This window comes from Leucobacter japonicus (genome assembly GCF_001273855.1).
In the GTDB taxonomy this organism is placed as follows: domain Bacteria; phylum Actinomycetota; class Actinomycetes; order Actinomycetales; family Microbacteriaceae; genus Leucobacter; species Leucobacter japonicus.
This window is the reverse complement of record NZ_JHBX01000079.1, coordinates 168,529-216,457: the sequence shown is the minus strand read 5'-3', so window position 1 is coordinate 216,457 and position 47,929 is coordinate 168,529. Positions and strand designations below refer to the sequence as shown.

Sequence of the window (47,929 nt, the reverse complement as noted above, 5' to 3'; positions counted from 1 at the left end):
AAGTTACCCCGATCCGGGGCGGGGCGGGCTGCGGCGCGGCGGCACGGAGATGAGCTAGGCGGAGGCGCACCCACAGGCGTACCCTGAAACCATGAGCATGCACGGCGAGTACAAGGTCCCTGGCGGCAAGCTGGTGGTCGTCGACTTCGACGTCATCGACGACCGCATCCGCGACTTCCGCCTCTCGGGCGACTTCTTCCTGGAGCCCGACGACGCGCTCGGCTGCATCAACGAGGCGATCGAGGGGCTGCACCCGAACGGCACCATCGAGGAGTTCTCGACTGCGATCTCGGCGAAGCTGCCGAGCGAGGTGCACCTGCTCGGATTCACTCCCGACTCGGTCGGGGTGGCGATCCGCCGCGCCGTCACCGGGGCCGCGCACTGGCGCGACTACGACTGGCAGATCATTCACGAACCGCCCATCGCTCCCGTACTCAACGCCGCGCTCGACGAGGTGCTGACCGCCGCCGTCGGCGAAGGGCTGCGCGGGCCGACCCTGCGCATCTGGGAGTGGAACGAGCCCGCCGTATTCATCGGCAGCTTCCAGTCGGTGAAGAACGAGGTCGACGAAGAACAGGCGGCCGCGCGACACGCACGCATCGTGCGCCGCATCTCGGGTGGCGGGGCCATGTATATGGAGCCGGAGGCGTGCATCACGTACGCACTGTACGTTCCGGGCGAGCTCGTGCGCGGCATGAGCTTCGCCGACTCGTACGCCTACCTCGACGAGTGGGTGCTCGAGGCGCTCAAGTCGCTCGGCATCGACGCCGTGTACAAGCCGCTCAACGACATCACGAGCCCGCACGGCAAGATCGGCGGGGCCGCGCAGAAGCGCCTCGGTTCGGGCGCCGTGTTGCACCACGTCACGATGGCCTACGACATGGATCCCGAAGCCATGACCCAGGTGCTGCGCATCGGGCGCGAAAAGCTCTCGGACAAGGGCACCGCCAGCGCGCAGAAGCGGGTTGACCCGCTGCGCAGCCAGACCGGACTGCCGCGCGAAGAGATCATCGAGAAGATGATCGAAGTGTTCAAGCGTCGCCACGGCGGCACCGAGGGCGAAGTCACCGAGGGCGAATGGGATGCCGCCGAGCGCCTCGTCGAGCAGAAGTTCACCACCGAAGCCTGGATTCGGCGGGTGCCGTAGGGAGGCCGGTGCTCGCGGGCCGCGCGGCTGTCCCCATCACCGAGTTCCCCCTGTGACGCCGAAACACCGTCCACGTTCGAGATATCAGCGGTGTCTCAGCACAGCAGCGGTGACTCGGCTCGACGGCAGCGGACCACAGCCCTACGGCTCGAGAATCACCTTGCCGGTCGTCGCACGCGACTCGAGCTGGGCATGCGCGTACCCGGCCTCCGACAGCGGAAAGCGCGCGCCGATGCGGAAATCGAGCGCACCCGCGGCAATCGCATCGAAGAGCTCGCGGTAGCGCCAAGCGCGCTCCTCGGGAGTGAGCAAGAAGTGACCCATTGACGGGCGCGTCACGGTGAGGGATCCCCCAGCGTTCAGTCGCTGCAGGTCGAACGGAGGCACTGGGCCGCTGGCACCGCCGAAGAGCACGAGCGTGCCGCGCACGCGAAGCGCCGACAAGGAGTCGTCGAACGTGCGCGCGCCGACCCCGTCGTAGACCACGGCGACGCCCTCGCCGCCGGTGAGTTCGCGCGCCCGCGCTGCGAAATCGTCGTAGTCGAACACCTCGCTAGCGCCCGCAGCCAAGCTGAGCTCGCGCTTCTCGGGCGTCGAAACGGTGGTGAACACGCGCACGCCGCGCGCGACGAGCAACTGCGTGAGCAGCAACCCGACGCCACCCGCACCGGCGTGCACGATCACCGTGTCACCGGTCTGCGGCTGAGCGGCCGAGGTCGCGAGATAGTGCGCGGTCAGTCCCTGGAGCGGGATCGCCGCGGCCACATCGGCTGCGATCCCCTCGGGCACGTGCACCGCTTTCTCGGCGGCGACGACGAACCGCTCCGCATACGTGCGCGACGCCTCCGCTGTGGTGACCAGGTCTCCGACCGCATAGCCCTCAACGCCCTCGCCGATCTCGAGCACGACGCCCGCGCCCTCGCCACCCGGCGTGAAGGGATACTCGACCGGGTAGAGCCCCGACCGCTGGTAGGTCTCGATGAAGTTCACGCCCACGGCGCGCGTCTGCACCAGCAGTTCGCCGGGCCCGGCAACGGGGCTCTCGATCTCGGTGAATTCGAGCAGCTCGGAGCCGCCGGCGTGGGGAACGGTGATGGCGCGAATCGTGGTCATGCGGCCGAGCCTACGCGCCGAACCCCATGCGCCGCATGCGATTGCAATGAAAGTCAGCGGCGAATTCGCTCCGCGCGAAATGCCGCGGCCGGTCCGCGTCGCTGTGCCGCCCAGCCGTCGAATCTGCCGCCGCTGATGTCTCTGCGATCGGGGTAACTTTGAGCCAGTGCGGGCGCGGATTTGAACCGCCGCACTGGTCCGAAGTTACCCCGATCGCATTGGGGGCTGAGCGCGCACGCAGCGGCAGCGGCAGTCGCGGCGACGGCGCAGCAGCCGCGCTACCGCTGCACCGGATCACCTCCGCCGGCGCCGCTCAGTCGCCGCAGGTCGTCGCGCGTCGGCAGGCCCTCCCAGTCGCCGGGCGCGAGGCACGCTGAGGCGCCGGCGGCGACTGCGGTGCGCAGACGTGCTTCGGGCGAGAGGCCACGCACCCGCTCGGCGAGGTACCCCGCGACGAATGCGTCGCCGGCTCCGACGGTGTCGACCACGTCGACCGGTACGGCGGCGACCTCGAACCGTGCACCGTCCACGAGTGCCACGCACCCGTCGGCACCCAGCTTGATCACGGCCTCGGTCGGCCCGAGCACACCCAACCGCGCAGCGAGCTCAGCCGTAGAGCCGCCGCCCACCACCAACTCGGCCTCGTCGTCGCCCGCGAACACGACGTCGGCGAGGGCGACGAGTTCGCGCAGCCGAGCACCCGCCTGCTCCGGCGACCACAGGGCCGAACGGTAATTGAGGTCGATCGACACCGGCACTCCTGCGGCTCGCGCGCGACGCATCGCCGCCTCGACCGCTGCGTCGGCGGATGGCGAGAGCGCCGGCGTGATGCCGGTGACGTGCAGCAGTGCGGCGCCCTCGACGAGCCCGTCGGGGAGGTCGTCTGGGGCGAGTCGTGATCCCGCACTCGCCCGCCGGTAGTAGACGACGCGGGTGCTTCCCGCGGCCGGGTGCTCTTTGAGCATGAGGCCGGTGGGTGATTCGGGATCGCGAATCACGTCGGCACGCACGCCTTCCGCGCGCAGTTCCCGCTCGATCAGATCACCGAGGCTGTCGGCTCCGAGGCGCCCGCACCAGACAGCATCAATGCCGAGACGTCGCACTCCGATCGCCACGTTCGATTCCGCGCCGCCGAACCCGAGCTCGACCGCTCGCTGGGTGGCGAGTCGCCCGACTCCGGCCTGCCGCACCAGTCCCATCGATTCTCCGAGGGTGAGCACGTACGGTTGCTCGGCCACTGCGGCGGTCACGATCCGCTCCGCACGTCGCGGGCGCGAGTGACGAGCTCCTGCGCACGCCGGGTCAGTGCGGCAGGATCGCCACCCCTGAAGGCATCTTGCAGCAGCGGACCGCCCACGCTCACCGCGCAGGCTCCGGCCGCGAGCCACGCCAGGGCGCTCTCGGCGTCGACGCCGCCCGAAGGAATCGCCTCGATCTCGGGGAACGGTCCGCGGAGGTCGCCGAGGTATCCCGGGCCCCAGTGCGATGCCGGAAAGACCTTGACCGCCGTGGCACCGCGCGACCATCCGGCGTGGAGCTCGGTCGGCGTGCAGCCGCCGGGAAACACGGGGAGCCCCGCGCTGACGGCGGCGTCGATCACTTCGGGCACCGTCGTCGGCGTGACGAGATAGCGGGCACCCGCCCCCATGGCCTCGAGCGCCTCGTCGACCCGGGTGACCGTGCCGACGCCGATCTGCGCGTCGTCGCCGAAGCGCTCGCGCAGCGCCGGAAGCTCGGCGAGGGTGCCGGGAGTGCTCAGCGTGATCTCGATGTGCGTGACGCCGCCCTGCAGCAGCGCGTCGATGACCGGCGCATAGTCTGCCGGGGTCGGCGCGCGCAGCACCGCGATGACGGGTGACGCCCGTAACTCCGCGGGCACGAGCAGTCGCGCAGCGTTCATGCGAGTCGTCCCGTTCGCTCCGGTCGCACCGTTCATTCCACTCCCCCCGCTCATCGCGCGAGCCATCCGCCGTCGACCGGCAGTACTGTGCCGTGGATGTACGCGGCGTAGGGCGTGCACAGGTAGACGACCGCGTTGGCGATGTCATCGGGCTCGGCCCAGCGCCCTGCGGGGATGCGCTCGCTGAGCTGCCGAAAGCGTTCGGGGTCGGCGAGGAGCGCCTCGTTCATGTCGGTCTGCACGTATCCGGGAGCAACGGCGTTGACGTTGACGCCGTGCGCCGCCCACTCGTTGCTGAGCGCTTTCACGAGCTGCGCCACAGCACCTTTCGACGCGGCGTAGGCCGGCACCCGAAGCCCGCCCTGAAACGAGAGCAGCGATGCCAGGGTCACAATCGACCCGCTGCCGCGCTCGACCATCCCAGCTCCGAACCCCTGGCTCAGCTGGAAGACGGAGTTGAGGTTCACGGCGAGCACCCGCTCGAAGTCGGCCAGCGGAAAATCGACCGAGTCGTGGCGAATCTGCGTGCCCGCGTTGTTCACGAGAATGTCGACGGCGTCGGCCTCGGCGGTGACCGACTCGATGGCCGCCGCGATCGAGTCGGCGTCTCCGAAATCGACCGTGCGATGCGACAGCGTGCGCCCCGTCTCGACGGCGATCGCGCTGAGCCGATCGGAGTGCGCGCTGCGCTGCAGCGTGATCACGTCGGCGCCGCTGCGCAGCAAGCCGGCAGCGACAGCTTCCCCGATGCCGCGCGACGCTCCGGTGACGACGGCCGTGCGGCCGGTCAGAATCTGGTCGAACATCTCAGGCCTCCTGCCCGGCGTCGACTGCATCGTCTTGGGCCGCGAGCCCCGACGCGTTGACGACATTCGCGCTGGTGCCCGCGGTGCAGACATCGAGAATATTTTCCATCGCTCGCCGCTTGAGCTCGACGAAGGATTCTTCGCTGTACCAGGCGGCGTGCGGGGTGAGCAGCACCTGTTCGAAGCGATGCAGCGGGTGCTCGACGGGCAGCGGCTCCTCCTCGAACACGTCGAGACCGGCTGCGGCGACCCGCCCGGATTCGAGCGCGCGCACGAGCGCCGCGGTGTCCATCACGCCGCCGCGGCACGTGTTGACGAGCTTCACGCCGTCGCGCATCTGCGTGAAAGCATCGTCATCGATGAGGTGCTGGGTCTGCGCGATCAGCGGCAGGTGCAGCGACAGCAGCTCGGCCTGCGCGAGCAGCTCGGCGGGCGATACCACCTCGGTGCCCGACGGGCTCACGCTGCCGGGCGCGAAACGCGGGTCGGTGCCGATGACGCGAAAACCGAGCGCGCGGGCCTTCCGCGCGGTGGCCTCACCGATGAGCCCGAGCCCGTACACCGCGAACGTGGTCGCTGTGAATCGGTGGAGCGGCCGCACCGGGCCGAGATCGGCCTCGCCGCGCGCGAGCCCCGCGTGGAGCGCGGGGAGTCCGCGCAGCACGGCAAGGGCGTGCGCGATCGCGTGGTCGCTCACGTCTTCGGTGCCGTAGTCGGGCACGTTGCACACGGCGACACCGCGACGAGTGGCCGCATCGACATCGACGGTGTCGACGCCCACGCCGTAGCGCCCGACGGCCGCGAGGTCGGGAAGCGCGGTCAGCACCTCGTCGGTGACTGGAGCATATTGGGTCAGGATCGCGTCGGCTCCCGCCGACGCCGCGATCACATCGGCGCTCGTGGTGCACGCGGCGAGCACGAGTTCGTACCCGTACCGCTGCGCCACCTCCCGCTCGATTTCGACACTGCCGTGATCACAGTCGGTGATCACTACGCGACGACTCTGCTGCTGCACTGAAGCCTCCATCGGTGAATGAAATTTGAAACATCATTTCATAAACCGCGAGCTTCGCCAAGCCGTCATTCTGCAGAAACGGTCGCGAAACCCACCTCGACCACGCTGGTCGGGTGTCGAATCGTCAGCGCTCAGGCCTCCGGGGCGCCGAGCACTTGCGAGACGCGCCGCGCCGCGCGGGTCACCAGCTCGCCGAAGCGCTGCTCGTCTTCCTCGGCGACGACCCGTGCCGTCGGGCCTGCAAGGCTGAGCCCTGCGCAGACATTGCCGGAGAAGTCGAAGATAGGTGCCGCGAACCCGCGAATCCCATCGCGATTCTCGCCGTTGTCGATGGCGTAGCCGCGCTCCCGGGTGTGCGCGAGATCGCGATAGAGGGCCTCGAACGTCGTGAGGGTGTTCGGCGTGCGCCCCACGAGCGTGTCGGGCAGGTGATGCTGCCGCACGTCACCGGGCAGCTGCGCGAGGATCGACTTGCCGATGGCGGTGGCGTAGGCCGGCACCGAGTCGCCCACCTTGCTGAAGATGCGAATCGGCTGCGGGCTGTCGACGAGCTCGATATACACGACGTCCTTGCCCGAAAGCACCCCCAGGTGGGCGGTCTCGCCCGTCTCGGTCACGATGTCGCGCAGCACGGGAAGCGCGGCCTTGCGCGTATCGAGCCGACTCAGGTACTCCGATCCGAGCTTCGCCGTGAGCATGCCGAGCGAGTAGACCCCGAGCTCCGCGTCGAAGTGCAGCAGATTGCGTCGGGTGAGCGTGAGCAGCATGCGCTGGGTCGTCGCCTTGCTGTACCCGAGAATGCCCGTGCACTCGGCAAGGGTCACGCCGGGCCGTGGCGCCGACGCGATGTACTCGAGGATGTCGACGGCCTTCTCGAGACTCTGCGTGCCGGTCACGCGCTCGGAAGAGGTGAGTCCGCCTGTCGAAATCACGCGTTCAGTCATTGGATCTCCATCCTCGTTCGTCGGGGTCGGCGCGTCTTCGCGCTGCACCCGCGGTGCTTATCTTACGAACCTGCATCAATCGACACATTCCGCCTTGACATCATTTCACCACTTATGAGACAGTGTTTCAAATTTAAAGCATCAGTCGGCGCATCGCAGCGTCGGCGGCGAAAGGGCTGATACCTCATGACCGCTTTCCTCTTCGATCCGGTCACCCACCAGGGCCTCTCCACGGCCGTGCTCGGCGAGAGCGCCGATCCGAGCCGCGTCATCAGCGGCGAACCGCACGCCTCCGAGCAGATCCTGCACGAAGACGCAGCGATCGAAATCGGCGTCTGGGAGATCACGCCCGGCAGCTTCCACTCGAGCAAGGTCGGGGTCTCCGAGGTCATGTACTTCCTCTCGGGCTCCGGCACGATCACGCGCGAGTCGGGCGAGGTCATCGCCTTCGGTCCCGACACCTACGTCGCACTGCCCGACGGCTCGCACGTCATCTGGGACGTGCACGAGACCGCGCGCAAGATCTACATCATCACGCAGACGCCGGCGTAGCCAGGCCCGCACCCCGAGGATCACCGATGACCCTGAGCACGACCGGGATACCGACCGTTCGCCCACCGCGGCGTTCGCTCTTCGATCCCGCCCGCCTCCCGAAGATCGCCCTCGCCCTCGCGGCGTCGGGCTTCTTCGTGATCTTCTTCTTCTGGCCCCTGCTCGACGTGGTGCTGCGCAGCATCAGCGTCGACGGGGTCATGAGCTGGAGCTCCCCCGACTTCACGTTCGCGCACTACCTGACGATCTTGCAAGACGACTACCTGCACCTCGTCGAGTGGCGCACGATCAAGCTGGCCGTCAACTCCACGGTGCTGGCGCTGCTGCTCGGCTTCCCCACCGCGTACTTCATCTCGCGGCTCCCCGCGCGCTCGGCCGGCGTCGTGCTGCTCCTGATCCTCATCCCGTTCCAGGTCTCGATCGTCGTGCGCCTGTTCGCGGTGACCTCGATCCTGAGCCCGAACGGTCTCCTCAGTCAGGCGAGCCAAGCTCTCGGCGGCGAGCGCTTCTCGCTGCTGTACACGCAGGGCGGCACGCTCGTCGGTACCGTGATGTACCTGCTCCCCTACATGATCCTGATTCTCTACTCGGGCATGACGGGCATCGACCACAACGTGATTCTCGCGGCGAAGACGATGGGGGCTTCGGGCTTCCAGATCTTCGTGAAGGTCTTCCTGCCGCTCGTGCGCACGTCGATCTTGAGCGGTGCGCTGCTCTGCTTCATCCTCGCGCTCAGCTTCTTCATCGTGCCCGCGATTCTCGGCGGGCCGCAGGAGCAGACGGTGGCGGTCTACATTCAGCAACAGATCGACCTGTTCCAGTGGGGTGTGGCTTCGGCGCTCGGCGTCGTGCTGCTCGCGGCCACACTGATCCTGTACGTCGCAGTAATCAGGATCGGCGGAGGGTTCACCGCCCCCGGCATTGGTGGCCAGGCAAAGGGCGTGAGCCAAGAGCAGCGCTTCCGCTGGACCGGCGGCACCATCACGACCGGCATCATCACGCTCGGTTCGCTGCTCGTGCTGCTCGTGCCCGTGCTCATCGTCTTCCCGCTCTCGGTGGGCGAGACGCAGACAGTGGTGTTCCCGCCGCGCGGCTTCACGCTGGAGTGGTACGGCGAAGCGGTCACCACGCGCACCTGGATCAACCCGATCGTGCGCAGTCTGCTCGTCGCGACGCTCACCGGCCTCGCGTCGACGGCGCTCGCGCTCTATCTGGCGCGCGTCGTGCAGACCGCGAAGTCCGAGCGTACGAAGCTGCTCGTCTCGGGTCTTGCGTTCGCGCCGATCATCACCCCGGCGATCCTGCTCGCGATCGGCATCTACGCCGTCGAATTGCGGCTCGACCTCGCCGGCACCATTCCCGGTCTCGTCCTCGCGCACACGCTCGTCTCGTTCCCGCTCGCCTTCGCGATCCTGAACACCACGCTCGCGTCGCGCGGCCTCGACCTCGAGACCGCGGCGTGGACGATGGGGGCGTCGCGCATCTCGGCGTTCTGGACGGTGACGGTGCGCGGCATGATCCCGGTACTGCTCTCTGCGTTCGGGCTCGCCTTCGTCACCTCATGGGATGAGGTCGTGCTGGCGCTCTTCCTGCAGACCGGTCCGGTGAAGACGCTGCCCGTCACCATCTACCAGTACCTGGAGAGCGGCATCGTGCCGACTGTCCCGGCGATCGCGGCACTGCTGACGCTGCTCGTCGTCGCCATCATCGTCTCCCAGCGCATCATCCAGTCACGACGGGCCGCACGCGCCGCCGTCGCGGCCGACCAGAAATGAGGACCGGCATGTCTGCCACCCACGCACCCGCGCAGCCCGGCGGCAAGCGCGGCGAGGTCATCGTCGACCAGATCACCTGCGATTTCAGCGGTACTCGCGTGCTCCACGCCACCGATCTGACGGTCGAGGCCGGTGAGTTCTTCACGCTGCTCGGGCCCTCGGGGTCGGGCAAGACCACACTGCTGCGCATCATCGCGGGCCTCATCGATTTCACGTCGGGACGCATCGCGATCGATGGCAGCGACGTGACGCAGTTGCCGACGCAGCAGCGCGACCTCGGATTCGTCTTCCAGAACTACGCGCTCTTCCCGCACCTCACGGTCGCGCAGAACATCGCGTTCGGCCTCAAGATTCGCAAGATCCGGGGCGCTGCGCTCGCGAAGCGCGTCGACGAGATGCTCGAGCTCACCGAGCTGGGGGCGTTGCGGGATCGCCATCCTGCACAGCTCTCCGGCGGCCAGCAGCAGCGCGTCGCCCTGGGCCGCGCGCTGGCGCAGCGTCCGCGCGTGTTGCTGCTCGACGAGCCGCTCGGCGCGCTCGATCGACGGCTGCGGCAAGATCTCGGTTCGGAGATCCGCCGCATTCAGCAGGAGTCGGAGACCACGGCGATCTACGTCACGCACGACCAGGAGGAGGCGTACATCCTGTCGGATCGCATGGGCGTCATGGAGGCCGGCCATATTCGGCAGGTCGGCGCTCCGCGCGAGGTCTACAGCGCCCCCAACAGCGACTTCGTCGCGAACTTCCTCGGCGAGACCAACACGTTCCGCGCCGAGGTGCTCGAGCAGGGCTCACGGGGCACGATCGTGCGCAGCGGCGACTTCGTGCTGACCGCGTCCGCGAGCCCCGAGCTCGCCGCGGGCACCGCCTGCACGCTGAGCGCCCGACCCGAACAGATTCGTCTGAGCGCTGAGGCCGACGTACCAACTGGCTACGAAGCCGTGGCCCGCGTCACCGTGACCGATGCCCGCTTCTTCGGGCAGACCATCCGTGTGCGTCTGGCTGACGACCACGGCACCTATCTCGTGGACCTCGACAGTGCCGAGGCGATCCCCGAGGTCGGCACCCCCACCGTCATGAGTGTGCGCGCCGGTGGCGCCGTACTCCTGCCGGCCGCCTAACTCCATCCCCCACCCCGCACCACACATGCATCCAAGGAAGGACCTGCATATGCGTTCCACACTCACCCGCACCGCCTCGCTCGGTGCACTGACCCTCGCCGGCGCACTCGCGCTGACGAGCTGCGCCGGCGCCGATTCCGGCTCCGATTCGGGCTCGGGCTCCGCTGACGGCGCCGATCTCTCGGGCGAGATCCTCTTCTACGACACCAGCGGCGGCGACGTCTGGGAGGGCCTCAACGACACGCTCTTCGCCGACTTCACGGAGCAGACCGGTGTCACCGTCGTCGACGACTACAACGAGGCCTCGACCAAGTTCTTCGCCGGTGCGCAGAACGGCGCCGTCGACTGGAGCCTCGTCTTCCTCCCCTCGCTGAGTGACGCACAGCAGGCCGCCGACGAGGGCTACCTCGCCGACATCGACACGAGCATCGTGCCCGTCGATCAGCTCGTCGAGGGCACCTACTCGAAGACGGGCATCGAGGTCGGCACGTTCGGCATGGTGCTCGCCTGGAACACCGATACGTGGCCGCTCGACGGCGATCACCCCGAGAACTGGGAAGATCTCTATGACACGGCGAAGTTCCCCGGCCAGCGCTGCCTCTTCAACAACCCGCAGTACGGGTGGACCCTCGAGTCGGCGCTGCTCGCCGATGGCGTCGCACCCGACGACCTGTACCCGCTCGACACCGATCGCGCGCTCGACAAGCTGGGCACGATCAAAGACAGCGTCACGTGGTGGTCGAGCGGCGCGCAGTCGATCGAGAGCTTCGAGAACGGCTCGTGCGATCTCGGCATCGTGTGGGCGAACCGCGCGTTCACCGCGAGCCAGAACGGCTTCCCGATCTCGGTCAGCTGGGATCAGGCCGGCTACGCGAACAGCGTGTGGGCGATTCCTGCGGATGCCCCGAACCCCGAGGCGGCGCAGCACCTGCTGAAGAGCGTCATCGAGAACACCGAGGGCCAGATCGCCTTCGCGTCGAAGGTGCCCACGCCGATCCCCGCATCGAGCACCGGGGTCGCCGTGAGCGACTTCCCCGAAGACATCCAGCCGTTCCTGCCGGTTGGCGACAACACGAAGACGGCGATCACGCTCGACGCCGATTACTACAAGGAGAACAACGCAGCGTTGACCGACCAGTTCAACCGCTGGGTCGCACAGTGATCCTGTTGCTCGACAACTCAGTCGCGCAGTAATGAGCCGCGGGGCTCCGGGCCGACCCGCCCAGCGGCCCGGAACCCCGCACCACCCCCCACCCCGAACGAAAGGGAACCCCGTGAGAATCGTCTGCATCGACGGAGAATCGCAGTACGCCGACATCGTGCGCCGCGATGTCATCGCTCCGCTCGCCGAAGCCGGCCACCAGCTCGACTGGTTCGAGGAGCACTTCGCCGACGCCGAGGCGACCATCGCCCGCGCGCAGGGCTACGACGCCGTCTACATCATCGGCGATCAGGGCCCCCTGCCCGCCGGCTTCCTCGCCGGGGTGCCCGGGCTGCAGCTGGTGAGCTTCGTCGGCACCGGTGCGCACCGCTTCGTCGATGTGGCCGAGGCCGAGCGCCTCGGCATCACTGTGACGAACGTGCCCGACTTCGCCAGCCGCAGCGTGGCCGAGCACGCGATCGCACTGCTCTTCGCAGTCGCCAGGCGCGTGCCTGAGGGCGACCGCATCGTGCGCGCCGGCGAGTGGGCGAAGCACCAGGGGCTGAAGCTCGCCGGCCGCACGCTCGGCGTCGTCGGCACCGGGGCGATCGGCCGCGAGGTCATTCGCATCGGGGCGGCGCTCGGCATGGATGTCGTGTTCTGGAACCGCACCGAGCGGCCCGAGATCGAGGCTGAACTGCCCGGCCGCCGGGTAACGCTTGACGAGCTCTTCCGCAGCAGCGACGCTGTCTCGCTGCACCTGACGCACACCCCCGAAACCGAGGGCATCGTCTCGGCCGAGCTGCTCGCGCTGCTCCCCGAGCGCGCGATCGTCATCAACACCGCTCGTGATGAGGTGTTGGATCGCGATGCGCTCTTCGCCCTACTCCGCGAGGGGCGGCTCTTCGGTGCCGGGCTCGACGTCTTCGAATCGGAACCGCCGCAGCTCGATTCCTTGCCCATCGACCTGCCGAACCTCGTGCTCACCCCCCACATCGGCTTCCACACCGACGAGGCAGACGACGTCTTCGCCATCGCCGGTCGCAACATCGTCGCGTTCGCCGACGGCGCTCCGCGCAACATCGTGCGCAGCGCGCACGTCTGACCCGCCTCGCTTCCGCCTCCCCCAGCCCGCGCACCAGCGCTACGAGAAAGTTCACCCCATGGAAATCCGTCACGCCACCCATCCCGACGAACTCAGCGGCATGAGCGACGAGCAGATCCGCGCCCGCTTCGTGATCAGCGACCTCTTCGTCCCCGGCCGGCTCAAGGCCGTCTACAGTCATGAAGATCGCATGGTGCTCGGCGGGGTCAGCCCGATCCCGGGCACCGCCGTCGCCCTCGAGAACTTCGCCGATCTGCGCGCGGAGTACTTCTGCCAGCGACGCGAACTCGCCATCACGGCACTGAGTGGATCGGGGCACGCCGTCGTCGACGGCACCCGCTACCCGCTGGCACGCATGGATGTGCTGTACGTGGGTCGCGGCGCCCGCGACATCTCGTTCGAGGCCGACGTTGTCGACACCCGCTTCTTCCTCTCGTCAGCGGTATCGCACAGCGCCTACCCGACGACGCTGATTCCCGCGGCCGAAGCCCTCACCACGGAGACCGGCGAGCAGGAGCACGCCAACCGGCGCATCGTGCGCAAGCACATCCACGAAGACGGGGTGCGCAGCAGCCAGCTCGTGCTCGGCATCACCGCGCCCGAACCCGGCAACGTGTGGAACAGCATGCCGCCGCACACCCACGACCGCCGCACCGAGGTCTACGTCTACTTCGATCTCGACGAGGGCGAGCGCCTGTTCCACTTCATGGGTGTGCCCGGGCAGACGCGTCACGTCGTGCTGCGCAACGGCGACGCCGTCATCTCGCCGGCCTGGTCGATGCACTTCGGCGCGGGTACGACGAACTACTCGTTCCTGTGGGTGATGGCGGGCGAGAACCAGGCCTTCGCCGACATGGATCAGATCTCGGTGCCGCAGTTGGCGGGCGCCGCGGCCTGACGTCGCCGCCGCGGCCATCGCGGCGCGTCTGCGAGGCGGCGGCACGCCGCCTCGTGGCAGCGGGGTCACTGTTGGAGTGTGTCGGCGTAGCCGCACTGTCCAAAAGTGACCCCGCTGCCATTGCGTTTGGAGCAGAGGAGCGGCGCAGCGGCAGCAGCCTACGGGCGCACCGCCACGCGCACCTCGCGCTGCTCCGCCGCACGAGCGACCGCGGCGTCGAGGTCGGTCAGCGCGAACTCGGCGCCGACCAACTCGGCGAACGGGTAGTCGCGCCAGTGTTCGGTCACGAACGCGACTGCCCCGACGAGGTCGGCGGGCGCGTAGTTGTGCACGCCCGAGATCGTGACGAGCCCGCGCACGACGCGCTCGGGCACGACCGGCACGGGGTCGGTCGGAAACACGCTGCCCACCCACACCGCTGCGCCTCCAACGGAGACCGCGTCGAGCCCCGCGGCAACTGCGGCCGGAGCCCCCGACGCGTCGATGACGACGTCGAACGACCCGGGTTCGAGCGCATCGCGCGCGGGCGCGCAGACCTCGGCTACTCCGAAGCGTCGCGCCCAGGCGCGTCGGCCGGGGTCGGGGTCCGAGACGGTCACCGAGGCACCTCGCTCGGTCGCCATCGCCGCGAGTGCGAGCCCGATCAACCCGCCGCCCGTCACGAGCACCGACGCCGGCGGCACGCCGATGTCGCCCGCGATCGGCACGGTGCGCGCCGCAGCGGCGAGTGCCGCCCACGCGGTGGCGATCCCGCAACTCACCGGGGCGAGCACCTCGGCCGGCACGTCGTCGGCGACCCGCACCAGCCCGGTGCCCGAGAGCACGTGCACGTGGGTCGCGAACCCGCCGCTCAGTTCCCACCGCGTGCCGAGCGCCCCGGCCGCACCGAATCGCGCGTGCCCGTACTTGCGCAGCGTGCGGCATTTCTGTGTGAGCCCGCGCAGGCAGCGGTCGCACTCGCCGCAGTGCACCGCGATCTCCCAGACGATGCGGTCGCCGACTGACACCTCTGAGCCGTCGAGGTACTGCGCTGTTCCGCCGATCCGCTCCACCCAGCCGACGGCTTCGTGGCCGAGCACGAGGGGCACGGGTTCTTGGCGGTGCCCGTGGGTGGTGTGCACGTCCGATCCGCAGACCGTCGCGAGCTCCACTCGCACGAGCACGTCGCCGGCACCGAGCGAGACCCGCGTGACGTCGCGGAGCTCGTGCGCGCGACCCGGGGCATGGAAGAGCATGGCCGAGGCGGCAGGGGTACCGGGAATCTCGGGATCCGCGGACACCTCAGCAGCAGTGCCGCCCCCAGCGGCAGCAGCCCCAGCAGCACCAGCCGATGTCGCAGCCGCAGAACCGGCGATGCGGGCGGCACGCCCTGCCGAGCGCGCCTTCCCGGTGCCGGATCGCGCGGCCGCGATGCTGGTCATCGTGCCAGGGCCGCCGCAGCGTGACCGAATACGCGGGTCTCGCGCAGTCCGGTGAGGTCGGCGAGCACGGCGTCGGGGCCGGCGGCTTCGAGTGTCGCGCGGTCGTGGGCTCCGCTGAGCACGCCGGCGACGAACCCGGCACCCGCCCGGCGGCCCGAGGCGATGTCGCTCGCGGTGTCACCGATCACGGCGACCCGGTCGACCGAGTGGGTGTCGGTGCGCATGAGGGCGGCGAGCACGAGGTCGGGGGCGGGGCGGCCGCGGCGGGCGTCGATCGGCGAGAGGGCGACGTCGACGAGGTAGTCCCATCCGAGTCCGTCGAGGATCGCATCGCGGGTCGCCGGGGCGAACCCGGTGGTGAGCGCCACTTTGAGCCCGGCGTCGCGCAGTGCGGCGATCGTGTCGGCGGCGCCCGGAATCTCTTCGACCCCCTCCGCCTCGACGAGTTCGCCGTAGGCCGCTTCGAAGGCGGCGTTCGCTTCGGCGGCGAGTTCGGCGTCACCGCCGGCGAGGTGCGTGAAGACGTCGATCTTCGACTGGCCCATGGTGTGCCGCACGTAGTCGAGCGCCTCCTCCCACGGCATGCGCGAGGCGACGCCGGTGCGCTCGTTCGCACGGGTGAAGGCGCGTTCGACGACGCCGTCGTCGCGCACCGTCGTGCCGGCCATGTCGAGCACCACGAGTTCGATCGGAGCGACGACGAGGCCGGCGCTCGCGTCAGTGGGTACGCCGGAGGTGTCGAGTGCAGTCATGAGTGTTCCTGTTCTACGGGGGTGAAGGCGCCGGTATCCGGGGAGTCGAGCGCGGGAAATGGCTGGTCGGTCGCGGCGGCGACCGCGTGCTCGGCGAACCCGAGCCCGCAGGTCATGCCGATGCCGGTGGTGACGGCGATGACGTGCACCCCGGGCTCGACCTCGCGACGCAAGAAGTCGTTCGGGGCGCTCGCGTAGACGCCCTGCCAGCGTTCGATGACGCGGGGAGCCGGCACGCCGAACAGCGCTTGTGCCTCGTCAAGGATCGCCTGCTGCGCGTCTTCCGACTGGAACGGCGAGGCCACTGTGTCGCGCACGTGCGTGTCGCCGAGCAGCAGGCTGCCGTCGGGCAGCTGCGTATACATCTGGTTCAGGTCGATGGCGGCGAGGTCGGGGCGTTCACGGTGCAGACGCTCGCGCACGGGCGCGGCGGCGTCGAGCCCGGCGAACCGACCGTATCGCACGAGCGACCAGCCGGTGAGCAGCGGGGCGTCGAGCGGCCGGGCGAGCTCGGCCTGCACCCGCATCATGTCGAGTGCGCACCGCTCGACCTCGGCCGATTCGGCGAGTTCGGGCAGCAACTGGTCGATGTCGTGGCCGACGGCGACGATCACGGTGCCCGCCGAGATCGTGCCGCGGGTGGTCTCGACGCGGCCGGTCGCGACCGCGGTCACCGCGGTGCGCATGCGGAATTCGACGCCGAGACCCGCGAGGTGCGCGGCGATGCGGTCGGCCGCGATGCGCGGGTTCGTCTGCAGGTCGGTCTCGATGACACCGCCGCCTACGGCGACGCCGGGAGCGATGGGGGCGGCCGCCGCGATCTCGGCGGCATCGAGCAGCCGGATCCCTCCGCCGGTGCCGGCCGCAGCTTCGATGAGCGCGAGCTCGTCGGCGTGCCGCGCCGCAATGAGCGTGCCCGATTCGCGCAACCAGAAGTCGGCATCGCGCGACAGTCGCAGCCACAGCTCGCGCGCCGCGTCGGCGCACCCGCGCGCCTCACCGGTCTGCGCGCCGATGCACAGGTGCCCGAAGTTGCGAATCGTCGCGCCGGTGATGCGTGAGCCGCGGTCGATCACGACCACGCTCAGGCCGCGGCGCACGGCCGCATAGGCCGCACCGAGGCCGACGATCCCCGAACCGACCACGGCGACATCGAAGCCGCCGCGAGGCACCGATCCGGCAGCGCCCGATCTCACCGCAGCGCCTTCCGCATCCACATCGCGAGACCCTCGACGACGAGCACGACCACGAGAATCATGAGCACGATCGACCCGACGAGCTGGTAGTTCGACCCCTGACCCGCGTTCAGCAGGTAGTAGCCGACGCCGCCGCCGCCGACGATGCCGAGCAGCGTCGCGGCGCGAATGTTCGTGTCGAGCAGGTAGAAAGTGTGCCCGATCAGCGCCTGCGCACCCTGCGGCACTGTCGCCCCAAAGTACATCTGCGTGCGCGTCGCACCGCCCGCGATGAGCGCCCGCTCGGGCCCGCGCGGCACCTCCTCGAGCGAGTCGGCGATGAGCTTGCCGAGCAACCCGATGCCGCCGAACGCGAGGGCGATGGTGCCCGCCTGCGCGCCGAGGCCGGTGATGACGATGAGCACGATCGCGAGAATCAACTCGGGGATGCCGCGGATACCGACGAGCAGCAAGCGGAAGCCGGATCGCGTCGCCGCATTCGGCGCGACGTTGCGGGCGGCGAGCGAGCCGATCACGATCGACGCGATGCAGGTCAGCAGCGTGGCGGCGAGCGCGATCTCGACGGTCTCGATCATGGCGCCGAAGATCGTCGCGAAGCCGTAGTTGCCGAAGTTCGGCGGCCAGAACGACGCCGCGACTGGCGGCACCTTGGCCCAGAACGTGACGAAGTCGCCCCAGTTGATGTTGCTGACGACCACGCCGGCGACGACGACCGCGACCGCGATCCACGCGGCGGCGGTGTTGCGGATGCGGGTGCCCGTCCAGGGGCGGCGCATCGCCGCGTCGACGGAGATGAAGCGGCGGCTCGGCGCCGAGATGCGGAGGGCGCGGCCCGATCCGGCGTTGCCTGCACCCGCGGGCCCCGAACCGGCACGACGCAGCAGCTTCACGAAGACGCCGCGACCGGCCTGCTCGCCGAGCATGCTCACGCGCACCGCGCTCGAGATGATCTCCATGACAACGCACAGGATGAAGATGACGAGGGCGATGCCGAGGCCGAGGCCGTAGTTCAACGACTTGAACGCGTACGACATCTGCAGGCCGAGGCCCGCGACGCCGACGTAGCCGAGCACCACCGAGCCGCGCAGGTTGATGTCGTTGCGGTGCAGCACGGTGGCGACCCACGAGGGCATCACCTGGGGGAGGATGCCGACCGTGAACTCCTGCATCTTCGACCCGCCGGCGGCGCGCACGGCGCGGCGCGGGCCCTCGTCGATCTGCTCGATCGCGTCGGCGAACATCTTCGAGATCATGCCGATCGAGTGGATGCCGATCGCCAGGATGCCGGGCAGAGCGCCCAGCGAGAACAGCAGCACGAACACCATCGCGAGCACCACGTCGGGCATCGCGCGGGTGAAGACGCCGACGAAGCGGGCGAACGCGCGCCAGCCGGGCCCGGGGGTCGTGTTCTCGGCGGCCAGGTAGGCGATCGGCACCGAGAGCACCGCGGCGAGCACGGTGCCGGTGAGCACGAGGCCGACCGTGAGCACGGTGAGCTGCAACAGCTCCATCGGTTCCGGGAACTTGAGGGAGCCGACACGCTCGAAGAAGCGCTCGGCGTTCGACGCGCTCTCGAGCATCCCAGGGATGGAGATGTTGACGCGCGTCAGGGCGAAGATGGCGAGCACGAGCAGGATCACCAGGGCGATGCCCGCGGCCGTGCGCTGCGGGTCGCGCTTGCGTTCAGGAGCCCGACCCAGCAGGTCGGCGCTCTTCGGCGAAAGCGTGAGCGTCATCGCACGAGCTCCGGCTCGCCGGCGGACTCGGTGCGCTTCGCGGCCACGGCTTCAGCGCTACTCGCCTCGTGCAACTCGCGCGAGACGGCCTCGAGCTCGGCGGTGGAGGTGGCCACGCGGCCGTAGATCTCCATGACCTCGGCGCGGGTCAGACCCTCTGCGGGGAGATCGAGCACTCGGGCGCCGTGGCGCAGACCGACGATGCGATCCGCCCACGAAATCGCGAGATCGACCTGGTGCAGGCTGCACACCACGGTGAGCCCGTCGGCGGCGGCGATCTCGCGAATGAGCGCCATCACCTGATCGCTCGACTCGGGATCGAGTGAGGCGACCGGCTCGTCGGCGAGCAGCACCTCGGGGTTCTGCATCAGCGCACGGGCGATCGCCACGCGCTGCTGCTGGCCGCCCGACAGGGTGTCGGCCCGCTGATACGCGCGGTCGAGCAGGCCCACGCGGTCGAGGTGACCGAGCGCGCGGTGCTTGAGCTCGCGCGGGTAGCTGAAAAGCCCGAGGCGCGGGCCGCGCAAGGTGCCGAGCGCGCCACTGAGCACGTTCTCGAGCACCGTGAGCGAACCGACCAGTTCGAACTGCTGGAAGATGAAGCCGACCCGGCTGCGCAACTCGCGCAGGCGGCGGCCGCGCAACTGCGGCACCGGCTCGCCGAGCACCTCGACGGTGCCGGCGGTGGGCGTCTCGAGCCCGTTGATGTGTCGCAGCAGCGTCGACTTCCCCGACCCCGAGAGGCCGAGCAGCACGACGATCTCCCCGCGATCGACCCGCAGGTCGACCGCATCGAGCGCGGTGGTCTCGTCATAGCGCTTCGTGAGTCCGGTCAAGCGGAGCACGGGTGCGGTGGGGTTCTCGGTCATGTTGCTGGCCTCTCGGATCCGGGTACGGGGTCAGACGCTGCGGTCAGGCGCGATTACGCCTGGCACTGATCCGCGTTGGTCTCCTTGCAGATGTCGCGGATCGTGTCGTAGTAGGCGTCATCGACCGGCTCGGTCGAGAAGAACGCCGCACGGAACGCGTCGCTGTCGGCGCTGGTGATGCCCGACTCGATGATCTGGTCGATGCTCACCTCGCCCAGGATCTCGGTGAGCTGCGTCTGCAGGTCGGCAGGCAGGGTGCTCGACATGACGATCGGGGCGCCCGGCACCATCGTCTCGCCGATGACCTTCACCTTGTCCGACTTCTCGACCTCGCTGTCTTCGGCGAAGCCCGCCTCGCACTCGACGCCCTCGCCGACCTTCTGCACGCTGACGTCGTGCTTGCCCGCGAAGACCGGGGTAATGTCGGTCTTCGGGTCGATGCCCGCCTTGAGCAGGTTGTAGCTCGGGAAGAGGTAGCCCGAGGTCGACGACGGGTCGACGAAGCAGACCTTCTTGCCCTTGAAGCCGTCGATCGAGGTGATGTCGCTGCCCGCGGGAACGATGGTCTGCGAGTAGTAGCCGGGCTCCTGGCCCTCCTCGGTGACGATCGACGAGATCGGGGTGAGCTTCGCGCCGTTGTTGGTCGCGGTCACGTAGGTGAAGCCCGAGAACGAGGCGACGTCGATCTTGCCGGCGATCGCGCCCTCGATGAGCGCCGCGTAATCGGTCGACTCGTGGTACTCGACGGTCTTGCCGGTCTCTTGCGCGATGTAGTCCATGAGCGGCTGGTAGTTGGTCTCGGTGTCGACCGAGTCGGGCACGACGCCGAAGACGAGCGTGTCGGAGTCGACCGCGAAGGTGCCCTCCGCGCTCGCGCTGCTGTCGTCGCTGCCGGCGGCGTCTGCCGAGCTGGCGCAGGAGACGAGGCCGAGGCCGAGGAATGCGACGGCCGCGAGAGCAGCGGTCGACTTGAGGGCACGAAGCTTCATGATTGCCTTTCACAGGGGTGGAAACGAGCCGCGACTACCCTCGCACCCATGCGCACCGGAAATGTACCTATCTCGCGATGATTCAGCCCCTGTTCACCGTTCACCCGGCGCAATTGAACAGCCGGTGGCCGGTTGTTTACCCGCATCCGCGAGATCGATGCCGAGGTAGACTGCCTATGTGAGCCAAGTTGTCTACATGAGCATCGCCGAGTCGTTACGCGAGCGCATCGCATCGGGGCAGCTCGCCCCGGGCGCCGACGTGCCGACCGAGGCCGAACTCGCCGAGATCTGGGGCACATCGCGCGGCCCCGTGCGCAACGCACTCGCCGCGCTCAAAGCCGAGGGCCTCATCGACACGGGGCGCGGCCGCCCGGCACGCGTCGCCGCCTTCGCCTCGACACAAACGCTCGACGTGAAAGTGCCGTTCACACGGTGGGCCGAGGAGTCGGGCGCCCAGCCCGGAGCCGTCACGCACGAGATCTCGCGCAAGCGAGCCACCGCCCGCACGGCTGCGCAATTCGGCATCGCCGAGGGCGACCCCGTCATCGAGGTGCTGCGGCTCCGCCTGCTCGACGGCAAGCCCACCATGCTCGAGCGACTGGTCTACATCGACGACGTCGGGCCCATGCTCTTCGCGCACGACCTCGACCGCGTCTCCATCACCGAGCTGCTCGCCGCCCATGGCTTTCTGCAGGGCGGTGTCGAGCACGAGATCGACGCGATCGCGGCCGACGCGGTCGACAGCGAACTGCTCGGGGTCGTCGAGGGCTCGCCGATCCTGCGCCTGCATCGCGTTTCACGTGACGCCACGGGGCGCATCACCGAGGTCTCTGACGATCTCTACCGCAGCGACATCGTGCGCTTCACGTTCGCGGCCCCGGGCGCAGTCGGCGCAGCGACCAGGTCGACGAACGGCGGCCAGTACCTCCGCGCCCTGCAGAGCTGACGCGGCGCGGCGGCGGCCCGCCGCACCGCCACCCGCTTCTCTCCGCGAGCGGGGTCACTTTCGGAGGGTGTTGCGGCCTCACAACCCTCCAAAAGTGACCCCGCTCGCACGGATGGTCGGGCGCTACGGCGCCGTCGGGGCGGGTGCCGGATCGCGATCCGGCACCGCAGCCCGCGTCGCCCGCCCGCCCGCGGCCGGGGCGCAGAGCACCGCCAGCAGCACCAGCACCATCGGGGCGAGCAGCGCCCCGCGCAGCGAGACCGCCTCACCGAGCAGCCCGAGCGCGGGCGGCCCGACGAGGAAGGCGATGTAGCCGACGGTCGCCGCGATCGAGACGCGCTTCGCCGCTTCGGGGCCGGAGTCGCCCGCCGCCGAGAGCGCGACGGGGAAGCCCAGGGAGGCTCCGAGGCCCCAGAAGATCACCGCGATGAGCGCGACGAGCCAGTTGTCGACGAGCGACACGGTGAGCAGGCCGATCGCCGCGAAGAGCGCGCTGGCTCCGAGCACCGGACCGCGCCCGAAGCGAGTCACAAAAGCGCCGCCAAAGAAGCGGCCGATGGTCATCGCCGCGGCGAAGATCGCGAACATCGCGGAGCCCCAGGCGGGGTCGAGCCCGTGACCGTCGACCATGATGAGCGGCAGCCAGTCGTTCGCGGTGCCCTCGGCCAGCGCCATGGCGAGCACGATGGCGCCGATCAGCAGCAGGCGACGATCTTTCCAGACGGGCGCGGCAGTCGGCGCACCGTCGCCAGACGCAACCTTGGCAGCGCCGCGTGCGCGCTCGGTCTTGCCGGTCGCCCGCGGCAGGCGCCCGATCGCGCCGATGAACCCGATGAGCGCGATGATGCCGACGATGAGCAGGTGCCAGATCACCGGGAAGCTCACCGCGGTGGCCACGATGCCGGCGGATGCGCCGATCACGGTGCCGAGGCTGAAGAACCCGTGCATCGCCGGCAGGAAGGTGCGGCCGAGTACCCGCTCGACCTCCGCGCCCTCGACGTTCATCGCGATTTCGCTGCCACCCATGCCGAAGCCGAAGAGAAACAGGCCCAGCGCGATGACGATCGGCGACCCGACGACGGTGCCGATGCCGAGCACGGGCATGCAGAGCACGATGCCGGCCATGCCCGCGGCGATCAGCGGGCGGGCGCCGAGCCGCAGCACGAGCGGGCCGCCGGCGAGGATGCCGATCATCGATCCGGCTGACAGCCCGAACAGCACGAAGCCCATCTCGGCTGTCGACGCCCCGATCGCGTCGCGGATCGCGGGCGTGCGCGTCACCCACGAGGCGATGCCCAGCCCGGGAATGAGAAACATGATCGAGAGGGCGATCTGCCGTGCGCGCACTGGCGTGCTCCGTTCTTGCGGTGATACGTGGCGTGATGTGGGTGCGGGATCACCCACCGTGAAACTTGTACGTTCGTACACATGTGGTGAGATGTACGATCGTACACATGACTGATCCCGCGCCGCAACCGCGCACCGCCCGCGGCGAAGATCGCCGGTCGAGCATCATCGCGGCCGCGCTCGACACCATCGTCGAGCGCGGCGTGCACGGCACGAGCCACCGCGTCGTCGCCGAGCGCGCGGGAGTGCCGCTCGGCTCCATGACCTACTACTTCGACGGCGTCACCGAACTGCTCGAAGAGGCCTTCTCGCTGCTGCAGCGGCGCATCGCCGACGAGCACCGAGACGTGCTGGGCTCCGCGCAATCCCGCGATGACGCCATCGACGCCATCGTCGAGCTCATCTCGGGCGACCGCGGCCCGACCCCCGACCAGATGCGCGGTCTCGCCGAGATGTACGCGTTCGCGAACCGCAACGCGCACGTCGCGACCCTCAGCCGCGACTGGCTGTGCGTGACCGCCGACACGCTCGCGCCCCACTTCTCGCGCGACACCGCGGCCGCGCTCGACGCCCTCATGGAGGGGTGGAACCTGCACCGCGCGTTCGTCGGCGCTCCACCCGAGCGCGCGATCGTCGAGCGCGCGGTGCGCGGAGTCGTCGGGGCCGGGTGATCCGGCGGCTACGATGCAAGGAGTACCGCCCGTCGAAAAGGAGACCGCGTGACCGAAGTGCTCTCCGAGCTCGACCGACGCATCGTCGGCGCCCTGCAAGTCGACGGTCGCGCCGCCTGGAGCAGCATTGCGCGCGCACTCGATGAGCCGCTGCGCACGGTCACGCGGCGCGGCAAGGAGCTGCTCGAAAGCGGCATCGTCACCGTTGTCGGGTTGCGCAACCTCGGCCCCACCTGCGTCATCGAGATCGCGTGCACCCCGGCACGCCTGTCGACGCTCGCCGATGAGCTGTCGCAGCACCCCGGCGTGGTCTACGTCTTCACGCTCGCGAATCCCTCACGACTCATCATCGAGGTGCACGAGCAGGCCTTCGACCTCGCCACGATGACGCTCACCGTGATTCCCCAGCACGCGGGAGTCACCGAGGTGTCAGCGACACCGGTGCTGCGCTATTTCAAGACCAATGCGGACTGGCGCCCGGCGATCCTCAGCGATGCCGAAACCGCGCACCTCGGTGCGCCTCGCCGCTCCGAGGAATCGACCGCGAGCCCGCAACCGCTCGACGGCCCCGACGACGCCATTGTCAGTGCACTCGAGCGCGACGGCCGCACGGGCATCGCCGAACTCGCAGATCTCGCCGCGGTGACCGAACCCACCGCGCGCAAGCGGTTGACCGACCTGCAGGAGCGCGGCGCGTTCGCGACTCGCGTCATCATCGACCCCGCCCGCCTCGGCTTCGACGTGGAGACGTGTCTGCGCGTCACCTGCGCCCCGCAGCACGTCGGCCGGGTCGGCGAGGCACTCGCGGCGCTGCCCGAGAGCCGATACGTCGCGCAGTTGCTCGGGGAGCAAGCGCTCATCGCCCACCTCGATGCGCGGGATCTGCCCCACGTGCGCGAACTGCTCGACGGCGACTGGACGCACGACGTGCTCGCGATCAACCCGTCGCTGGTCACACGGGTCACCAAACGCAGTGGTCGCCTTGCCGGTCACCTGGAGGCCAAAAACTAAAGCTTAATATTCCCACTTGGCAAATATCCAAAGTCGTGATTGACTTGCTGACCGTAACAGCAAGTCAACGACGATTGGACGTCTGCCATGGGATCCCTGGCCGAACTCACCGCGACCGAACTCCGCGCCGCCCTCGCCGCGCGCACGGTGAGCGCACGCGACGCGGTCGAGGCGCACCTCGCCCAGATCACTGCGGCACCGGCGGTCAACGCCGTCGTCACCCTGGATGCCGAAGCGGCGCTCCGCCGGGCTGACGAGCTCGACGCGCAGGGACCGAGCGACGACCTCCCGCTCTTCGGGTTGCCTGTCGGCATCAAAGACACGCACGACACCGCCGGGCTGCGCACGACCTACGGATCGATCCGCCACGCCGACCACGTGCCCCAGCGTGACGCCCTCCACGTGCGCCGCATGCGCGAGGCCGGCGCAATCGTGATCGGCAAGACCAACGTGCCCGAGTGGGCCGCCGGGTCGCACTCGGTGAACCGGGTCTTCGGCGCGACCCGCAACCCGTACGCCCTCGACCGTTCGGCGGGCGGCAGCAGCGGTGGCGCAGCAGCCGCGCTCGCCGCTCGTCAGGTCTCGCTCGCCGATGGCAGCGACATGGGCGGATCGCTGCGCAACCCCGCCTCGTTCTGCAACGTCGTCGGTCTGCGTCCGTCGCCGGGCGTCGTACCCGAGGCCGAGTCCGGCAACCTGCTCACCCCGCTCACAACGGCGGGGCCGATGGGACGCACGGTCGATGACGTCGCCCTGCTGCTCTCGGTCATCGGGCGGCCGGATCCCCTCACGCCACGGGCGGCACCGTGGATCGGGGGATGGAATGCCGCGCACGACAGCGACCCCTCGGCGACGCTGCGCGGTCTGCGCGTCGCGTGGGCGCCGACGCTCGGCGGCAGCATTCCGGTCGAGCCCGAGGTGCTCGAGGTGCTCGCCGCCGCGGCGCGCGTCTTCGCCGACCACGGCGCGCACGTCGAGGAGGCGTGCCCAGACCTCACCGGAGCAGCAGACGCGTTCGTGCAGCTGCGCGCCGCGGAGTTCGATGCGGAGTGGGGCGATGCGCTCGACGCCGACCCCGAGGGCTTCAACGACCGCATGACGTGGAACATCCAGCTCGGGCGCACCCTCACGGGCCGCGACCTGATGCGCGCCCAAGAGCGCCAGACCACGCTCATGCGCACCGCCGCCCGCTTCTTCGGCGAGTTCGACGTGCTGCTCGCGCCCGCCGTCACCGTGGCACCGTTCCCCGTCGAGTGGGACTACCCCGAGACCGTCGCCGGCGAACCCCAGCGGCACTACCTCGACTGGATGCGCGCTGCAACCGAGATCACCATGCTCGGCGTCCCCGCGCTGTCGGTGCCCGCCGGATTCACCCCCGACGGGCTGCCCGTCGGCCTGCAGATGGTCAGCGCGTTCGGTGCCGACCTCTCCCTCCTCCGCGCCGCCCGCGCATTCGAGTCGCTGACCGGCCACACGCGCCGGGCCCCGCGTCTGCCCTGACACCCGTTTCATCGCAAAGGAGCACCACCCATGAAACCCCGCCTGTTCACCCCGGGACGGCTGGCGATCGTCGCCGTCCCCGCACTCGGGTTCTTCGCGATCCCGTTCCTGCCGTTCGCGCAGCGCCCCGAACTGTGGTTCGGCCTCCCCGCCGTGCTCGTCTGGAGCGCCCTGATGGTGCTGCTCTCGGTCGTCGCCCTGCAGATCGTCGAGGTGCTCTACCTCCGAGCCGGCGGCCGCGAGGCCGACCAGCAGGAGGCCGAACGCTTCGCGACTCAGCAGATCGAGCAGATCCGCGAGGCTCGCCTCGCCGCTGAGGCAAGCGAGGGCGTGCGATGACCCTCTCGATCATGATCATCGTGGGCATCGTGCTGATCGGCGCCCTCGGCCTTGCCAATCGCCGACGCCAAGCGAGCATGAGCAGCTGGACCGTCGGCGAGCGCAGCAACCCGAAATGGACCTCCTGGTTCTTGCAGGCCGGCGAATCGCTGACGACCTTCAGCTTCCTCGGTCTGGCGGGCATCGCGTTCGGCGGTGGCGTCAGCGCCACCTTCGCGGTCGCCTACCTCACGATCTCGTGGCTCGGTCTCTACTTCGTCGCGCCGCGCATCCGCGAGTTCGGGCAGCGTCGCGGCTACCTCACGCTCGGCGACTTCTTCGAGGATCGCTTCCGCAGCCGCTGGCTCGGTCGCGTCGTGTCGCTCATCGGGGCGCTCGCACTGATTCCCTACCTGCAGCTGCAGATCACCGGCCTCGGCCTCATCGTCGAACTCGCGACCGGCAGCGAACGCGCACGCGGGCTGAGCATGGTCGTCGCGAGCATCCTGGTCGCGATCTTCGTGGCCTGGTCGGGGCTCAAGGGCATCGCACGCGTGGCGATCCTGAAAGACATCATGATGGTGGTCGCGATGATCGTCATCGCCGCCGGCCTCGTCATCTCGTTCGGTGGCATCCCCGAGATCTTCGGGCAGATCGCCCGCGAAGCTCCGGTGCTGCTGACGATGCAGGTCGACGGGTACGACCCCGTCTTCTTCATCACCGCCACGCTCGTCACAGTCATCGGCTCGAGCTTCAACACGCTGCCGCACCTGTGGCCCCCGGTGCTCGCGGCGAAGAGCGGCGAGGTGCTGCGCAGCAACGCGAAGTGGCTGCCCATTTACCAGCTCGTGCTGTTCCTCCCCATCACCGTGGGGCTCGCCGCCGTACTCGTGCTGCCCGGCGACACCACCGGCAACACGGTGCTGCTCACGATGTCTGGCGTCATTTTGCCCGATTGGCTCGTCGGTATCGTCGCGATCGCCGGAGCCTCAGCGGCCATGGTGCCCGCCTCGGCGATCGTCATGGGCATCTCGACGCTCGTCACCCGCAACGTGATCGGCGGTCTCGGCGCCGCGCGCCAGATGACCGTCAACTATGTGGTCATCGTCGTCGCGATCGGGCTGGCGCTCGCGTTCGGGCTCGTGCGCTCCGACATCGGCGCGCTGCTGCTGCTCACCTACGGCTGCACCACGCAGTTCGCCCCGGCGATCGCGATCGCACTCGCCGACCGGGTGCGCGTCGGCGCCTGGCCGGTCGGGCTCAGCATCATCGTCGGGTCACTCACCGTCGCCATCATCACCTTCGCGAACATCCCGATCGGCAGCTGGGATTCGGGGCTCATCGCCCTCGCGCCCAACCTGATCGTGCTGGTCGTCGCCGAGGCGATCCGCCGGGCGCGCGGTGGGCGCGACGTCGAACAGGTCGCGATGGAAGCACCCGATCAGTTGGTCGCGGCGCGCTGAGCCGCGCCGCCGCTCCGTCCACCGTCGCTCGCCCCCATTGCGATTGGGGTAACTTCGGACCGGTGCGATAGCCCGAAACCGCCGCAACACTGGTCCGAAGTTACCCCAATCGCAAAGAGTTGGTGCGGGCCGGGGGGGGCGCCGCCCCTCACCCCGGCAGCGCGAGCAGCATGATGCCGCCGACGACCACCACCGAGGCCGCAACCCGCGCCACGGGTCGGCGCTCGCGGAAGACAAGCGCCCCGAACAGACTCACCAACACCACGCTCACCTCGCGCACGGGAGCGACGAGTGCGACCGGCGCGATCGTGATCGCCGTGAGCACCAAAATGTACGACAGCGGCGACAGCACCCCGAACGCGACGAGCCGCCCCCACTGCGCGCGCAGCGTCGGCAGCAGCTCGGCCCGACGCCGCCACACGGCGAGCGTGAACAGCGGAATCTCGAGCGCCGTGCACCCCACCATGAAGGCCACCGGCGACAGGTTCCACTCGCGCAGCGCGTGCGCGTCCCACACCGTGTAGGCCGCGATTGCGACCCCGGTCGCGAGACCCGCGGCGATGCCGGGGTCGAGACGGAATCGGCGAGGCGACGCTCCGCTGCCAGACGCAGGTCCCGGCACAGTGCGCGGTGCCGGATCCGGCCGCCCGATCACCCCGATCGCGACGATGCCGCACACCACGACGAGCACCCCGACGAGCGCGAGAGGGGCCGGCCGCTCGCCGAGCAGCGTGACCGCGACGATCACGGTGATGAGCGGACCGGTGCCGCGGGCCGTCGCGTACACGGTCGAGAGGTCGCCGACCGCGTAGCCGCGCTGCAGCACGAACATGTATCCCACGTGCAGCAGGGCGGAGACGGCGGCGCCGAGCAGGAATCCACCCCAGGGGGCGGCGCCGGACGCGCCGGGTGATCCGACGCCGATGCCCCCGGTGAAGGGAATCGCGCCCGCCCACAGCACCGTGCCGAACACCGAGCCCCACCAGAGAAACGGGATGCCCGTGCGACTGACGCCGTGGGCGATGATGTTCCACGCGGCGTGGGCGCATGCGGCGGCAAGAACGAGGGCGAAAGCGGTGGCAGACATCGGAACCTTCTGCTCGCCGATTTCGGGCAGGCGAGCGCGGTTCCTCCGGGCTTTTGTCCTGTCAGATGACGCCCGGTCGTGGAACCGAGCGTGGCGCCGCTCGGACCAGTCGGGCCGCACCTCCGCGCGACCCCGGAACCCTAGGCGCTATCGCTCTCCACCCTACGCCGCGTGGTGCCGCGGTTCGGCGCACCGACGCCAGCGTTCACAAAGGGTTCACGCGCCCGGCTCAGCAATCGGGGCCGGTTGTGGTGGGTGCCCGCTGTCGAACCGGCAGCCGCACTGGTCCGAAGTGGCCCCGATCATGGCAGCGGGGTCACTTTCGGAGGGTGTCGTGACCTCACAACCCTCCGAAAGTGACCCCGGTGCGCAAGTGCGCGAGCGCGACGCCGCCCCGCTACCGCGCGCGACGAGCCCGCATCACGGCGAACGCCGTGAACACGAGGCCGAGCGCCCCCCACAGGGTCAGGATCACCGCGGCCCCGCCGGCCGAGCCGCCGCCCGTCGCGATCGACTGGAATCCCGAGAGCGCCGACCCGAGCGGGCTGAAGTCGCCCACTGCGGCGAGCGCGCCCGGCACCGTCGACACAATGCCCACGGCGAAGGCGACGACGAGCAGCGCGAACGCGATGAAGCGGCCGACCCCGCCGAGCAGCGCCGAGAGTCCCTGCACCATGAGTGCGAACGCGATGCCGGCGAGCAGCGCGAACCCGAAGAACCGGGCGCCTTGACCGAGGTCGTAGCCGAGTGCGATCGGCAGCACGATGCCTGCGAGCGCGCCCTGCACCGCGCCGAGCGCGAGCGCCGGCAGTGCGCTGCGCAGCGTGATGTATCCGACTCCGCGGGCGGCGTCGCGGGTGCGGCGCCACAGCGGCGCAAGCACGAGGAATGCCGCGAGCGCGCCCGCCCAGAGCGCGATACCGGCGAACAGCGGCACCCCTGATGCGTTGAAGAGTTCGTCGCTGCCGCCCTCGGCGGTCACCGGGGTCGCCGCCGTCTTCGCGAGCTGCTCGCGCTCGGCGTCGGTCGTGGTCGGCACCTGGTCGGCGGCCGTGTCGAGTCCGCTCGCGAGGTCGCCGGCACCGTCGGCGAGTTTTGCGCTGCCGTCGGCAAGCTCGGAGGTGCCCTCGGCGAGCTGGCTCGCGCCGTCGGCGAGCTGCGGCGCGTTGGCCGCGAGCTCGGACGTTCCGGCGCTCAGCTGAGACGCACCGTCGGCGAGCTGGGCGGCGCCCGAAGTGAGCTGGCCGCCCTGCGCGGCGAGCTGACTGATGCCGGTGCCGAACTGGTCAAGCCCGGCGGTGAGCTGGTCGAGCTGGGCGCTCGCGTCTGCCGCGGAAGCCCCGCCCATCTGGTCGGAAGCACCCTGCAGCACCGTCGACAGGCCTGTGGCCCCGTCCCCCGCCGTCGTCACGCCCGCACCAATGGCCTCGGCGTGACCCTGCAACTGTTGACCAAGCCCCTGACAGTAGACGAGATTGCCGGTTTCAGTGATGCACTGCGTCACGATGGGCTCGATATCGCCGACCAACGATTGCACACCTGCCACGGTAGATCCGAGCCCCGCTTCCAGCTGCGCGCTCGGTTCCTGGGTTGCGGCCTGCATCTGCCCAAGTCCGGCGATGACTCCCTGCAGCTGTTGCACGGCAGTGGTCGCCCCGGCCTGCAGCTGCGGGTACGCGTCGGCCAGCTGCTGCGCCCCGGCGACGTACTGCCCGACGCCCGACGACAGCTCGCCGGCGCCCGACGACAGCGTGCCCGCTCCGGTGGCCAGCTGCTGCGTACCGTCGGAGAGCTGCTGCGTACCGTCGGCCAGTTGCGCGGCCCCGTCGTCGAGCTGCTTCGCGCCGTCGGTGAGCGAGGTGCTGCCGGTGGCGAGCTGGGCGGCGCCGTCTGCGGCGTCGGTAATGCCGTCGCCAAGGGTGTTGAAGCCGACGTACACGCCGTCGATGAACTGCTCGCCGAGCTGCTCGTTCAGCACTCGCGTCGCGGTCTGGGTCACGATGTTCGAGAGCGCCGTGTCGATGAGGCGGCCGCGGTGACTCTCGGTCACATCGATGCGCGCCTGCGTCGCGTCGGCCGGGTCGCCCGAGAGCGAGGTCGCGTCGGCCGAGAAGCTCTTCGGAATGGTGACGACCGTCGCGTACCGCCCGTCGGCGACCCCGGCTTCGGCGTCATCGGCATCGGTGAGCACCCACGTGAAGTTGGTGCCGTCGGCATCGGAGTCGGAGCCGGCAGAACTGTCGGAGCCCGAACCCGCCTCGCCGATCAGCTCGCCAGCGAGCACGCGCCCGAGCGGCACGGTCTGCCCGTCGAGTTCGACCGCCTGATCGAGGTTCACGACGGCGGCGGTGACATTCTCGAGGCGCTCGGTCGGGTTCCACAGCCCCCAGAGCAGCACGCCGGCAACGGTGAGCGGCACGAGCAGAATGCCGAGCAGCGTCGTCCAGCGCACCGGGCGGTCGGTCTTCAACCGGGTGAGTGCGGCGGTCATCGTGCGGTCCCTTCGGTGGTGGTGCTGAGCGCGGCGGGGGCGGTGCTGTGAAGCGCACGCGCAGGCGGCGCGGGATCACCCGGCCGCACCAGCTCCACGCCGGCGGGTAGCACGCGCTCGGCCAACGCGGCCTCGCCGACGACCACCACGGTGACCTCGGGCACGATTCCTCGTGCAGCCGACGCCGACTGCGCGGCGAGTGCCGAGCGCATTCCGTCGACGATCGGCAACGGCACGACGGCTTCACCCGCCTCTCGCAGGTCGAGCACGAGTACGGCCGGGCGATCCTGCAGCGCAGTGCGCAGCGTGGTGGGGGTCGCCCACGCCGATCGCGCCCGCAGCGATGCGGCCCGCTCGGGCAGCAGGAGCCCGGCGACCTTCACGGTGCCCGCGATGATCGCACCGCGCCCGGTGAGGGCTTCGGCGAGCGGCAGCGCGCGGGCCGCGGCGCCTGGAGTGCGCGTATCGCGCGGGTCGAGCAGCAGCGCCTGACCGCCGGCGACGCGCAAGTCGGGCACGGCGATGCTGCCGGGCAGCAGCAGGCCGTCGGCCGCGACGCGGGCCTGCGGCAGGTCAGCGGGCCACTCGGCGTGTGCGATCTCGCGGGCGAGCCCCTCGCCCTCGACATCGAACGACGGCAGCACGCGGCTGAGCCAGCGCGGCATGCGCCACGCGCGATCGCCGAGCAGCGCGAGCACGGCGGGCACCAGAGTCATTCGCACGATGAACGCGTCGACGGCGACGCCGACCGCGAGACCGAGCGCGATGACCTTGATGCTCGGGTCGCCCTCGGGCACGAAGGCCGCGAACACGGCGAACATGATGAGGGCCGCGGCCGTCACCACCTTCGCGCTGCCCACGAACCCGCGCCGAATCGCGGTCTGCGCGTCGGCCCCGTGCACGTATTCTTCGCGGATGCGCGACACCAGGAACACCTCGTAGTCCATCGCGAGCCCGAACAGCACGCCCATCAGAATGATCGGCATGAAGCTCAGCACCGGCCCCGTCGCGTGCACGTTGAGCGCGTCGCCGAGCCAGCCCCACTGGAACACTGCGACGACCGCGCCGAACGCGACACCCACCGAGAGCAGGTACCCGAGCGTCGCCTTGATCGGCACCCACACGGAGCGGAAGACCATGGCGAGCAGGATCAGCGAGAGCCCCACCACCAGCACGCCGAAGGGCAGCAGCGCCTCGCCCAGCAGGTTCGACACGTCGATGCCGACCGCCGTGAAGCCGGTCACCGCAAGACTGACGCCGTACTTCTCGAGCCACTCGTCATGGTGCGCGCGCAGCTCGGCGACGAGCGCCGATGTGCTCTCGGCTTGCGGCCCCTCCTCGGGAGTGACCTGGATGATGCCGGTGTCAGCGTTCTGGTTCGGGGTCGCGAGCGGCACATCGGCGACGCCCGGGATCGCGCGAACCTCGTCGGCGAGGTCGTCCATGAGCCCGAGCGGGTCGTCGCTGGTGATGATCGAGCCGGTGAGGATCAGGGGGCCGTTGGCCCCCTCCCCGAAGTGCTCACCGGTGAGTTCGTAGGTGATACGCGCCGGGTCGGTCTCTTCGAGCGTCTCGGCGCCCGGCAGGGCGAGGCGCAGCTGCGTCATCGGAATCGCCGCGACGCCGAGCACCACCAGCACGGCGAGGATGGTCGCGACCGGCTTCGCCGTGACGCCGCGCACCCACCCGCTGAAGAAGCGGTCTGCGCGGGTCGGCTGGTGAGCAGCGCGCACCGGCTTCTCGATCGTCTCGCCCGCCGCGAGCGCAGCGCGCTGCTTCTTCGGCAGAATGCGCATGCCCGCCATCGCGAGAATCGCCGGGGTGAGCGTGACCCCGATGAGCACGGCAACGGCCACACCGGCGGCGGCCGCGACGCCGAGCGCGGTGAGGAACGGAATGCCCGCGACCGAGAGGCCGAGCAGGGCGATGATCACGGTCAGGCCGGCGAACACCACGGCTGAGCCGCTGGTCGCGGTCGCGCGCGCAATCGATTCGGTGACGCCGAGGCCCGAGCGCAACTGCTCCTGATGCCGGCTCACGATAAAGAGGGTGTAGTCGATGCCGACCGCGAGGCCGAGCATGAGCGCGAGCATCGGCGTGGTCGAGGTCATCTCGGCGAAGGCCGTCGTGATGAAGAGGCCCGCGATGGTGACGCCGACGCCCAGGATCGCGATGATCAGTGGCATGCCGGCCGCGACGAGGGAACCCAGCGTGAAGAGCAGCACGATGAAGGCAACGACGACGCCGATCGCCTCGGTCGCCGTGAAGCCGGGAATCGAGACGGAGAAGACGTCGCCACCGTACGAGACCTCGGTGCCGGCGGGCAGGTGATCCTGCAATTCGCTCGTCGCGTGCTCAATGCCCGTCTTCGTGGCATCGGGCACGTCGCTCTGCGCGTCGGCGATCTGAATCGTGAGCAGCGCGGCTCGACCGTCGTCGCTGAGGCCGGCCGCCGCCTGCTCGGCGAACGGGAACGACACGGCGTTGACGTGCGGCAGGCCTTCGAGCTCGTCGGCGGCGTCAGTGATCGCCTGCTCGTAGGGCGCCGTGTCGACGCGGTCGCCGTCGGGCGCGACCACGATGATCGTCGCGCTGGTGCCGCTCACCTCGGGGAAGGTGCGCGAAAGCGTGTCGATCGCCTCTTGCGACTCGGTGCCGGGGATAGTGATGGGGGCGTTGGCGCCCTGCGAGAAGAGGCCTGCACCGACGCCGAGCACGGCGAGCACGGCGATCCAGAGCGCGAGAACGAGCCACTTGGCGCGGGTGGCCCAGAGGCCGATCGCGTGCAGCAGAGTGGACATGCGGGTGAGTGCCTTTCGTCGCGGCGGCGCCCGAGACGCACGACGGCTGCACGAGCAAGCCGCCGTGCCCCCTCGCGCGGTCTCGATACAGTGACGCATCGAGCTTTCGATACACGAGTGTATCCGATTCGATACACTGGTGTATGCAGTTCTCTCTCAGGCTATGCTCGGCATGCTGATGGCACTCGACGGAAGGAGGGCGACGCGATGAGCACCACCCCGCAGGAACCCCCGACCGCCCGGCGCCGCGAGACGCGCTCCCGCCTGCTCGACGCCGCCGCCGAGGTCTTCGCCGAGGCGGGCGTGCAAGCCGCCTCCGTCGAGCAGGTCTGCGCGCGCGCCGGCTTCTCGCGCGGCGCCTTCTACTCGAACTTCTCGTCGAAGGAGCAACTCTTCCTCGCACTCCTCGAGCGCGAATTCGACCGCCGCGTCGTCGAGGTCGAGGCCACGATCGCCGAACTCACGCCCGCGCTCGAGCAGCTGCAGGGCAAGATCGATCCCGAGCAGGCCGCCGAGTACATCACCCGTTTCATCGCGCCCGAGCAGAACGCGCCGCAGTGGTTCATCCTCGAGAACGAGTTCGCCCTGATGGCCATGCGCGATCCCGAGATCGCGCCCGGCTACATCGCACTGCTCGACCGGGCCACCGAAAGCTTCGCCGCACTCGTCGAGGTCGCGATCGCTGCCGCTGGGCGCCGCTTCATCTTCCCGGCAGACCGCACCACCGAGATCATCGACGGCATGTGCGACCGCGCGATTCGCATCACCGTACTCGAGGGCGAGGATCACCCGCGCGGCATCGCGGCGCTCCCCCACCAGATCGGTGAGCTGCTCTTCGCGGTGACCGAGCCGATCGGCTGAGCGCGCTGCGGCGCGGGCTCAGCTGCGCTACCTGCGACCGGGGTCACTTTGGGAGCGTGTTGCAGCCTCCGCACCCTCCGAAAGTGACCCCGATGCGAGAGTGACGGACGGCGGTGCGGCGGCGCGGGCGCTAGCCCGCTGCGACCGAACTGCCCAGCGCGGACGCCTCATCACGGGCGCGCGCGAAGTCGGCGGCGGCCCACTCGGGGCCGAGCTCGGGGATCATCTCGGCCAACGTGCGGCTCGTGCCGACGACGTGCACCTCCATGCCGAACGCCGTTCCGAAGAGGTGGGCGAGCGGCTTCGTCACAAACTCCTCGACCCCCGGCTCGAGCGGCCCGCCCTGCGCGGTCGCGATGACCACCGGGCGGCCGGCGAGCGGCAGCGCCGAGTCGGCCCACGACGAAGTCACACCGGGAACGTGCACGAGATCGATCCACGCTTTCAGCGTCGACGGCATCGCGTAGTTGTACATCGGCGCACCGACCACCACCGCATCGGCGGCGAGGAGTTCGGCGATGAGGTGATCCTGCACCGACTGCGTCGCAGTCGCCAGCGCGGCACCGCCCCGCAACGACTCGGGCCAGTGCTGCGCGCGCTGCGCGAGGTGCGGCGGCGGATCGAGGTGCAGATCGCGGTGCACCACCGTGAAGTCGTCACCCCGCGCCGTCCACGCATCGGCAACGGCCCGGGTGAGTACGCGGGTGCGCGAGGCCTCGTCGGCGATGGCTCCGTCGAGCTGCAGCAGTGTCGGCATTGCGGCCCCTTTCGTGGGTTACGAGACGAGAATACTCATCGGCTGCTCGATGCGTCGCTGGAACGCGGCGAGCCACTCTGCGGCGAGCGCCCCGTCGAGCACCCGGTGATCCGCCGAGAGCGTGACCGTCATCACCGTGGCGACGCCGAGCGATCCGTCGGCTTCGACGACCGGGCGGCGCGTGGCCGCTCCGACCGCGAGAATGCCCGACTGCGGCGGGTTCAGGATCGCCGAGAACTGCGTCGTGCCGTACATTCCGAGGTTCGACACCGAGAACGACCCGCCTTCGAGCTCGTGCTGCTTCAACTTGCCGTCACGAGCGCGGCCCGCAAGATCTTTGATGGCAGCGCTGAGCGCGCCGAGCGACAGCGCCTCGGTGCCGCGCACGACCGGGGTCAACAGCCCACCGGGTACCGAGACCGCAACCGAGATGTCGACGCCGTCGAAACGGCGGGTCGCATCGTCGGTCCAGATCGCATTCGCGCCCGGCACATCGCGCAGGGCCCCCGCGACCGCTTTCACGACGAAGTCGTTGACCGAGACTTTCGTGCCCTCGAGCTCATTGATCTGGGCGCGCAGCGCGAGCAGCGCGTCGACACGGCAATCGGCGACGAGGTAGAAGTGCGGCACCGTGCTCTTGCTCTCGGTGAGCCGCCGCGCGATCGCTCGGCGCATTCCGGTGTGCGGCTCGTCGGTGTACGACGCGCCGCCGGGCCCTGCCGCCTGAGTCGGCGCTGGCGCCGGTGCAGGCTTGGCGGGCGGGGCTGCCGCGGGTGCCGTCGCCGTCGCCGGGGTGGTCGTGGCCTCGCTGGGGGCCGCGTCGGGGGCCACCGCCGCGAGCCCCTCGAGGTCGCGGCGCACGATGCGACCGTGCGGCCCAGTGCCCCGCACGTTCGACAGGTCGAGGCCGCGCTCCCGCGCCAGCTTGCGCACGAGCGGGCTCGCGAACCGACGCTCACCCGCCTGCACCTCGAGCGCTGCATCCGCTTCGATCACGTCGATCGCACCGCCCGCGGGTTCAGGTGCCGTGGCGGGCCGGGGCTCACCCGCTGCGGTGGGCTCGGGTGCCGGATCAGCCGGCGCCGATCCCGCACTCGCCGAGGCGGGGCCACCGGCCTCCGCGAGCGCGCTCTCGATCGACTGCCCGCCGGTAGCGAGCACCGCGATAGGTGCGCCGACGTTCGCCGCGGCGCCGGCGTCGAGCAGCGTGCCGGCGAAAACGCCGCCGTCTTCGACCTCGTACTCGACGGTCGCCTTCTCGGTCTCGATCTCGACGATCGCCTGACCCGCCTGAATCTCATCGCCGGGGGCGACAAGCCATCCGGCAATCGCGGCCTCGGCGGAGCCGGTCGCGATCTCGGGCATGCGCACGATGATGGCCATTACTTTCCTCCCCAGGCGGCGCGCATGTGCTCCAGGCCCGCGACCACTTCCTCGGTGCCGGCGATCGCCGCCCGCTCCAACACTTTCGAGATGCTCGGGCTGGCCTCGCCGCCGGTGACGCGCTCGATGGGCTGGTCGAGCCAGTCGAAGAAGCGGCGCTGAATCTCGTCGGCGAGCCACGCTCCGTACGACGAACCGCGCGCCCCCTGCTCGACGATCAGCACGGCGTTGGTCTTGCGCACGCTCTCGCCGATCGTGTCCCAGTCGATCGACGCGCGATCGAGCCAGCGCAGATCGACGACTTCCGCGTCGATGCCGGTCTGCTCGACGGCTTCGAGCGCGTGATCGACCATCGACAGATAGGTGAGCACGGTGACGTCCGATCCTGCGCGACGTACCGCCGCGTTGCCCGGCGGAATAACGTAGTCGAGGTCGCCCGCGGGCACCCGATCGGACTTGCCGTAGAGATCGACGTGCTCGATCACGAGCACCGGATCCTCGAGGGCGAGCGCCGCGTTCATGAGTCCGACGTAGTCGGCGGCGTTCGACGCCGCGACGATGCGCCACCCGGCCTGCGTCGCGAAGATGCCCGCGGGGTCCATGAGGTGCTGCGATCCGTAGCCGACCCCCATCGCCACCTTCGTGCGCAGCACCAGCGGCACGTCGTCGTTGTCCCCGAACATGTGACGCGCCTTGCCCGCCTGATTGAACACCTGATCGGCGGCCACCCACATGAAGTCGGGGTACATGAATTCGACGATGGGCCGAATGCGCCCGTCGAGCGCCGCGCCCGTCGCGAACCCGAAGAACGCGTTCTCGCTGATCGGGGTGCCGACGACGCGCTGCGGACCGTACTTCTGGGCCAGGCCCTTCGTCGCCCCGTTGGTGCCGCCGCCGAGCTTGTGCACGTCTTCGCCGAGTACCACGATGCGGTCGTCGAGTTCCATGCGTCGGTCAATGGTCTGCGCGATCGCATCGACCAGTTTCACGTCGCGCCATTCGCCACCGATGTCGGTCGGCTCGCTCGCGGTGAGTTCGGCGAGTTCGTCGGCATCGCTCCGGATCCCCGTGTCCACGACAGCCGGGTCCGGCCAGAGGGCGGGCACGATGCGACGCTTGCCCTCGCGCTCCGGGTCGTCTTCGATCAGAGCGCGCACGATGTCGGCCATCGCCTGCTTCGCCTGCTCGCGCACCGCAGCGACCTCGGCCTCGCTCGCGTGCCCGAGCTGTTGCAGCTGTGCGGCGACGAGCGCGATGGGGTCACGATCTTTCCACGAGCGCTCCTCATCCTTGCTGCGGTACCCGAAGGCGCTGCCCGGAAACGGCCCGTTCTGGTGGAAGAAGCGGTAGACCTCGGCCTCGATGATCGCAGGCCCGTCTCCGCCGCGCATGCGCTCGAGCGCCTCCTGCGTGGCAAGGTGCACGGCGAGTGGATCCATTCCGTCGACGCGCCACGACGGAACCGCGAATCCCTGGCCGCGCACCGAGAACCGGGGGTCGGCGGTGGCTTCACTGGCGTGGGTCGACACCGCGTAGAGGTTGTTCTCGATGAAGAACATCACCGGCGTCTTCCACGTCGCGGCGAGGTTCATCGATTCGAGCACCGAGCCGATCTGGCTCGACCCGTCGCCGAAGTAGTTGATGCTGACGTCATCGGTACCGGCGTAGTGCTGCGCCCAGGCGTTGCCCGCGGCGAGCGGCGCCCCGCCGCCGACGATCGCATTGGTGCCGAGCGCACCGGCCTCCAGCCACTGCAGATGCATGGAGCCGCCACGACCGCCCGAGAACCCCTGCGCGAGACCGAGGATCTCTGCGAGCGTGCGTTGCAGCATCGCCTGCATGTCGCCGTCGACGAGCGCGCCGAGATCGAGCCGACCGCCCGAGAGATGGGTGATGGCCTTTGCGAGGAACTGATGATGCCCGCGGTGCGAACCGTTGACCCCGTCCGATGACCGCAGGGTGACGATCGAGCCGACCGCGCCGCCTTCCTGCCCGATACTCGAGTGCGCCGGGCCGTGCACGAGCCCGGCGCCGGCCAGGTCGAGCACGGTCTCCTCGAACGTGCGGATGAGCTGCATCTCGCCGAGCATCGTCGCGAGCAGCTGCGGATCGGCCCGCTTCCAGTCGGCAGCGGTCGTAGAAAGCTCGATCCAGGGAACCCCGGTCTCGAGTTGGCGGCGTCGCGGCATGTGCATCTCCGTTGATTCGTTCGTCGATCGTCGTGACGAACATATGCTGAATTGGATACAAATGCAATCCATTGCGGCGCATTTTTCTCACCTACTGGCACATTTGGCGCATGTTTGGATACAATTGGACGAACGATTCAAGGAGGACTCATGCCGATTCCCGGCCTGCGCGGCACCGATCACATCGGCTTCACCGTGCCCGACCTCTCAGAGGCGCACCGATTCTTGGTCGACATCCTCGGCTGCGAGCAGATCTACACGCTCGGCGCGAAACAGGCGGATGACGATTGGATGCACTCGCACATCGGCGTGCACCCGCGCACCGTGATCTCCGAGATCAGGTTCTACCGGCTCGGCCACGGCACGAATTTCGAGGTCTTCCTCTACGAATCCGCCGATGGCCAGCTCCCCGAGCCGCGCAACAGCGATATCGGGGGGCATCACCTGGCGTTCTACGTCGACGACCTTGAGACGGCGGTGGCGTACCTGCGCGCCGAGGGCGTCGAGGTGATGGGATCGCCGACGGCGAGCAAGCAGTCCGCCGAGGGGCAGCACTGGATCTACTTCCGCTCGCCATGGGGCATGCAGTTCGAACTGGTGAGCTTTCCGCAGGGCAAGGCGTACGAGCGTGACGCCGATGCCGTGCTCTGGCATCCCGCACACCCCGAACGCTGAACCCGGCACCCGGAACCGTGAACTACGGTGAACGAATGAGCAGCACTCACGAGCACCTGGCCACCGAACAGGGACCAGCGCGCGGCGGCGACGCGGGTGAGCGGATCGCCCGGCGCATCCGCGACGACATCCTCGGCGGCGACCTGCAACCCGGCGCACGCATTCGCCAAGAGGAACTCGCCGAGCGCTTCGGCGCGAGCCGAGTGCCGGTGCGCGAGGCGATCCGCATTCTCGTGCACGAGGGCCTGGTGACGACGCGACCCAATGCAGGCTCGTGGGTGTCTCGCCTCACCCCGGCCGAGTGCGAAGAGGTGTACCTCATGCGCGAACGACTCGAGCCACTGCTGCTGCGCTTCAGCGCCCCCCACCTCACTCCCGACGATCTCACCGAGCTCGAGCGCCTGGCTGCCGAGGTCGCCGACGCATCGGCCGACGGCGACGTCGACGGATTCTTGCGCGCCGACCGCGCGTTCCACCTCGCCAGTTACGCGCACGCCGACACGCAGCAGCTCGGCGAACTCATCACCAAGCTCTGGAACACGACCGCCCCCTACCGGCGCGCATACGTGGCGACGTGGACCCCGCGCCTGCGCCGGCTCGCGGACGACGAACACCGCCTGCTCATCGAGATGCTGCGCGACGGCGACCTCGACGAGGCCGAACGCGTGCTCGCCGGACACATTCGGCGCACGCGCCGACAGCTCGCCCAGCACCCCGAGATCTTCGCAGCGCCGGGCGATCCCGCCGCTTCCGCATGACCCGCTGAACGCAAAGGAGCACCATCCATGGCCATCGCCACCATCAATCCCGCTACCGGCGAACTCGTCGCCGAGTTCACTGCGCACACCGACGCCGAAGTCGATGCACGCATCGCAGAAGCACACGCCGCCTACCTCGCGATGCGCACCACCGACTTCGCCACTCGTTCGGCATGGATGCACCGGGCTGCCGACCTGCTCGAGGCCGACCTCGACGCTGCCGCCAAGATGCTCGTGCTCGAAATGGGCAAGACCATCACACAGGCCCGCGGCGAGGTGCTCAAGTGCGCGAAGGGGATGCGCTTCTACGCGGACCGGGCTGAAGAGTTCCTCAGCCCCCGCGCCGTCGACGACCCCGACACCATCGGCGCCAGCTCGGCCGAATCGCGATACCAGCCACTCGGCGTCGTGCTCGCCGTGATGCCCTGGAACTACCCGCTGTGGCAGGTGATCCGCTTCGCCGCACCCGCGCTGATGGCGGGCAATGCCGGGGTGCTGAAGCACGCCTCGAACGTGCCGCAGGCCGCCATCTACCTCGACACACTGTTCGATCGGGCCGGATTTCCGAGCGGCAGTTTCCGCTCGCTGCTGATTCCGGCATCGCGCGTCGAGGGGGTGCTTCGCGACCGACGAGTCGTCGCCGCAACGCTTACCGGCTCGGAACCCGCGGGGCGCTCGGTCGCGAGCATCGCCGGCTCCGAGGTCAAACATGCGGTGCTCGAACTTGGCGGGTCCGATCCATTCATCGTAATGCCCTCTGCCGATCTCGACGCCGCAGTGCAGACAGCCGTAGCCTCGCGCACGACGAACAATGGTCAAGCGTGCATCAACGCGAAGCGCGTGATCGTTCACGCCGACATCTACGAAGCGTTCCTCGAGCGATTCACCGCGGCTATGGACGCGCTCGTGATCGGCGACCCGATGGACGAGGCAACCGAGCTCGGGCCGCTCGCCACGGAGGCCGGCCTGCACGACCTCGATGAACTCGTCGTCGACGCGCGTGAACACGGAGCCCTCATCACGACGGGGGGAGAGCGCCTCGATCGACCGGGCTGGTTCTACCCAGCGACCGTGATCACCGGCGTGACCCGCGACATGCGCCTCTACGCCGAAGAGGCTTTCGGGCCGGCGGCGAGCGTTTTCCGCGTCGCCGATCGCGAGGAGGCGCTGAGCCTCGCCAACGACACGACATTCGGACTGAGCTCCGCGGTGTGGACGCGCGACGCCGAGGAAGAGGAGTACTTCGTGAACGGGCTCGACGCCGGCGCAGTGTTCGTCAACGGCATGTCAATTTCATACCCCGAACTGCCATTAGGCGGGGTCAAGGATTCGGGCATCGGTCGCGAGCTCTCGGCCGAGGGCATTCGTGAGTTCTGCAACCTGAAGTCGGTGTGGCGCGGCTAGTCGCAGCGCCTGCGGCACGGCGTCTCGCGCCACATTGCCTGCCCCGGCCCCGCTCGTCGGGTCCGGGGCAGGTGTTGTTTTCGCTACCTCCATGTTCAGTCAGGCTGGCAAAACACGACTCTCCAACAAGGATCGTTATTCAATCGTTTGCATGACTGTGATAAGGGAGAGTTTCACGATCATTGCACGATGTTTGCAAACGTTCGCATTGCCTGTTAGTGTTCACTCTTAGCACTCAACAGCGCGGCTCATGCAGCCCAGCTGAACTCTCGACGAAGCGAGGTCAGAATCATGGCGGATACGAACCGGGCACCCAGTCGCCTCCTGACCCCCGGAATCATGGGCGTCGACTACGAGACTCGCGTCGACTTCGACCGTCTGCGCGACTACCGGCTCACGCGCGCCCAGGCCGCCCTCGAGGCGAGCGAGTGCGGCGCCTTTCTCCTCTTCGATTTCTATAACATCCGCTACACCACGCAATCTTGGGTCGGCGGTGCGCTCGGCGACAAGATGATCCGTTACGCCTTGCTCACTCGCGGCGGCGAACCGCATCTCTGGGATTTCGGCTCGGCGGTGAAGCACCATCAGCTCTACTCACCCTGGCTGCAGCACGACCACAATCACCCCGGGTTCCTCGGCTTCCGCGGCGCCGTTGCACCCACCGCCGGTCTCATGGTCGACGCCGTCACGCAGATCAAGGGCATTCTCACCGACCTCGGCCTGCAAAACTCACCGGTCGGCATCGACATCGTCGAGCCCCCGTTCCTCTTCGAGATGCAGCGGCAGGGGTTCACCGTCGTCGATGCCCAGCAGCACATGCTTGACGCCCGCGAGATCAAGAGCACGGACGAGATCATGCTCATGAACCAGGCCGCTGCCATGGTCGACGGCGTGTACACCGACATTGTCGAAGCGTTGAAGCCTGGCGTGCGCGAGAGCGATATCGTCGCCCTCGCAGCCAAGAAGCTCTACGAGTACGGCTCCGACCAGGTCGAGGCCATCAATGCGATCTCGGGCGAGCGGTGCAACCCGCACCCGCACAACTTCACCGACCGCATCATCCGGCCAGGCGACCAGGCGTTCTTCGACATCATCCACTCGTTCAACGGCTACCGCACGTGCTATTACCGCACGTTCAACGTGGGCAGCGCGACCGGCGCGCAACGCTCCGCATACAGTCAGGCTCGCGAGTGGATGGACAATGCCATCTCCGCGATCAAACCAGGCGTCGGCTCCGACGAGATCGCTTCGCTCTTCCCGACCGCCGAGTCACTCGGATTCGACGATGAGCTCTCGGCATTCGGCCTCCAGTTCTGCCACGGCCTCGGCCTCGGCCTCCATGAGCGACCGATCATCTCGCGCTTGAACAGCTACCGCGAGCCGGTCGAAATCAAAGCCGGCATGGTGTTCGCCGTCGAGACCTACTGCCCCGCCACAGATGGATTCTCTGCGGCGCGCATCGAGGAAGAGCTCGTCATCACGGACGACGGCCCCGTCGTGATCACCAAGTATCCGGCGACCGACCTCATCGTCGCGAACGCGTTCTGATCCGTGCACGCGCACGGCAGGCTGGGAAGATGCCATAGTAGAGGCCTGAGTACCGAGACTCCCGGGTCGCGCAATGCCGCGCAGCGCGTTCCCGGCGCGACTGACGAAAGACCCGAGGAGCAGTGATGGCGCCCGCTGAACGAGTAGCGACTTTGCGCGATGTGGCGGAGCACGCAGGCGTGCATGTGGCCACTGCTTCGCGGGCGCTGAACGAGCGTCAATCCCACTTGGTCAACGAGTCGACTCGCACGCGGGTGCTCGAGGCCGCCGCATTGCTCGGGTATCGCGCGAATGCACTGGCGCGATCGCTGCGCCGCGGCAGTACCGGCACTCTGGGAATCGTCGTCGCAGACTTCGCGAATCCGTTCATCGTCACGCTCCTGCGCGGCATCGAAGAAGAGGTGCGCGCGCACGATCTGCTGCCGCTCGTCACGGAAACCCGCGATGATCCTCGTGCACTGCGCAACACCGTGAAACGACTCCTCGACAATCGCGTCGACGCCATCATTCTCACCGCTGCACATCTTTCGGACGAGGCGTATGTGGCAGAGATCTCGCAGCAGGTGCCCGTCGTCTTGGCGGTGCGCGGATTCGACATCGGTGCCGGCGATGCGCTGGCGTCGGTGCCGCTGCAGGTGATGCAGAACGACTTTCTCGGGGCCCGCGCGGCGGTGCGCACGCTGATCGATCTCGGGCACCGCCGAATCGCGCAACTGCCCGGGGCCGAAAACATCTCCTCGTTCGTCAATCGCGGTCGGGGGTTCACCGACGCGATCGACTCCGAACCACTGGCGCGTGATGTCTCATCGGGAGCCCGAGCCGCTGCCAGCACGGTCGAGGAGGGTCGTCGTCTGGCTCGGTTGCTCTTCGCCGCCCCACCAGCGGATCGTCCCACTGCGGTCTTCGCGCACAACGATTTGATGGCTGTCGGCGCCCTCGACGCAGCGCGCGAGGCCGGTCTCGAGTGCCCGCGAGATGTCTCGATCGTGGGGTACAACGACGCACCGCTCGTCGACCATCTCGATCCGGCGCTCTCCACCGTGCGACTTCCCGCCCACGAGATCGGCCGCCAGAGCGCGCACCTCGTGCTCGGCGCCATCGCAGGCACCGCAGTGTTGCCCGAGCTTCGCATGCTCGCCCCCGAGTACATCGAGCGCAACTCGACCGGCCCGGCACGCGAAGTGTTCTGATCACCGGTATCGTCCCGTTCGCGCGATTCCGCGGCGGGGCGACACCGTCGCTGCAGCGATCATCGCGCACAGCAACGGGCCGCGGGAGGCACCTCCCACGGCCCGTTCGTCTTTCCCTCGACGCGGTATCAGCGCATCTGCACGCCCCCGTTGACGTCGATCGTCGCCCCCGTGACGTACGAAGACTGGTCGGATGCGAGCCAGAATGCCGCATCGACGATGGCGCTCGGTGGGCCGGCGACCTTCAGCGGGATCTTCGCCCACTCGATCGCCTTCATTTCGTCGAAGCTCACACCGCGTTCTTCTGCCTCGCCCCGGAGCGCCTCGCGGTGCATCGGCGTATCGATGTTGCCCGGCGCCACCGAATTGACGCGAATACCGCTGTCGGCGAGCTCCGCCGCAAGGCTCTGCGTCAGACTGATCACGCCGGCCTTCGACGTGCAGTAGGCCGAGTAGAACGGGTGCGCAGACTGACCCCACCACGACGAGATGGTCACGATCGAGCCGCCGGCTTGCGTGGGAATGAGCGGAGCGAGCTCGCGGCACGCGAAGAATACGCCCCGCAGGTTCACCCCGTGCACCCGGTCCCACTCCGCGGTACTCATGGAGAGCAGCGGAATGCCGTCACGCTGCACGACGCCGGCGAAGAGCAGCAGCGCGTCGATTTTGCCCGACCACTCGCGCACGGCGGCAGCGGCCGCGACGAGCGATTCCTCCGACCCCTGGTCGACGGCCAACGCGAGCACGTCAGCTCCCTCGTACCGTGATACCACTTCGTCGCGCACACCGGCGACGGCATCGATCGACAGGTCGGCCGCGACGACACGATACCCCTCGCTGACGAACTTCTCCACGGCGACCTTTCCCTGGCCCCCGCTCGCGCCGGTGATGAACGCGACCTTGCGCTCTGCAGTAGCTGTCATGGTGCTGTCCTTTTCCGAATCTTCGCCGATTAGACGAGGATCATTCCGCCGTCGATCATGATGACCTGACCGGTCATGTAGTCGGAGTCCGCCGACGCGAGGTACATCGCCGTTCCGGTGATGTCGTCCGCCTGAGCCACGCGACCGCGCAGGATGTTGCTCGCGAAGTTCTCCATGGCCTCACCCGGTGCGGAAGCCTCGCCGATCTCCATCAGGTCTTCGTCCAGCTGCACCCACAGCGGGGTTGCAACGACGCCGGGCGCGAAGGCGTTGACCGTGATGTCCTGATCGGCCAGAGCGATGGCAGCCGACTGCGTGAGTGAAATCACTGCCGACTTCGACGCGCAGTAGGGCGCCGTGTTGGCGTCGCCCTTACGTCCCGAGATCGACGCCGTGTTGATGACCTTGCCCGGCGTGCCTTGCGCGATGAACTGCTTCGCCGCTTCTTGCGTACCGATGAGCACACCCTTGGCATTGACATCCATGATTGCCGCCCAGTTCTCCTCGGTGACGTCGAGGAAGTGCAGCGGCTTGTTGAACCCAGCGTTGTTGAACCAGATATCGATTCCGCCGAATGCGCTCACCGCAACCTGAATCGCCGCTGCGATCTGCGCGCGATCCGTCACGTTCGCTTGCGCGAACTCCGCGGCGCCCCCGGCCGCGACGATACTCTTCGCCGCCTTCTCGGCCGCTGCCGGATCAAGATCGACGATGAGCACGTTCGCGCCCTCGGCTGCGAAGCGATGGGCGAACGCGAGCCCCATTCCGCTTGCGGCACCCGTGATGCCGACCGTCTTCCCTGCGAGCCGTCCCGCCATGATGTATCTCCTCTATCAATGTGTCCGCGGCAGTGCCGTCGCGGAGTTGAAATCGGACGCCCGAAGGCGCCCACGTCATATTGCGGTGTACCCGCCATCGACCGGCAGCAGCACACCGGTGATCCAGTCCGCCTCAGGGCCGGCGAGGAACGCGACCGCGTTCGCCACGTCGCTTGCCTCTCCCACTCGACCCAGCGGATGCTGACGATTCACCAGCTCCGCCCGTTCAGGATCGGAGAGGTAATGCTCCGTCATCGCCGTGCGCACGAAGCCCGGGCAGACGGCGTTCACGCAAATGCCATGGCCTGCCATTTGAAATGCAAGTGCACGGGTGAGTTGATTCACCGCACCCTTGCTCATGCAGTAATGCGCACCGGAGTCTGAGCCGACGAGCCCGGCGATCGACGAGGTGAAGACGATCTTGCCGCCTTCTCCCTGCTCACGGAGAATCCGGGAACCTTCACGAGCCGTCCACCAGGCGCCCTCTTGATTGACCCGGGTCACCCGCTGGAAGATCTCGAACTGTTCCTCAGGCAGGTGCTCGGGCGGCTGCGGCGAGATACCCGCATTCGCGATCACGATGTCGAGGCGGCCGAAGCGTTCGAGCGTCGCCGCGTAGGCCGCGGTGACCGGGGCGCCATCAGTCACATCGCATTCGACGAACATCGCTTGACCGCCGGCCGCCGTGATGAGCGCGTCGGTCGGATCGGCGCCATCGAATGCCGGGGACTGCGTATCTCGTCGCAGGTCCGCGCAGACAATCGCCGCCCCGTCTTCTGCGAGCCGCTTCGCGATCGCTCGACCGTTGCCTGATGCGGCTCCGGTGATGAAGGCGACCTTTCCAGCGAACTGCTGGCCCGGTCGGCGCGTGAACTCGGTAGTCATGTCGTCTCCTTCTCTACGCGCGTTCGGCGCGCAGTCGTGCAATGCGGTTGCGGGCAGAGATCCGCAGGATGATGAACTCCACGACGATCACGATGAGCAGCAGCGCTCCGGTCAACAGCTCCGTGATGAACGATTGCACCCCCATGGACGACAATCCCGCGGCGAGTACCGCGATGATGAGCACACCGAGCACGATGTTGAGCACGTTGCCCCGGCCGCCGTAGAGGCTGACACCACCGATCAGCGCCGCGGCGACACAGGTCAGCATCACGGATCCGAAGCTATCGGGGGTGACCGAGCCGCCCTTCATCGCCGACAACGAGCCCGCGAGAGCGCTCGCGAAGCCAGAGATACCGAAGGCCAGCACCATCGATCGCTTGGTCGACACCCCGGCGGCCGTCGCCTCGTGCCGCGCACCGCCGA

The 47,929-nt window shown here is 68.8% G+C and carries 42 protein-coding genes (1 of these 42 cut by a window edge); 19 read left to right on the top strand and 23 right to left on the bottom strand.

The features are described from left to right. Positions 1 to 97 precede the first annotated feature (97 nt). Positions 98 to 1,147, top strand: a complete 1,050-nt coding sequence (gene lplAB / locus AMS67_RS03730) for a lipoate-protein ligase LplAB (protein ID WP_053351709.1) — start codon at positions 98 to 100, stop codon at positions 1,145 to 1,147. A 141-nt stretch (positions 1,148 to 1,288) separates the two neighbouring features. On the opposite strand, the gene AMS67_RS03725 is transcribed toward lplAB, so the two are convergent. From AMS67_RS03725 to AMS67_RS03700, 6 genes are all read right to left on the bottom strand, one after another. Then, the gene (locus tag AMS67_RS03725) at positions 1,289 to 2,260 is read right to left on the bottom strand and encodes a quinone oxidoreductase family protein (RefSeq protein ID WP_053386150.1); all 972 of its coding nucleotides are present in this window, start codon (positions 2,258 to 2,260) and stop codon (positions 1,289 to 1,291) included. 278 nt (positions 2,261 to 2,538) lie between these two features. Continuing rightward, positions 2,539 to 3,510: a sugar kinase gene (locus tag AMS67_RS03720; RefSeq protein WP_241487982.1), complete on the bottom strand. Its 972-nt coding sequence runs from the start codon at positions 3,508 to 3,510 to the stop codon at positions 2,539 to 2,541. Beyond that, entirely contained in the window at positions 3,507 to 4,196 is a 690-nt protein-coding gene (locus AMS67_RS03715; RefSeq protein WP_241487981.1) for a bifunctional 4-hydroxy-2-oxoglutarate aldolase/2-dehydro-3-deoxy-phosphogluconate aldolase, read from the bottom strand. The genes AMS67_RS03720 and AMS67_RS03715 overlap by 4 nt, the downstream gene beginning before the upstream one ends. A gap of 14 nt (positions 4,197 to 4,210) precedes the next feature. Then, the gene (locus AMS67_RS03710) at positions 4,211 to 4,966 is read right to left on the bottom strand and encodes an SDR family oxidoreductase (RefSeq protein ID WP_082305263.1); all 756 of its coding nucleotides are present in this window, start codon (positions 4,964 to 4,966) and stop codon (positions 4,211 to 4,213) included. 1 nt (position 4,967) lies between these two features. Then, entirely contained in the window at positions 4,968 to 5,981 is a 1,014-nt protein-coding gene (locus AMS67_RS03705) for a C-terminal binding protein (protein WP_241487980.1), read from the bottom strand. Positions 5,982 to 6,112: 131 nt separating this feature from the next. After that, positions 6,113 to 6,925: an IclR family transcriptional regulator gene (locus AMS67_RS03700; protein WP_053386147.1), complete on the bottom strand. Its 813-nt coding sequence runs from the start codon at positions 6,923 to 6,925 to the stop codon at positions 6,113 to 6,115. A 186-nt stretch (positions 6,926 to 7,111) separates the two neighbouring features. Between AMS67_RS03700 and AMS67_RS03695 the strand changes: the two genes are divergently transcribed. The 6 genes from AMS67_RS03695 (at position 7,112) to kduI (ending at position 13,517) form a co-directional block, all read left to right on the top strand. Next, positions 7,112 to 7,477, top strand: coding sequence for a cupin domain-containing protein (locus tag AMS67_RS03695; protein WP_053386146.1), 366 nt, complete (start codon positions 7,112 to 7,114; stop codon positions 7,475 to 7,477). A 26-nt stretch (positions 7,478 to 7,503) separates the two neighbouring features. Further along, a complete protein-coding gene (locus tag AMS67_RS03690; RefSeq protein WP_053386145.1) occupies positions 7,504 to 9,252 on the top strand; it encodes an ABC transporter permease subunit in 1,749 nt (582 codons plus the stop codon). A gap of 8 nt (positions 9,253 to 9,260) precedes the next feature. Next, on the top strand, positions 9,261 to 10,373 hold the full coding sequence (locus AMS67_RS03685) for an ABC transporter ATP-binding protein (protein WP_053386144.1): 1,113 nt from the start codon (positions 9,261 to 9,263) through the stop codon (positions 10,371 to 10,373). Between the two features lie 49 nt (positions 10,374 to 10,422). Beyond that, positions 10,423 to 11,535: an extracellular solute-binding protein gene (locus AMS67_RS03680; RefSeq protein WP_053386143.1), complete on the top strand. Its 1,113-nt coding sequence runs from the start codon at positions 10,423 to 10,425 to the stop codon at positions 11,533 to 11,535. Between the two features lie 112 nt (positions 11,536 to 11,647). Beyond that, positions 11,648 to 12,619: a 2-hydroxyacid dehydrogenase gene (locus AMS67_RS03675; RefSeq protein WP_053386142.1), complete on the top strand. Its 972-nt coding sequence runs from the start codon at positions 11,648 to 11,650 to the stop codon at positions 12,617 to 12,619. A gap of 58 nt (positions 12,620 to 12,677) precedes the next feature. Then, the gene (gene kduI, locus AMS67_RS03670; protein WP_053386141.1) at positions 12,678 to 13,517 is read left to right on the top strand and encodes a 5-dehydro-4-deoxy-D-glucuronate isomerase; all 840 of its coding nucleotides are present in this window, start codon (positions 12,678 to 12,680) and stop codon (positions 13,515 to 13,517) included. Positions 13,518 to 13,675: 158 nt separating this feature from the next. On the opposite strand, the gene AMS67_RS03665 is transcribed toward kduI, so the two are convergent. The 6 genes from AMS67_RS03665 to AMS67_RS03640 are packed head-to-tail and all read right to left on the bottom strand — an operon-like array spanning position 13,676 to position 20,480. Next, positions 13,676 to 14,938 carry an alcohol dehydrogenase catalytic domain-containing protein gene (locus AMS67_RS03665; protein ID WP_241487979.1) on the bottom strand — a complete coding sequence of 421 codons (1,263 nt, stop codon included), beginning with the start codon at positions 14,936 to 14,938 and terminating at the stop codon, positions 13,676 to 13,678. Next, positions 14,935 to 15,690: a phosphonatase-like hydrolase gene (locus tag AMS67_RS03660; protein WP_075201211.1), complete on the bottom strand. Its 756-nt coding sequence runs from the start codon at positions 15,688 to 15,690 to the stop codon at positions 14,935 to 14,937. The genes AMS67_RS03665 and AMS67_RS03660 overlap by 4 nt, the downstream gene beginning before the upstream one ends. Then, the gene (locus AMS67_RS03655; protein ID WP_241487978.1) at positions 15,687 to 16,886 is read right to left on the bottom strand and encodes a TIGR03364 family FAD-dependent oxidoreductase; all 1,200 of its coding nucleotides are present in this window, start codon (positions 16,884 to 16,886) and stop codon (positions 15,687 to 15,689) included. The genes AMS67_RS03660 and AMS67_RS03655 overlap by 4 nt, the downstream gene beginning before the upstream one ends. Then, positions 16,883 to 18,622: a PhnE/PtxC family ABC transporter permease gene (locus AMS67_RS03650; protein WP_053386140.1), complete on the bottom strand. Its 1,740-nt coding sequence runs from the start codon at positions 18,620 to 18,622 to the stop codon at positions 16,883 to 16,885. Before AMS67_RS03650 ends, AMS67_RS03655 begins: the two co-directional genes overlap by 4 nt. Beyond that, entirely contained in the window at positions 18,619 to 19,491 is an 873-nt protein-coding gene (gene phnC, locus AMS67_RS03645) for a phosphonate ABC transporter ATP-binding protein (protein WP_053386139.1), read from the bottom strand. The genes AMS67_RS03650 and phnC overlap by 4 nt, the downstream gene beginning before the upstream one ends. 53 nt (positions 19,492 to 19,544) lie before the next feature. After that, positions 19,545 to 20,480 carry a phosphate/phosphite/phosphonate ABC transporter substrate-binding protein gene (locus AMS67_RS03640; protein WP_053386138.1) on the bottom strand — a complete coding sequence of 312 codons (936 nt, stop codon included), beginning with the start codon at positions 20,478 to 20,480 and terminating at the stop codon, positions 19,545 to 19,547. 178 nt (positions 20,481 to 20,658) lie between these two features. Between AMS67_RS03640 and AMS67_RS03635 the strand changes: the two genes are divergently transcribed. Then, on the top strand, positions 20,659 to 21,426 hold the full coding sequence (locus tag AMS67_RS03635; protein ID WP_075201210.1) for a GntR family transcriptional regulator: 768 nt from the start codon (positions 20,659 to 20,661) through the stop codon (positions 21,424 to 21,426). 123 nt (positions 21,427 to 21,549) lie between these two features. On the opposite strand, the gene AMS67_RS03630 is transcribed toward AMS67_RS03635, so the two are convergent. Further along, the gene (locus AMS67_RS03630) at positions 21,550 to 22,773 is read right to left on the bottom strand and encodes an MFS transporter (RefSeq protein WP_241487977.1); all 1,224 of its coding nucleotides are present in this window, start codon (positions 22,771 to 22,773) and stop codon (positions 21,550 to 21,552) included. A gap of 107 nt (positions 22,774 to 22,880) precedes the next feature. On the opposite strand from AMS67_RS03630, the gene AMS67_RS03625 reads away from it, so the two are divergent. From AMS67_RS03625 to AMS67_RS03605, 5 genes are all read left to right on the top strand, one after another. After that, positions 22,881 to 23,444, top strand: coding sequence for a TetR/AcrR family transcriptional regulator (locus AMS67_RS03625; protein WP_053386136.1), 564 nt, complete (start codon positions 22,881 to 22,883; stop codon positions 23,442 to 23,444). 48 nt (positions 23,445 to 23,492) lie between these two features. Then, positions 23,493 to 24,455: an Lrp/AsnC family transcriptional regulator gene (locus tag AMS67_RS03620; protein WP_053386135.1), complete on the top strand. Its 963-nt coding sequence runs from the start codon at positions 23,493 to 23,495 to the stop codon at positions 24,453 to 24,455. An 87-nt stretch (positions 24,456 to 24,542) separates the two neighbouring features. Continuing rightward, positions 24,543 to 25,955, top strand: coding sequence for an amidase (locus tag AMS67_RS03615; RefSeq protein ID WP_053386134.1), 1,413 nt, complete (start codon positions 24,543 to 24,545; stop codon positions 25,953 to 25,955). Between the two features lie 30 nt (positions 25,956 to 25,985). Continuing rightward, the gene (locus tag AMS67_RS03610; RefSeq protein WP_053386133.1) at positions 25,986 to 26,294 is read left to right on the top strand and encodes a hypothetical protein; all 309 of its coding nucleotides are present in this window, start codon (positions 25,986 to 25,988) and stop codon (positions 26,292 to 26,294) included. Further along, positions 26,291 to 27,736, top strand: coding sequence for a sodium:solute symporter family protein (locus AMS67_RS03605; RefSeq protein ID WP_053386132.1), 1,446 nt, complete (start codon positions 26,291 to 26,293; stop codon positions 27,734 to 27,736). Before AMS67_RS03610 ends, AMS67_RS03605 begins: the two co-directional genes overlap by 4 nt. Before the next feature lie 148 nt (positions 27,737 to 27,884). Here AMS67_RS03605 and AMS67_RS03600 read toward each other — a convergent pair whose 3' ends face one another. The 3 genes from AMS67_RS03600 to AMS67_RS03590 all read right to left on the bottom strand — a co-directional run bounded on the left by AMS67_RS03600 (position 27,885) and on the right by AMS67_RS03590 (position 34,115). Further along, the gene (locus AMS67_RS03600; protein ID WP_053386131.1) at positions 27,885 to 28,823 is read right to left on the bottom strand and encodes an EamA family transporter; all 939 of its coding nucleotides are present in this window, start codon (positions 28,821 to 28,823) and stop codon (positions 27,885 to 27,887) included. A 397-nt stretch (positions 28,824 to 29,220) separates the two neighbouring features. Next, the gene (locus AMS67_RS03595) at positions 29,221 to 31,314 is read right to left on the bottom strand and encodes a YhgE/Pip domain-containing protein (protein ID WP_053386130.1); all 2,094 of its coding nucleotides are present in this window, start codon (positions 31,312 to 31,314) and stop codon (positions 29,221 to 29,223) included. Beyond that, a complete protein-coding gene (locus tag AMS67_RS03590) occupies positions 31,311 to 34,115 on the bottom strand; it encodes an MMPL family transporter (RefSeq protein ID WP_053386129.1) in 2,805 nt (934 codons plus the stop codon). The genes AMS67_RS03595 and AMS67_RS03590 overlap by 4 nt, the downstream gene beginning before the upstream one ends. A 207-nt stretch (positions 34,116 to 34,322) precedes the next feature. On the opposite strand from AMS67_RS03590, the gene AMS67_RS03585 reads away from it, so the two are divergent. Then, positions 34,323 to 34,976, top strand: a complete 654-nt coding sequence (locus tag AMS67_RS03585; RefSeq protein ID WP_053386128.1) for a TetR/AcrR family transcriptional regulator — start codon at positions 34,323 to 34,325, stop codon at positions 34,974 to 34,976. A 130-nt stretch (positions 34,977 to 35,106) separates the two neighbouring features. Here the strand turns inward: AMS67_RS03585 and AMS67_RS03580 are convergent, their stop codons facing one another. From AMS67_RS03580 to AMS67_RS03570, 3 genes are read right to left on the bottom strand one after another with little or no spacing between them, the layout of a single operon-like run. Then, the gene (locus AMS67_RS03580; protein WP_053386127.1) at positions 35,107 to 35,733 is read right to left on the bottom strand and encodes an FMN-dependent NADH-azoreductase; all 627 of its coding nucleotides are present in this window, start codon (positions 35,731 to 35,733) and stop codon (positions 35,107 to 35,109) included. 18 nt (positions 35,734 to 35,751) lie between these two features. Further along, positions 35,752 to 37,116: a pyruvate dehydrogenase complex dihydrolipoamide acetyltransferase gene (locus AMS67_RS03575; protein WP_053386126.1), complete on the bottom strand. Its 1,365-nt coding sequence runs from the start codon at positions 37,114 to 37,116 to the stop codon at positions 35,752 to 35,754. Next, complete coding sequence (locus tag AMS67_RS03570; RefSeq protein ID WP_053386169.1) at positions 37,116 to 39,305, bottom strand: alpha-ketoacid dehydrogenase subunit alpha/beta; 2,190 nt, start codon at positions 39,303 to 39,305, stop codon at positions 37,116 to 37,118. The genes AMS67_RS03575 and AMS67_RS03570 overlap by 1 nt, the downstream gene beginning before the upstream one ends. A gap of 150 nt (positions 39,306 to 39,455) precedes the next feature. Between AMS67_RS03570 and AMS67_RS03565 the strand changes: the two genes are divergently transcribed. The 5 genes from AMS67_RS03565 to AMS67_RS03545 all read left to right on the top strand — a co-directional run bounded on the left by AMS67_RS03565 (position 39,456) and on the right by AMS67_RS03545 (position 44,880). Further along, positions 39,456 to 39,980 (top strand): VOC family protein, encoded by a 525-nt coding sequence (locus tag AMS67_RS03565; RefSeq protein WP_053386125.1) that lies wholly within the window; start codon positions 39,456 to 39,458, stop codon positions 39,978 to 39,980. Positions 39,981 to 40,015: 35 nt separating this feature from the next. Further along, a complete protein-coding gene (locus AMS67_RS03560) occupies positions 40,016 to 40,738 on the top strand; it encodes a GntR family transcriptional regulator (protein ID WP_082305266.1) in 723 nt (240 codons plus the stop codon). A gap of 27 nt (positions 40,739 to 40,765) precedes the next feature. Further along, on the top strand, positions 40,766 to 42,142 hold the full coding sequence (locus AMS67_RS03555) for an NADP-dependent succinic semialdehyde dehydrogenase (protein ID WP_053386124.1): 1,377 nt from the start codon (positions 40,766 to 40,768) through the stop codon (positions 42,140 to 42,142). A gap of 291 nt (positions 42,143 to 42,433) precedes the next feature. After that, a complete protein-coding gene (locus AMS67_RS03550) occupies positions 42,434 to 43,690 on the top strand; it encodes a M24 family metallopeptidase (protein WP_053386123.1) in 1,257 nt (418 codons plus the stop codon). Positions 43,691 to 43,815: 125 nt separating this feature from the next. Next, positions 43,816 to 44,880 (top strand): LacI family DNA-binding transcriptional regulator, encoded by a 1,065-nt coding sequence (locus tag AMS67_RS03545; RefSeq protein WP_082305259.1) that lies wholly within the window; start codon positions 43,816 to 43,818, stop codon positions 44,878 to 44,880. Between the two features lie 128 nt (positions 44,881 to 45,008). Here the strand turns inward: AMS67_RS03545 and AMS67_RS03540 are convergent, their stop codons facing one another. From AMS67_RS03540 to AMS67_RS03525, 4 genes are all read right to left on the bottom strand, one after another. Further along, on the bottom strand, positions 45,009 to 45,803 hold the full coding sequence (locus AMS67_RS03540; RefSeq protein WP_053386121.1) for an SDR family NAD(P)-dependent oxidoreductase: 795 nt from the start codon (positions 45,801 to 45,803) through the stop codon (positions 45,009 to 45,011). 29 nt (positions 45,804 to 45,832) lie between these two features. Further along, positions 45,833 to 46,621: an SDR family NAD(P)-dependent oxidoreductase gene (locus AMS67_RS03535; RefSeq protein ID WP_053386120.1), complete on the bottom strand. Its 789-nt coding sequence runs from the start codon at positions 46,619 to 46,621 to the stop codon at positions 45,833 to 45,835. Positions 46,622 to 46,696: 75 nt separating this feature from the next. Continuing rightward, positions 46,697 to 47,506, bottom strand: coding sequence for an SDR family NAD(P)-dependent oxidoreductase (locus tag AMS67_RS03530; protein ID WP_053386119.1), 810 nt, complete (start codon positions 47,504 to 47,506; stop codon positions 46,697 to 46,699). Positions 47,507 to 47,519: 13 nt separating this feature from the next. After that, a protein-coding gene (locus AMS67_RS03525; protein ID WP_075201209.1) for an ABC transporter permease crosses the window boundary here: on the bottom strand, positions 47,520 to 47,929 show its 3' end. 565 nt of this gene lie beyond the right edge of the window; the window shows 410 of its 975 coding nt (coding positions 566-975); its start codon lies off the right edge, out of view; it ends in the stop codon at positions 47,520 to 47,522.

Bases quoted from the DNA above. Each gene is read 5' to 3' on its own strand.
- AMS67_RS03680 (WP_053386143.1), top strand. From the start codon at position 10,423: ATGCGTTCCACACTCACCCGCACCGCCTCGCTCGGTGCACTGACCCTC.
- AMS67_RS03695 (WP_053386146.1), top strand. From the start codon at position 7,112: ATGACCGCTTTCCTCTTCGATCCGGTCACCCACCAGGGCCTCTCCACG.
- AMS67_RS03580 (WP_053386127.1), bottom strand. From the start codon at position 35,733: ATGCCGACACTGCTGCAGCTCGACGGAGCCATCGCCGACGAGGCCTCG.
- AMS67_RS03625 (WP_053386136.1), top strand. From the start codon at position 22,881: ATGACTGATCCCGCGCCGCAACCGCGCACCGCCCGCGGCGAAGATCGC.
- phnC (WP_053386139.1), bottom strand. From the start codon at position 19,491: ATGACCGAGAACCCCACCGCACCCGTGCTCCGCTTGACCGGACTCACG.
- AMS67_RS03690 (WP_053386145.1), top strand. From the start codon at position 7,504: ATGACCCTGAGCACGACCGGGATACCGACCGTTCGCCCACCGCGGCGT.
- AMS67_RS03685 (WP_053386144.1), top strand. From the start codon at position 9,261: ATGTCTGCCACCCACGCACCCGCGCAGCCCGGCGGCAAGCGCGGCGAG.
- AMS67_RS03710 (WP_082305263.1), bottom strand. From the start codon at position 4,966: ATGTTCGACCAGATTCTGACCGGCCGCACGGCCGTCGTCACCGGAGCG.
- AMS67_RS03560 (WP_082305266.1), top strand. From the start codon at position 40,016: ATGAGCAGCACTCACGAGCACCTGGCCACCGAACAGGGACCAGCGCGC.
- AMS67_RS03585 (WP_053386128.1), top strand. From the start codon at position 34,323: ATGAGCACCACCCCGCAGGAACCCCCGACCGCCCGGCGCCGCGAGACG.
- AMS67_RS03600 (WP_053386131.1), bottom strand. From the start codon at position 28,823: ATGTCTGCCACCGCTTTCGCCCTCGTTCTTGCCGCCGCATGCGCCCAC.
- AMS67_RS03550 (WP_053386123.1), top strand. From the start codon at position 42,434: ATGGCGGATACGAACCGGGCACCCAGTCGCCTCCTGACCCCCGGAATC.
- AMS67_RS03725 (WP_053386150.1), bottom strand. From the start codon at position 2,260: ATGACCACGATTCGCGCCATCACCGTTCCCCACGCCGGCGGCTCCGAG.
- AMS67_RS03715 (WP_241487981.1), bottom strand. From the start codon at position 4,196: ATGAACGGTGCGACCGGAGCGAACGGGACGACTCGCATGAACGCTGCG.
- AMS67_RS03605 (WP_053386132.1), top strand. From the start codon at position 26,291: ATGACCCTCTCGATCATGATCATCGTGGGCATCGTGCTGATCGGCGCC.
- AMS67_RS03535 (WP_053386120.1), bottom strand. From the start codon at position 46,621: ATGGCGGGACGGCTCGCAGGGAAGACGGTCGGCATCACGGGTGCCGCA.
- AMS67_RS03665 (WP_241487979.1), bottom strand. From the start codon at position 14,938: ATGACCAGCATCGCGGCCGCGCGATCCGGCACCGGGAAGGCGCGCTCG.
- AMS67_RS03575 (WP_053386126.1), bottom strand. From the start codon at position 37,116: ATGGCCATCATCGTGCGCATGCCCGAGATCGCGACCGGCTCCGCCGAG.
- AMS67_RS03615 (WP_053386134.1), top strand. From the start codon at position 24,543: ATGGGATCCCTGGCCGAACTCACCGCGACCGAACTCCGCGCCGCCCTC.
- AMS67_RS03570 (WP_053386169.1), bottom strand. From the start codon at position 39,305: ATGCCGCGACGCCGCCAACTCGAGACCGGGGTTCCCTGGATCGAGCTT.
- kduI (WP_053386141.1), top strand. From the start codon at position 12,678: ATGGAAATCCGTCACGCCACCCATCCCGACGAACTCAGCGGCATGAGC.
- AMS67_RS03660 (WP_075201211.1), bottom strand. From the start codon at position 15,690: ATGACTGCACTCGACACCTCCGGCGTACCCACTGACGCGAGCGCCGGC.
- AMS67_RS03640 (WP_053386138.1), bottom strand. From the start codon at position 20,480: ATGAAGCTTCGTGCCCTCAAGTCGACCGCTGCTCTCGCGGCCGTCGCA.
- AMS67_RS03590 (WP_053386129.1), bottom strand. From the start codon at position 34,115: ATGTCCACTCTGCTGCACGCGATCGGCCTCTGGGCCACCCGCGCCAAG.
- AMS67_RS03540 (WP_053386121.1), bottom strand. From the start codon at position 45,803: ATGACAGCTACTGCAGAGCGCAAGGTCGCGTTCATCACCGGCGCGAGC.
- AMS67_RS03565 (WP_053386125.1), top strand. From the start codon at position 39,456: ATGCCGATTCCCGGCCTGCGCGGCACCGATCACATCGGCTTCACCGTG.
- AMS67_RS03595 (WP_053386130.1), bottom strand. From the start codon at position 31,314: ATGACCGCCGCACTCACCCGGTTGAAGACCGACCGCCCGGTGCGCTGG.
- AMS67_RS03545 (WP_082305259.1), top strand. From the start codon at position 43,816: ATGGCGCCCGCTGAACGAGTAGCGACTTTGCGCGATGTGGCGGAGCAC.
- AMS67_RS03700 (WP_053386147.1), bottom strand. From the start codon at position 6,925: ATGACTGAACGCGTGATTTCGACAGGCGGACTCACCTCTTCCGAGCGC.
- AMS67_RS03610 (WP_053386133.1), top strand. From the start codon at position 25,986: ATGAAACCCCGCCTGTTCACCCCGGGACGGCTGGCGATCGTCGCCGTC.
- AMS67_RS03650 (WP_053386140.1), bottom strand. From the start codon at position 18,622: ATGACGCTCACGCTTTCGCCGAAGAGCGCCGACCTGCTGGGTCGGGCT.
- AMS67_RS03530 (WP_053386119.1), bottom strand. From the start codon at position 47,506: ATGACTACCGAGTTCACGCGCCGACCGGGCCAGCAGTTCGCTGGAAAG.
- lplAB (WP_053351709.1), top strand. From the start codon at position 98: ATGCACGGCGAGTACAAGGTCCCTGGCGGCAAGCTGGTGGTCGTCGAC.
- AMS67_RS03555 (WP_053386124.1), top strand. From the start codon at position 40,766: ATGGCCATCGCCACCATCAATCCCGCTACCGGCGAACTCGTCGCCGAG.